Source organism: Streptomyces dysideae (assembly GCF_001514305.1).
Classification (GTDB): Bacteria; Actinomycetota; Actinomycetes; order Streptomycetales; family Streptomycetaceae; genus Streptomyces; species Streptomyces dysideae.
In genome coordinates, this window is record NZ_KQ949083.1 from 89257 (window position 1) to 144952 (window position 55696).

The 55696-nt window shown below is 71.3% G+C and carries 55 protein-coding genes (1 of these 55 cut by a window edge); 33 read left to right on the forward strand and 22 right to left on the reverse strand.

The window, feature by feature from the left end:
- Window positions 1-451: 451 nt before the first annotated feature.
- Window positions 452-1678 carry a PucR family transcriptional regulator gene (locus tag AQJ91_RS16715; RefSeq protein WP_067021791.1) on the reverse strand — a complete coding sequence of 409 codons (1227 nt, stop codon included), beginning with the start codon at window positions 1676-1678 and terminating at the stop codon, window positions 452-454.
- A gap of 180 nt (window positions 1679-1858) precedes the next feature.
- On the opposite strand from AQJ91_RS16715, the gene AQJ91_RS16720 reads away from it, so the two are divergent.
- The 5 genes from AQJ91_RS16720 to AQJ91_RS16740 are packed head-to-tail and all read left to right on the forward strand — an operon-like array spanning window position 1859 to window position 6666.
- Window positions 1859-2665 (forward strand): ABC transporter ATP-binding protein, encoded by an 807-nt coding sequence (locus AQJ91_RS16720; RefSeq protein WP_067021793.1) that lies wholly within the window; start codon window positions 1859-1861, stop codon window positions 2663-2665.
- 6 nt (window positions 2666-2671) lie between these two features.
- Entirely contained in the window at window positions 2672-3436 is a 765-nt protein-coding gene (locus AQJ91_RS16725; protein ID WP_067021795.1) for an ABC transporter ATP-binding protein, read from the forward strand.
- Window positions 3433-4323: a branched-chain amino acid ABC transporter permease gene (locus AQJ91_RS16730; protein WP_067021797.1), complete on the forward strand. Its 891-nt coding sequence runs from the start codon at window positions 3433-3435 to the stop codon at window positions 4321-4323. Before AQJ91_RS16725 ends, AQJ91_RS16730 begins: the two co-directional genes overlap by 4 nt.
- Complete coding sequence (locus AQJ91_RS16735; protein WP_067021799.1) at window positions 4316-5398, forward strand: branched-chain amino acid ABC transporter permease; 1083 nt, start codon at window positions 4316-4318, stop codon at window positions 5396-5398. Before AQJ91_RS16730 ends, AQJ91_RS16735 begins: the two co-directional genes overlap by 8 nt.
- Entirely contained in the window at window positions 5395-6666 is a 1272-nt protein-coding gene (locus AQJ91_RS16740; RefSeq protein ID WP_067021801.1) for an ABC transporter substrate-binding protein, read from the forward strand. Before AQJ91_RS16735 ends, AQJ91_RS16740 begins: the two co-directional genes overlap by 4 nt.
- Before the next feature lie 57 nt (window positions 6667-6723).
- Here the strand turns inward: AQJ91_RS16740 and AQJ91_RS16745 are convergent, their stop codons facing one another.
- From AQJ91_RS16745 to AQJ91_RS16795, 10 genes are all read right to left on the reverse strand, one after another.
- Window positions 6724-6954, reverse strand: coding sequence for a hypothetical protein (locus AQJ91_RS16745; protein ID WP_067021803.1), 231 nt, complete (start codon window positions 6952-6954; stop codon window positions 6724-6726).
- Window positions 6955-7253: 299 nt separating this feature from the next.
- The gene (pssA, locus tag AQJ91_RS16750; RefSeq protein ID WP_067021805.1) at window positions 7254-8072 is read right to left on the reverse strand and encodes a CDP-diacylglycerol--serine O-phosphatidyltransferase; all 819 of its coding nucleotides are present in this window, start codon (window positions 8070-8072) and stop codon (window positions 7254-7256) included.
- Between the two features lie 22 nt (window positions 8073-8094).
- The gene (locus tag AQJ91_RS16755) at window positions 8095-8751 is read right to left on the reverse strand and encodes a phosphatidylserine decarboxylase (protein WP_067021808.1); all 657 of its coding nucleotides are present in this window, start codon (window positions 8749-8751) and stop codon (window positions 8095-8097) included.
- Window positions 8752-8921: 170 nt separating this feature from the next.
- Window positions 8922-10136 (reverse strand): acyl-CoA dehydrogenase family protein, encoded by a 1215-nt coding sequence (locus tag AQJ91_RS16760; protein WP_067021810.1) that lies wholly within the window; start codon window positions 10134-10136, stop codon window positions 8922-8924.
- A 2-nt stretch (window positions 10137-10138) separates the two neighbouring features.
- Window positions 10139-10651, reverse strand: a complete 513-nt coding sequence (locus AQJ91_RS16765; RefSeq protein ID WP_067021812.1) for a MaoC family dehydratase — start codon at window positions 10649-10651, stop codon at window positions 10139-10141.
- 4 nt (window positions 10652-10655) lie between these two features.
- Window positions 10656-11615, reverse strand: a complete 960-nt coding sequence (locus tag AQJ91_RS16770) for an HpcH/HpaI aldolase/citrate lyase family protein (protein WP_067021814.1) — start codon at window positions 11613-11615, stop codon at window positions 10656-10658.
- A complete protein-coding gene (locus AQJ91_RS58240; protein WP_234382431.1) occupies window positions 11612-13828 on the reverse strand; it encodes a protein meaA in 2217 nt (738 codons plus the stop codon). Before AQJ91_RS58240 ends, AQJ91_RS16770 begins: the two co-directional genes overlap by 4 nt.
- 9 nt (window positions 13829-13837) lie before the next feature.
- Window positions 13838-15175 (reverse strand): crotonyl-CoA carboxylase/reductase, encoded by a 1338-nt coding sequence (ccrA, locus tag AQJ91_RS16785; protein ID WP_199847951.1) that lies wholly within the window; start codon window positions 15173-15175, stop codon window positions 13838-13840.
- Between the two features lie 519 nt (window positions 15176-15694).
- On the reverse strand, window positions 15695-16507 hold the full coding sequence (locus tag AQJ91_RS16790) for a TetR family transcriptional regulator (protein WP_067022118.1): 813 nt from the start codon (window positions 16505-16507) through the stop codon (window positions 15695-15697).
- A 136-nt stretch (window positions 16508-16643) separates the two neighbouring features.
- Complete coding sequence (locus AQJ91_RS16795) at window positions 16644-18449, reverse strand: 3-hydroxyacyl-CoA dehydrogenase family protein (protein ID WP_067021818.1); 1806 nt, start codon at window positions 18447-18449, stop codon at window positions 16644-16646.
- A 396-nt stretch (window positions 18450-18845) separates the two neighbouring features.
- On the opposite strand from AQJ91_RS16795, the gene AQJ91_RS16800 reads away from it, so the two are divergent.
- Window positions 18846-19421 carry an adenylosuccinate lyase gene (locus AQJ91_RS16800; protein WP_067021820.1) on the forward strand — a complete coding sequence of 192 codons (576 nt, stop codon included), beginning with the start codon at window positions 18846-18848 and terminating at the stop codon, window positions 19419-19421.
- Window positions 19422-19425: 4 nt separating this feature from the next.
- Here AQJ91_RS16800 and AQJ91_RS16805 read toward each other — a convergent pair whose 3' ends face one another.
- The 3 genes from AQJ91_RS16805 to AQJ91_RS16815 form a co-directional block, all read right to left on the reverse strand.
- Window positions 19426-19956, reverse strand: coding sequence for a GNAT family N-acetyltransferase (locus AQJ91_RS16805; protein WP_067021822.1), 531 nt, complete (start codon window positions 19954-19956; stop codon window positions 19426-19428).
- 118 nt (window positions 19957-20074) lie between these two features.
- A complete protein-coding gene (locus tag AQJ91_RS16810) occupies window positions 20075-21652 on the reverse strand; it encodes an alpha/beta hydrolase (protein ID WP_067021824.1) in 1578 nt (525 codons plus the stop codon).
- A 135-nt stretch (window positions 21653-21787) separates the two neighbouring features.
- Window positions 21788-22825 carry an Rv2578c family radical SAM protein gene (locus AQJ91_RS16815; RefSeq protein WP_067021826.1) on the reverse strand — a complete coding sequence of 346 codons (1038 nt, stop codon included), beginning with the start codon at window positions 22823-22825 and terminating at the stop codon, window positions 21788-21790.
- 135 nt (window positions 22826-22960) lie between these two features.
- Here AQJ91_RS16815 and AQJ91_RS16820 point away from each other — a divergent pair, with 135 nt between their 5' ends.
- The 5 genes from AQJ91_RS16820 (at window position 22961) to AQJ91_RS16840 (ending at window position 30569) form a co-directional block, all read left to right on the forward strand.
- Window positions 22961-23404: an SRPBCC family protein gene (locus AQJ91_RS16820; protein WP_067021829.1), complete on the forward strand. Its 444-nt coding sequence runs from the start codon at window positions 22961-22963 to the stop codon at window positions 23402-23404.
- Between the two features lie 163 nt (window positions 23405-23567).
- On the forward strand, window positions 23568-26009 hold the full coding sequence (locus tag AQJ91_RS16825) for an MFS transporter (protein ID WP_067021831.1): 2442 nt from the start codon (window positions 23568-23570) through the stop codon (window positions 26007-26009).
- Window positions 26010-26153: 144 nt separating this feature from the next.
- Complete coding sequence (locus AQJ91_RS16830; protein WP_067021833.1) at window positions 26154-28634, forward strand: ATP-binding SpoIIE family protein phosphatase; 2481 nt, start codon at window positions 26154-26156, stop codon at window positions 28632-28634.
- A 156-nt stretch (window positions 28635-28790) separates the two neighbouring features.
- Complete coding sequence (locus AQJ91_RS16835) at window positions 28791-29516, forward strand: class I SAM-dependent methyltransferase (RefSeq protein ID WP_067021835.1); 726 nt, start codon at window positions 28791-28793, stop codon at window positions 29514-29516.
- Between the two features lie 111 nt (window positions 29517-29627).
- Window positions 29628-30569, forward strand: a complete 942-nt coding sequence (locus AQJ91_RS16840; protein WP_067021837.1) for an SMP-30/gluconolactonase/LRE family protein — start codon at window positions 29628-29630, stop codon at window positions 30567-30569.
- On the opposite strand, the gene AQJ91_RS16845 is transcribed toward AQJ91_RS16840, so the two are convergent.
- Both AQJ91_RS16845 and AQJ91_RS16850 read right to left on the reverse strand, forming a co-directional pair.
- Window positions 30514-31269 (reverse strand): hypothetical protein, encoded by a 756-nt coding sequence (locus AQJ91_RS16845; RefSeq protein WP_067021839.1) that lies wholly within the window; start codon window positions 31267-31269, stop codon window positions 30514-30516. The two genes, AQJ91_RS16840 and AQJ91_RS16845, sit on opposite strands and share 56 nt — an antisense overlap.
- Complete coding sequence (locus AQJ91_RS16850) at window positions 31262-32407, reverse strand: acyltransferase family protein (protein ID WP_067021841.1); 1146 nt, start codon at window positions 32405-32407, stop codon at window positions 31262-31264. The genes AQJ91_RS16845 and AQJ91_RS16850 overlap by 8 nt, the downstream gene beginning before the upstream one ends.
- A gap of 431 nt (window positions 32408-32838) precedes the next feature.
- Between AQJ91_RS16850 and AQJ91_RS16855 the strand changes: the two genes are divergently transcribed.
- From AQJ91_RS16855 to AQJ91_RS16885, 7 genes are all read left to right on the forward strand, one after another.
- Window positions 32839-33027, forward strand: a complete 189-nt coding sequence (locus AQJ91_RS16855; RefSeq protein WP_067021843.1) for a hypothetical protein — start codon at window positions 32839-32841, stop codon at window positions 33025-33027.
- Window positions 33028-33130: 103 nt separating this feature from the next.
- Window positions 33131-33964 carry a M55 family metallopeptidase gene (locus AQJ91_RS16860; protein WP_067021845.1) on the forward strand — a complete coding sequence of 278 codons (834 nt, stop codon included), beginning with the start codon at window positions 33131-33133 and terminating at the stop codon, window positions 33962-33964.
- The gene (locus AQJ91_RS16865) at window positions 33957-35261 is read left to right on the forward strand and encodes a M20/M25/M40 family metallo-hydrolase (protein WP_067021847.1); all 1305 of its coding nucleotides are present in this window, start codon (window positions 33957-33959) and stop codon (window positions 35259-35261) included. Before AQJ91_RS16860 ends, AQJ91_RS16865 begins: the two co-directional genes overlap by 8 nt.
- A 17-nt stretch (window positions 35262-35278) precedes the next feature.
- Entirely contained in the window at window positions 35279-37267 is a 1989-nt protein-coding gene (locus AQJ91_RS16870) for a S9 family peptidase (RefSeq protein WP_079085028.1), read from the forward strand.
- A 14-nt stretch (window positions 37268-37281) separates the two neighbouring features.
- The gene (locus AQJ91_RS16875; protein WP_107122467.1) at window positions 37282-38205 is read left to right on the forward strand and encodes a S66 peptidase family protein; all 924 of its coding nucleotides are present in this window, start codon (window positions 37282-37284) and stop codon (window positions 38203-38205) included.
- Window positions 38206-38396: 191 nt separating this feature from the next.
- A complete protein-coding gene (locus AQJ91_RS16880) occupies window positions 38397-38654 on the forward strand; it encodes a LapA family protein (protein ID WP_067021851.1) in 258 nt (85 codons plus the stop codon).
- 157 nt (window positions 38655-38811) lie between these two features.
- Complete coding sequence (locus tag AQJ91_RS16885; protein WP_067021853.1) at window positions 38812-39369, forward strand: GNAT family N-acetyltransferase; 558 nt, start codon at window positions 38812-38814, stop codon at window positions 39367-39369.
- Here the strand turns inward: AQJ91_RS16885 and AQJ91_RS16890 are convergent.
- Window positions 39358-39714 (reverse strand): VOC family protein, encoded by a 357-nt coding sequence (locus AQJ91_RS16890; protein WP_067021854.1) that lies wholly within the window; start codon window positions 39712-39714, stop codon window positions 39358-39360. The two genes, AQJ91_RS16885 and AQJ91_RS16890, sit on opposite strands and share 12 nt — an antisense overlap.
- 115 nt (window positions 39715-39829) lie before the next feature.
- Between AQJ91_RS16890 and AQJ91_RS16895 the strand changes: the two genes are divergently transcribed.
- The 13 genes from AQJ91_RS16895 to AQJ91_RS16955 all read left to right on the forward strand — a co-directional run bounded on the left by AQJ91_RS16895 (window position 39830) and on the right by AQJ91_RS16955 (window position 49595).
- Complete coding sequence (locus AQJ91_RS16895; RefSeq protein ID WP_067021856.1) at window positions 39830-40354, forward strand: phage holin family protein; 525 nt, start codon at window positions 39830-39832, stop codon at window positions 40352-40354.
- A 30-nt stretch (window positions 40355-40384) separates the two neighbouring features.
- Window positions 40385-41374, forward strand: coding sequence for an SDR family oxidoreductase (locus tag AQJ91_RS16900; RefSeq protein WP_199847952.1), 990 nt, complete (start codon window positions 40385-40387; stop codon window positions 41372-41374).
- Between the two features lie 219 nt (window positions 41375-41593).
- Window positions 41594-43192: an NAD(P)/FAD-dependent oxidoreductase gene (locus tag AQJ91_RS16905; protein ID WP_079085010.1), complete on the forward strand. Its 1599-nt coding sequence runs from the start codon at window positions 41594-41596 to the stop codon at window positions 43190-43192.
- On the forward strand, window positions 43189-45045 hold the full coding sequence (locus tag AQJ91_RS16910) for a transketolase (RefSeq protein WP_067021862.1): 1857 nt from the start codon (window positions 43189-43191) through the stop codon (window positions 45043-45045). The genes AQJ91_RS16905 and AQJ91_RS16910 overlap by 4 nt, the downstream gene beginning before the upstream one ends.
- Window positions 45042-45977: a non-homologous end-joining DNA ligase gene (ligD, locus tag AQJ91_RS16915; RefSeq protein WP_067021863.1), complete on the forward strand. Its 936-nt coding sequence runs from the start codon at window positions 45042-45044 to the stop codon at window positions 45975-45977. Before AQJ91_RS16910 ends, ligD begins: the two co-directional genes overlap by 4 nt.
- Before the next feature lie 52 nt (window positions 45978-46029).
- On the forward strand, window positions 46030-46365 hold the full coding sequence (locus AQJ91_RS16920; protein WP_079085011.1) for a gas vesicle protein GvpO: 336 nt from the start codon (window positions 46030-46032) through the stop codon (window positions 46363-46365).
- A gap of 43 nt (window positions 46366-46408) precedes the next feature.
- Window positions 46409-46834 carry a gas vesicle structural protein GvpA gene (locus AQJ91_RS16925; protein ID WP_067021865.1) on the forward strand — a complete coding sequence of 142 codons (426 nt, stop codon included), beginning with the start codon at window positions 46409-46411 and terminating at the stop codon, window positions 46832-46834.
- Window positions 46831-47628: a GvpL/GvpF family gas vesicle protein gene (locus AQJ91_RS16930; RefSeq protein WP_067021866.1), complete on the forward strand. Its 798-nt coding sequence runs from the start codon at window positions 46831-46833 to the stop codon at window positions 47626-47628. The genes AQJ91_RS16925 and AQJ91_RS16930 overlap by 4 nt, the downstream gene beginning before the upstream one ends.
- 16 nt (window positions 47629-47644) lie before the next feature.
- Window positions 47645-47908, forward strand: coding sequence for a gas vesicle protein GvpG (locus tag AQJ91_RS16935; protein WP_067021867.1), 264 nt, complete (start codon window positions 47645-47647; stop codon window positions 47906-47908).
- A gap of 85 nt (window positions 47909-47993) precedes the next feature.
- Window positions 47994-48320: a gas vesicle protein gene (locus AQJ91_RS16940; protein ID WP_067021868.1), complete on the forward strand. Its 327-nt coding sequence runs from the start codon at window positions 47994-47996 to the stop codon at window positions 48318-48320.
- The gene (locus AQJ91_RS16945; protein WP_067021869.1) at window positions 48317-49129 is read left to right on the forward strand and encodes a GvpL/GvpF family gas vesicle protein; all 813 of its coding nucleotides are present in this window, start codon (window positions 48317-48319) and stop codon (window positions 49127-49129) included. Before AQJ91_RS16940 ends, AQJ91_RS16945 begins: the two co-directional genes overlap by 4 nt.
- Window positions 49126-49314, forward strand: coding sequence for a gas vesicle protein (locus tag AQJ91_RS16950; RefSeq protein ID WP_067021871.1), 189 nt, complete (start codon window positions 49126-49128; stop codon window positions 49312-49314). The genes AQJ91_RS16945 and AQJ91_RS16950 overlap by 4 nt, the downstream gene beginning before the upstream one ends.
- Window positions 49311-49595: a gas vesicle protein K gene (locus AQJ91_RS16955; RefSeq protein ID WP_067021873.1), complete on the forward strand. Its 285-nt coding sequence runs from the start codon at window positions 49311-49313 to the stop codon at window positions 49593-49595. Before AQJ91_RS16950 ends, AQJ91_RS16955 begins: the two co-directional genes overlap by 4 nt.
- Window positions 49596-49619: 24 nt before the next feature.
- On the opposite strand, the gene AQJ91_RS16960 is transcribed toward AQJ91_RS16955, so the two are convergent.
- The 3 genes from AQJ91_RS16960 to AQJ91_RS16970 form a co-directional block, all read right to left on the reverse strand.
- Window positions 49620-49790, reverse strand: coding sequence for a hydrophobic protein (locus AQJ91_RS16960; protein ID WP_067021876.1), 171 nt, complete (start codon window positions 49788-49790; stop codon window positions 49620-49622).
- A 42-nt stretch (window positions 49791-49832) separates the two neighbouring features.
- Window positions 49833-50654 carry a class I SAM-dependent methyltransferase gene (locus AQJ91_RS16965; protein ID WP_067021878.1) on the reverse strand — a complete coding sequence of 274 codons (822 nt, stop codon included), beginning with the start codon at window positions 50652-50654 and terminating at the stop codon, window positions 49833-49835.
- Between the two features lie 125 nt (window positions 50655-50779).
- Window positions 50780-52273: a bifunctional phosphatase PAP2/diacylglycerol kinase family protein gene (locus AQJ91_RS16970; protein WP_067021880.1), complete on the reverse strand. Its 1494-nt coding sequence runs from the start codon at window positions 52271-52273 to the stop codon at window positions 50780-50782.
- A gap of 115 nt (window positions 52274-52388) precedes the next feature.
- Here AQJ91_RS16970 and AQJ91_RS16975 point away from each other — a divergent pair, with 115 nt between their 5' ends.
- Window positions 52389-54008: an ABC-F family ATP-binding cassette domain-containing protein gene (locus AQJ91_RS16975; protein ID WP_067021882.1), complete on the forward strand. Its 1620-nt coding sequence runs from the start codon at window positions 52389-52391 to the stop codon at window positions 54006-54008.
- A 93-nt stretch (window positions 54009-54101) separates the two neighbouring features.
- Here AQJ91_RS16975 and AQJ91_RS16980 read toward each other — a convergent pair whose 3' ends face one another.
- Window positions 54102-55208 carry a baeRF2 domain-containing protein gene (locus AQJ91_RS16980; RefSeq protein ID WP_067021884.1) on the reverse strand — a complete coding sequence of 369 codons (1107 nt, stop codon included), beginning with the start codon at window positions 55206-55208 and terminating at the stop codon, window positions 54102-54104.
- Window positions 55209-55266: 58 nt separating this feature from the next.
- Here AQJ91_RS16980 and AQJ91_RS16985 point away from each other — a divergent pair, with 58 nt between their 5' ends.
- Window positions 55267-55530: a DUF6158 family protein gene (locus AQJ91_RS16985; RefSeq protein ID WP_067021887.1), complete on the forward strand. Its 264-nt coding sequence runs from the start codon at window positions 55267-55269 to the stop codon at window positions 55528-55530.
- Between the two features lie 12 nt (window positions 55531-55542).
- Here AQJ91_RS16985 and AQJ91_RS16990 read toward each other — a convergent pair whose 3' ends face one another.
- On the reverse strand, window positions 55543-55696 hold the 3' end of the coding sequence (locus AQJ91_RS16990; protein ID WP_067021889.1) for a type 1 glutamine amidotransferase domain-containing protein. Its footprint extends 401 nt past the window's final position; the window shows 154 of its 555 coding nt (coding positions 402-555); its start codon lies off the right edge, out of view — the gene reads right to left on this strand; it ends in the stop codon at window positions 55543-55545.

Below are 55696 nucleotides of genomic sequence, written 5' to 3' on the forward strand. Positions count from 1 at the left end.
CGTCCCGGGCGCGCCATGGACTGGGGCGACAGACGACCGGGCCGGGGCGGCCGGTCCGTACGTGTCCCTCCGCGCTTCGGCCTGGCGGCCCCATCCCGGCCGTGCTCCATCGCGGGCGGCCCCATCAACGCCTGCGCCGGCCCTGATGGGCTATCACCGCCGGGTCCCGGCCCTGTCGCGCCCGCGTGCCCGCCCCCACGTGGCCAGTTCCCTCCGCGCTCCATACCGCAGCCCCATCACCGCGCTCCGGCCCTGGCGGCTCTGTCACCTGCGGGTCTTGGCCCGAGCGGCCGTCTCACCTCGGGGTTTTGGCCGGCGCGGTCATCTCCCCTCGGGGTTTTGGCCCGCGCGGCCGCCTCGCATCGAGGTCCCGGCCCGCGAGGCCGCCTCGTCTGGCGGTCCCGGCCCGAGCGGCCCTCTCACTGTCACGCTCCGACTCCCGCGGGCCCTGTCACCTCCGCCCCCCGGCCCGCGCAGCCCCGTCACCCCCATGCCCCGACAACCGGTACGCGTCCAGCGCCAGCGTCATCTCGATCAGGTCCCGGGGGCGGGCCAGGGAGCGGGACGTCAGCTGTTCCAGTCGGCGTAGGCGGTTGAAGACCGTGTTGCGGTGGCAGTACAGGCGTCCGGCGGCCCGGCCGGCCGAGCCCTCGCAGGTCAGCCAGACGTCCAGGGTCTCCAGCAGCACCGCCCGATCGGCGGGCTCGAGCTCCAGCAGTGTGCCGAACACGTCCGACACCAGCCGGTCGGCGAGTTCCGGCTGGCTCACCACGAGCGCGGTCGGCATCCGCTGGTCCAGCCGTACGACCGCGGTCGCGTCCGGCGGGCAGGTGCGCAGCGCCAGTTCGGCGAGCCGTCGGGCCCGCCCCAGCTCGGCGAGCCCGGGCACGACCGGACTGATGCCGCCCGGGCCCGAGCACCGCCCGTCGAGTGCCTTCGCGACCCCGTCCAGGCCTTGCCCCGGCGTGAGCGCCACGACCCCGACCTCGCAGTCGGCCCGCATCCGCCAGATGAACCGGAACCCGGCCCCCTGCAATGGCCGCCCGAAGCCGTCCCGCCGCTCGGCCCGCAGCACCACCACCGCGTACGACCCGTGCTCCGGCAGATCCAGCCCCGCCGCTGCCCGCGCCGCGAGGCCCGGCGTCGCCTGCCCTTCCAGCAGCGCGTCCAGCAACGCCTGCAGCTGCTCGTCCGTACGCCGCCGCAGCTCCGCCTCCGTCGCCCGGTACGCCTCCGACGCCGCCTCCGCCTGCGCGTCCACCGCCGACCACACCATGGTCGTCGACCGCATCAGCGCCGCGAGCCGCTCCGGCTCCCGCCCGGCCGCCCCCTCCACGAGCGCGTCCCACACCAGGTAGCCGGCGTTCCGGTAGGCGTGCACCAGCAGGTCCAGCGGCAGCCCCTGCTGGGCCCGGCGCCGACCCGCGTCCTCGGCGTACTCCAGGTCGCGGCGCGGCGAGGCCCGGGGCGCGGAGATCGTCTCGATGCCGATCCGCATGGCCTCCTCGGCCTCCCGCCACTGCTGGTCGTACGGGAGCACCTGTTCGTAGACGGGGGAGTGGTCGGTGAGCTGCCGCAGGTGCTCGTCGACGAGCTCGGGCAGCCGTTCCAGCAGAGCCGTGCAGGACTCCGCGAGCAGCTTCCAGTCATGACCGGTTCGCGGTCTGCGCCCACCCATGGCCGGAGGATGTCACTCGGACACCGCCACGGACAGGCCCCTGACACGCAGTGTTGTGCGCGCGCACAACGTGCGGCCCGGCCCGCTGGTCACCCGCAGCGTTTCGGCCGCGGGCCGTGGACGGACGCCCCCGCCGGTGCTGGGGTGAGCGCCACACCGAATCAGGACAGGGGGAACTCCATGGGCGGATCCGGACTGGTCGTCCGCGACCTGTCGGTCGGATACGGACCCGTGCGCGCACTGCGCCGGGTGTCACTGGAGGTGCCCGAGGGAGCCGTGGTGACGGTGCTCGGCAGCAACGGCGCGGGCAAGTCGACCCTGCTGCGGGCGGTCAGCCGGACGCTGTCCTTCCACGGCGGCGCGGTCACCGAGGGCACGGTGAGCCTGGGCGGCCGTCGGCTCGACGGGCTCGGCCCGGACCGGGTGGTCGCCGCAGGGGTGTCCCAAGTCCCGGAGGGACGGCGGGTGTTCGCGCGGATGACGGTCGCCGACAACCTGCGCGCGGGTGCGCTGCGGGCCGACGGCGGCCGGGCGGGCCGCGCCGCCGCCCTCCACCGCGTCCACGAGCTGTTCCCCGTACTCGCCGAACGCGCCCAGCAGCGCGCCGGCCTCCTCTCCGGCGGCGAACAGCAGATGCTCGCCGTCGCCCGCGCGTTGATGGCCGCCCCGAAGGTACTGCTCCTCGACGAACCGTCCCTCGGCCTCGCCCCGCTCATGGCCGAGCGGATCGCCGACACCGTACGGGAGATCAACACCCAGGGCACCTCGGTCCTCCTCGTCGAACAGAACGCCGCACTGGCCCTGCGGCTCGCCACGCGCGCGTACGTCCTCGAAGTCGGCGAGGTGACCTTGTCCGGCCCGGCCGCCGAACTGGCCGCCTCCGACGAGGTCCGCCGCCGCTACCTGGGCGTCGTCGACGAGGACGCCGCCGCAGACGCCGAACAGGCGGGCGGCGTACGGCGGACCCTGACCCGCTGGAAGGGGTGAGCCGCGATGGACACCCTCGCCGTACGGAACCTGACCGTCCGATTCGCCGGCCTCACCGCCCTCGACGACGTCAGCTTCACCGTCCGCCCCGGCACCGTGCACGCCCTCATCGGCCCCAACGGCGCCGGTAAGTCCACCTGCTTCAACGTGCTGTCCGGCGTCTACCGGGCCACCGCGGGCAGCGTCCGCTTCGGCGACCACGAGCTGACCGGCATGCCTCCGCACCGCATCGCCGGCCTCGGTGTCGCCCGTATCTTCCAGAACCTCGCGCTGCCGCCCCGCGCCACGGTCGAGGACAGCCTGCTGCTGGGCCGGCACCGGCTGACCCGCACCGGCTTCCTGGCCGCCGGACTCAGACTGCCCTCGGCGGCCCACGAGGAGCGGCTGCACCGCGAACGCGTCCGGGAGATCGCCGAGTTCGTCGGCATCGCGGACTGCCTGGGCCGCCCGGCGGGCTCCCTCCCGTACGGGCAGCAGAAGCTCGCCGAACTCGCCCGCGCGCTGTGCATGGAGCCGCGTCTGCTGCTCCTCGACGAGCCGGTCGCGGGCATGACCGGCGACGAACGGCGCCGTACCGCCGCCGTGATCGCGGGCGTCCGGGACGGCCTCGGTATCTCGATCGTGCTGGTGGAACACGACATGGGGGTGGTGATGCGGCTCGCGGACGCGGTGACCGTACTCGACTTCGGGCGCCGGATCGCCGACGGCGCCCCCGCCGACGTGCAGAACGATCCGGCCGTCGTACAGGCCTACCTGGGAGCCGGATCATGAGCACCTTCGCCGAAATCCTGCTGAACGGCGTCTCGCTGGGCTCCGTCTACGCGCTCATCGCCCTCGGCTTCGTGGTCATCTTCCGGGCCACCGAGGTCGTCAACTTCGCCCACGCCTCCCTGCTCCTCGCCGGCGGCTATGTCACCGCGACGCTCCACGACGACCTCGGCTTCTGGCCCGCGCTGCTCGTCGGGATCGCGGGCGCGGCAGTCGTCGGCGCCGCGGTCGAGTTCCTCGTCATGCGGCGGTACCGGGGCGCCGACCACAGCGTCCTCGCCATCGTCACCATCGGCGTCGACATCCTGCTCACCACCGAACTGACCCGCCGTATCGGCACGGACGTCCTCGCGCTCGGCGACCCGTGGGGCGACGCGGTGCTGGCGCTGGGCCCGATCTCCCTCGCGCACACGAGGATCGCCGCGTTCGTCGCGGCGGCGCTGCTCATCACCACCTTCCTGCTGGCCTTCCGGTACACGTCGTGGGGCGTGGCGATGCGTGCGGCGGCGGAGAGCGCGGAGACCGCGGCACTGATGGGCGTACGGCTCGGGCGGGTGTCGCTGGGAGCGTGGGCCGTGGCGGGCGGGCTCGCGGCCGTCGCCGCCCTGTTCCTCACCGTCTTCCCGACCCCGGGCCTGGAGAGGGCCACCTCGCTGGCCGCGCTCAAGGCGTTCCCGGCCGCCATCCTCGGTGGCCTCGACTCCACGACGGGCGCACTGGTGGGCGGCCTGCTGGTCGGCGTCACGGAGTCACTCGCCACCGGCTACCAGAGCGATCTCACGTTCCTGGGACGGGGTCTCGGTGACCTGGCGCCGTACCTCGTCATGGTCGCGATCCTGCTCATCCGGCCCGCCGGGCTGTTCGGCACGAAGGAGCTGGCCCGTGTCTGAGGTCCTCGTGAAGCCGTTGCGGCTCGTTCGGACACGTACCTACGTCTGGTCCGCCGCAGCCGTCCTCCTCCTCGCCCTCCCCTTCTACCTGGACCGCTTCTGGCTCCAGGCCGGCCTGTTCGCGATGGCCGCCGCGATCGGCGCCATCGGCATCAACCTGCTGACGGGAGCGACCGGCCAACTCTCCATGGGGCACGCCTTCTTCCTGGCCGTCGGCGCCTACGGCTACTGCGTGTTCGCCGGGGACGGCGGCGACGGTCTGACCGGACTCGGCCTGCCGACCTGGCTCGCGGCGGTGCTCGCCGTGCTGGTCGCGGGCGGTGCGGGCGGGCTGTTCAGCCCCATCGCGGGCCGGCTCAGCGGCGCCTACCTGGGCATCGCCACACTCGCCCTCGTCTTCATCGGCCAGCACGTGATGTTCAACGCGCACGATCTGACCGGTGGCGCCAACGGCCGCGACGTACCGCCCCTGAACCTGTTCGGGCTCACCTTCGACGACCGTGAACTCCTCGTCGCCGCCGTGCCGTTCGGGTCGGCCGAGAAGCTCTGGTACGCGGGCTTGGTCCTGCTCCTGGCCGGCGGTCTGTTCGCCCGTGGAGTGCTGCGCGGCCGCCCGGGCCGGGCCATGAACGCGATCCGCGACCACCGCATCGCCGCCGGCGTGATCGGCGTACCCGTCGCCCGCTACCGGGCCGCCGTCTTCGTGCTGTCGTCGATGTACGCGGGCCTCGCGGGCGTACTCCTCGCCCTGGTCTTCCAGCGGACCGTGCCCGACTACTTCGGCATCACGCTGTCCCTCGAATACCTCGCCATGATCGTCATCGGCGGGCTCGGCTCGGTCTCCGGCGCGGTGGTCGGGGCCGTGTTCGTCTCCCTGCTGCCGCAGCTGCTGACCCGCTACAGCGATGCGCTGCCCCTGGTCTCCGCCCCCGGGACGGGCGGGATCGCACCGGGCGAGGCATCCCGGTACCTCTACGGCGCCGCCGTCGTGCTGGTGGTGCTGTTCCTGCCCGGCGGCCTGGTCAGGGTGGCCGCCCGGCGTCGCGTCACAACCCATCCAGGGGAGGAACGATGAACACGACGTATGCGGCCAGGGCCGCCGCCGGTGCCCTCGCGGCACTGCTCGTGCTGGCCGGATGCAGCTCCAAGGCCAAGGACGCCGACAACGGAGACGGTGACAAGGCGACCGCGGGCGGGGTGAAGACCGGCGACGGCATCTCCGGCAAGACGATCAAACTCGGCGCGCTCACCGACATGACCGGCGTTTACGCCACGCTCGGCAAGAGCGTCACCCAGGCCCAGCAGCTGTACGTGAAGCAGTTGAACGGCGCCGGCGGGGTGTGCGGCTACAAGGTCGAGCTGTCCGTCCGCGACCACGGCTACGACCCGCAGAAGGCCGTCTCCGGATACACCGAACTGGAGCCGGAGGTGCTGGGCTTCGCGCAGTTCATCGGCTCGCCGTTCGTCGCCGCCGTCAAGCAGCGCATCGACGGCCAGGACAAGGGCCTGGTGCTGCCGCAGGCATGGTCGGCCGCGCTGCTCGGCAGCCCGTACATCCGGGTCATCGGCTCCACCTACGACATCGAGACGATCAACGCCGTCGACTTCCTGATGAAGGAGAAGGGCATCAAGAAGGGCGACAAGATCGGCCACGTCTACTTCGAGGGCGACTACGGCGAGAGCGCCCTCGTCGGCGCCAAGCACATCGCGCAGGAGTCCGGGCTGACCGTCGTCGAGCAGAAGATCAAGCCGACCGACAACGACATGACCGCCCAGGTCGCCGCCCTGAAGCAGGCCGGCGTCAGGGCGATCGTCATCAGCGCGGGCCCGCGCCAGGCGGCCTCGCTGGTCGGCGTCGCGGCGGCCGGCGGCTTCGACGTGCCCATCATCGGCAACAACTCGGCCTTCGCGCCCCAGCTCCTGGCCACCCAGGCGGGCCCGGCCCTGATGAAGAACTACTACGTGGCCTCGCCCTCGCTCCCGATCGGCGCGGACACCCCGGAGGCCGAGAAACTCGTCGCCGACTACAAGGCCGCCTACCCGAAGGACTCCCTCGACAACGGCGTAGTCGCCGGCTGGACCGCCGCGTCGGCCTTCGGCGAGGCCCTGAAGAAGGCCTGCGAGAACAAGGACCTCACCCGGGAGGGCGTCGACAAGGCGCTGCTGTCGATCGACTCCTTCGACGTCGGCTTCGGCATCGCCCAGGACTTCACCGATCCCAAGTCCGCATCGTCGAAGCAGAGCGTGATCCTGCAGCCGGACAAGTCCGTGACGGGCGGCATGAAGGTCGTACGGGAGGCGGAGGCGTCGGAGGTGGCGGAGACGTACACGCCGGGGGCCTGAGACACCGGAAAGCGGGTGGACCGGGGGCTCTCCCCGTCCACCCGCCTGGCTGACGTGTCACTTCACCGCCGCCGACACCAGATTGAACCCGGTGTCGGCGACCAGCGCGGCATCCCGGAAGCCCGCCTCCGCGAGCAGCCGCACCCGCCTGGCCGGCCCGCCCTGCGTGCCGAGGCCGTACGCGTCCGGCTGGGCCGGCGAGCCCGGCGTGCACAGCGCGGTCGAGGCCGTGAAGCCGATCCGTACCGTCGGATTGCCGATGGGTCCCCCAGCCGGTCCGTCGACCACGGCTCCACTTCGACCACGACCCCGCCGTCGGCGAGCACCTCGCGGGCCCGCCGCAGGGCCCCGGAACGAGATGTTGCCGGGGCTGCCCGCCTCGACGGCCTCCGCACGGGCCTGCGCGATCGACCGCTCGTGCGCGTCGAACCCCCGACGCACAGCTGGACCGGAGCCAGCAGTCCGACCTCGACCCCACCCGAAGCCCCCACGCCCGCCATTGTGGCCGAAGCGGCGCAACAGAGAGAGGGCCCGGACCGACATCGCGACATCGGTCCGGGCCCTCTCCGGGGCGGTACGGCGGAGCCCTACGGCAGCTGCGCCGCGCGCGCCTCACGCCGGTTGCCGCGGAAGTTGTTCACCCGGCGTGCCGTGGCGAACAGCGGGATCACCGCACCCATGACCAGCTGCAGCGCACAGCCGGTCTGCAGGAGCAGCTGCCCGCTCGGGGCGTCGAACGCCCAGGCGGCCAGAAGGCCCATCGACAGCACGATCCAGGTGAGCATCGCCACCGCGAGGCGGCCCCGCGGCTTCGGGTACTCCACGCGGCTCACCATCAGCCAGGCCGTCCCCAGGATCGCCATCAGCGTCGCCACGAAGGGCAGCTCCAGCAGCACGATCGAGACCACCGTCAGCGCACCGAACGGCGACGGCATGCCCTGGAAGGTCCCGTCCTTCACGGTGACGCACGAGAACCTCGCGAGTCTCAGCACCACCGCCAGCAGCACCACGATCGCCCCGACCGCCGCCACCCGCTGGTGCGCGTCGTCCGCGACCATGCCGTAGACGAGGACGAAGTACGCCGGCGCCAGGCCGAAGCTGATCAGGTCCGAGAGGTTGTCCAGCTCCGCGCCCATCGGCGACGAGCGCAGCTTCCTCGCCACCAGGCCGTCGAAGAGGTCGAAGACCGCCGCGCAGAGCATCAGGATGACCGCCGTGGCCGCACTGTGGCGGGCCATGCCCGACTCCTGGCTGCCCGTGAGGTGCGGGATCAGGATGCCGGTGGTGGTGAAGTACACCGCCATGAAGCCACAGGTGGCGTTGCCGAGGGTGAGGGTGTCCGCTATCGAGAGGCGGAGAGAGAGGGGCATCTCCTCCTCTTCGTCCACCTCGTCGGCCTCGGGCACCCAGCCCGCCTGGGTCTCCGGATCAATCACGGTCAATGCGAGTCACCCCAGCCACGGTCTTCTGACCGACCTCGACCGCGACCTCCACGCCCTCGGGCAGGTAGATGTCGACGCGCGAGCCGAAGCGGATCAGGCCGATACGGTCGCCCTGCTCGACCTTCGTGCCCTGCGGGATGTAGGGCACGATGCGGCGAGCGACCGCGCCGGCAATCTGGATCATCTCGATGTCACCGAGTTCGGTGTCGAAATGCCAGACTACGCGCTCGTTGTTCTCGCTCTCCTTATTGAACGCCGGAACGAACCCACCGGGGATGTGCTCGACCGACGTCACCGTGCCGGAGAGCGGCGCGCGGTTGACGTGGACGTTGAGCGGGCTCATGAAGATCGCGACGCGGGTCCGGCCGTCCTTCCACGGCATGATGCTCTGCACCACACCGTCGGCGGGGGAGATGACCCGGCCCGTGGCGATCTCGCGCTCGGGGTCGCGGAAGAACCACAGCATGCCCGCGGCGAGCGCGGTGGCGGGCACGGCGACGGCCTTGGCGGCGCCGGACTTACGCGCGCGTACCAGGCTGAGGGCTGCGGTGGCGACGGTCGGGAGAAGCCACGGCGATGCTCCGCGCGCAAGGCGTACGCCGACCAGGCTGTCGCGAGGTGCAGAGGTTTGGCTGTGGGGCATGGATGACCTTCGTAGCGGATGATGCCGCACTGCAACGGGGGACGGCGGCTTTCCCGGGATCGTACCGGTCGCGGGCCACAACTGGGCAAGCCAGGAAGCCGAGTCGGCGGCTGAAGAGTTTTCACGGGGTGTGATCTTCTTCTCGAAGAAAACACCCCGAACGCGGACATCTATCCCTGGAACCGATACTCTTCGAGCAGCCTGCGACCGATGATCATTTTCTGGATCTCGGCGGTACCTTCACCGATAAGCAGCATCGGAGCCTCTCGGTAGAGGCGCTCGATCTCGTACTCCTTGGAGAAGCCGTAGCCGCCGTGGATCCGGAAGGAGTCCTCCACGACCTCCTTGCAGTACTCGGAGGCGAGGTACTTCGCCATCCCAGCCTCAAGGTCGTTTCGTTCCCCGGAGTCCTTTTTGCGTGCCGCGTTCACCATCATCGCATGCGCGGCCTCGACCTTGGTAGCCATCTCGGCCAGCTTGAACTGGATCGCCTGGTGCTGGGCGATCGGCTTGCCGAAAGTGTGCCGCTGCTGGGCGTATGCGACGCCGAGTTCGAAGGCACGCTGCGCGACGCCACAGCCACGCGCCGCCACGTTGACGCGGCCGACCTCGACCCCGTCCATCATTTGGTAAAAACCTCGGCCGGTGGCCCCGCCGAGCACCCGATCGGCCGGAATCCGCAGGCCGTCCATGATGAGTTCGGTCGTGTCGACGCCCTTGTAGCCCATCTTGTCGATCTTGCCCGGAATGGTCAGGCCCGGACGGACCTCACCGAAGCCCGGCTCCTTCTCCACGAGGAAGGTCGTCATCGACTTGTGCGGCGCGGTGGCTGTTTCTTGACTGGAGTGTCCTTCGTCACTTCGGACGAGAACGGCGACCAGATTTGAGGTGCCGCCGTTCGTCAGCCACATCTTCTGGCCGTTCAGGACGTACTCGTCGCCGTCCTTCACCGCCTTGGAGGTGATGGCCGACACATCCGAGCCGAGGCCCGGCTCGGACATCGAGAAGGCGCCCCGGATGTCGCCGGCCGCCATCCTCGGCAGGAAGTGGTCCTTCTGCTCCTGCGTACCGTGCTGCTTGAGCATGTACGCCACGATGAAGTGCGTGTTGATGATCCCGGAGACCGACATCCAGCCGCGGGCGATCTCCTCCACGCACAGCGCGTACGTCAGGAGCGACTCGCCCAGACCCCCGTACTCCTCGGGGATCATCAGACCGAACAGGCCCAGCTCCTTGAGCCCGTCGACGATCTGCTGCGGATACTCGTCGCGGTGCTCCAGCTCGGTCGCGACCGGGATGATCTCCTTGTCCACGAAGTCGCGGACGGTGGACAGGATCTCCTGCTGGATGTCGGTCAGACCGGCGGTCTGGGCGAGTCGCGCCATGGCTACTTCTCCTGCTCCTTGAGCTCGGGGCGGCCGGGCTGCTCGCCGCCGCGCTCCTTGATGTACGTCTCGGTGGGAACCATCACCTTGCGGCGGAACACGCACACCAGCGTGCCGTCCTGCTTGTAGCCCTTGGTCTCGACGTGGACGATGCCGCGGTCGTTCTTCGACTTCGACGGCCACTTGTCGAGCACGGTCGTCTCGCCGTAGATGGTGTCGCCGTGAAAGGTCGGCGCCACGTGCCTCAGCGACTCGATCTCCAGGTTGGCGATCGCCTTGCCGGAGACGTCCGGCACGGACATGCCCAGCAGCAGCGAGTAGATGTAGTTCCCCACGACGACGTTCTTGCCGAAGTCCGTCGTCCTCTCCGCATAGTTGGTGTCCATGTGGAGCGGGTGGTGGTTCATGGTGAGGAGACAGAAGAGGTGGTCGTCGTACTCCGTGACCGTCTTCCCGGGCCAGTGCTTGTAGACCGCCCCGACCTCGAACTCCTCGTAGGTGCGCCCGAACTGCATGGCCTTACGCCTCCGGAATCTCGAACTTGCTCGTGCGCTGCATACCGGCGGCGCGTCCCTTGCCGGAGATGACCAGGGCCATCTTGCGGCTGGCCTCGTCGATCATCTCGTCGCCGAGCATCGCGGAGCCCTTCTTGCCGCCCGCCTCGGACGTGTAGTAGTCGTACGCGTCCAGGATCAGCTCGGCGTGGTCGTAGTCCTCCTGCGAGGGCGAGAAGATCTCGTTGGACGCCTCGACCTGGCCCGGGTGCAGCACCCACTTGCCGTCGAAGCCGAGGGCGGCGGCCCGCTGGGCGACCTCGCGGTAGCCGTCGATGTTGCGGATCTGCAGGTAGGGGCCGTCGATCGCCTGGAGGTTGTTGGCGCGGGCGGCCATCAGGATCTTCATCAGGATGTAGTGGTAGGCGTCCGCCGGGTAGCCGGGCGGCTGCTCACCCACGACCAGCGACTTCATGTTGATCGACGCCATGAAGTCGGCCGGGCCGAAGATGATCGTCTCGACGCGCGGGGAGGCCTGCGCGATCTCGTTGACGTGGTTGAGGCCCTGCGCGTTCTCGATCTGCGCCTCGATGCCGATCCGCCCGACCTCGAAGCCCATCGTCTTCTCGATCTGAGTGAGGAGCAGGTCCAGCGCGACGACCTGCTGGGCGTCCTGCACCTTCGGCAGCATGATGCAGTCGAGGTTCTGGCCCGCGCCCTCGACGACGGTCACGACATCGCGGTACGTCCACTCGGTCGTCCAGTCGTTGACGCGCACGACCCTCGTCTTGCCCGTCCAGTCGCCCTCGTTGAGGAACTTGACGATCGTGTGCCTCGCCTCGGGCTTGGCGAGCGGCGCGCACGCGTCCTCCAGGTCGAGGAAGACCTGGTCCGCCGGGAGGCCCTGCGCCTTCTCCAGGAAGCGCGGGTTCGAGCCCGGCACTGCCAGGCAGGAGCGCCGCGGACGAAGACGGTTGACGGTCATGCGGGGACCTCCAGGGGGTCGAGCTTGTTCGCTGTGCGGATCTCGTCGACGATACGGCCGATGATCCCGGTGATGTCGAAGTCCTTCGGGGTGAAGACGGCGGCCACTCCGGCGGCCCTGAGCTGCTCGGCGTCACCGTTCGGGATGATCCCGCCGGCGATCACCGGGATGTCGGCCGCACCGGCCTCCCGCAAGCGCTCCAGCACGTCCGGCACCAGCTGCGCGTGCGAACCGGACAGGATGGACAGGCCGACCGCGTGCACGTCCTCCGCGAGGGCCGCGTCCACGATCTGTTCGGGCGTCAGCCGGATGCCCTGGTAGACCACCTCGAAGCCGGCGTCACGCGCGCGTACGGCGATCTGCTCGGCACCGTTGGAGTGCCCGTCCAGGCCCGGCTTGCCGACCAGGAAGCGCAGCTTGCCGACACCCAGGTCCTGGGCCGTACGGTCGACCTTGCGGCGGACCTCGCTCAGGGCCGAGCCCTCCTCGGCGGGGATCGCCACCGGCGCCGACGAGACACCGGTCGGGGCGCGGAACTCGCCGAACACCTCGCGCAGCGCCCCGGCCCACTCGCCGGTCGTGACCCCGGCGCGGGCGCACTCCAGGGTGGCCTCCATGAGGTTGGCGTCGGTGGCGGCTGCTTCTCGCAGCCGCCCCAACGCCCTGCATCGCCGCGAGTGGCTGAAGGGCGGCTGTTGGCGTCCTCGCTCGCCCGAAGGCGGGCGATTCTGGTCCGTACCTCGGCTGGGTACCACCTCGGGTTCCTGCTTCACGGGCCTCTGCCGATCCCCGAAGGGCGCGGTCTTACACAAGCCTCCACAGGCGTCACTTTCCGCCTGCCCGGCGGTAGGTCCTTCAACTCCGTTGTCGGACAAGGCGACTTTATCCGCATTGCGGCGCCATTCGTGCAGGGCCTGGACTACCCGCGCTTCCACCGCTGGGTCCACTGTCTGGATCGCGGTGTCCAGGTCGGCGGTCAGCGGGTTCGGCTCGGTCGTCTCGAAGATGTTGACGCCGACGATCTTCTCCTGCCCGGACTCGATGCGGGCCCGGCGCTCGGCGTGCGAGGCGACGAGCTGCGACTTGAGGTAGCCGGACTCGACAGCCGCCATCGCGCCGCCCATCTCCTGGATCCGCTCGATCTCGGCGAGGGACTCCTCGACCAGCGCCTCGACCTTCGCCTCGACCACCTTCGAGCCCTCGAAGATGTCCTCGTACTCCAGCAGGTCGCTCTCGTAGGCCAGGACCTGCTGCATCCGCAGCGACCACTGCTGGTCCCAGGGCCGGGGAAGACCCAGCGCCTCGTTCCAGGCGGGGAGCTGCACGGCACGCGCGCGTGCGTCCTTCGAGAGGGTCACGGCCAGCATCTCCAGCACGATCCGCTGGACGTTGTTCTCCGGCTGCGCCTCGGTCAGACCGAGGGAGTTGACCTGGACGCCGTAGCGGAAGCGGCGCTGCTTGGGGTTCTCGATGCCGTACCGCTCGCGTGTGACCTTGTCCCAGATGCGGCCGAAGGCGCGCATCTTGCACATCTCCTCGACGAACCGGACGCCCGCGTTCACGAAGAAGGAGATACGCGCGACGACATCGCCCATGCGCTCCTGAGGCACCTGCCCGCTGTCCCGCACGGCGTCCAGCACGGCGATCGCCGTCGACATCGCGTACGCGATCTCCTGGACCGGCGTGGCGCCCGCCTCCTGCAGGTGGTAGCTGCAGATGTTGATCGGGTTCCACTTCGGGATGTGGGAGACCGTGTACGCGATCATGTCCGTCGTCAGCCGGAGCGAGGGAACCGGCGGGAACACGTGCGTGCCCCGCGACAGGTACTCCTTGACGATGTCGTTCTGGGTCGTCCCCTGGAGCTGGGTGATGTCCGCACCCTGCTCCTCCGCGACGACCTGGTAGAGCGCCAGCAGCCACATGGCGGTGGCGTTGATGGTCATCGAGGTGTTCATCTGCTCCAGGGGGATGTCCTGGAACAGCCTGCGCATGTCACCGAGATGGGCCACCGGCACCCCGACCCGGCCGACCTCGCCGCGGGCGAGGACGTGGTCGGAGTCGTAGCCGGTCTGCGTCGGCAGGTCGAACGCCACCGACAGACCTGTCTGACCCTTGGCGAGGTTGCGCCGGTACAGCTCGTTGGACGCCTCGGCCGTGGAGTGACCGGCGTAGGTCCGCATGAGCCACGGCCGGTCCTTCTGACGCTCACTCATCTATGGCCCTCAGATGTTCCGGAAGCGGTTGATGGCGTCGACGTGCTTCGCGCGCAGCTCCTCGTCGCGCACGCCCAGGCCCTCCTCGGGCGCCAGGCACAGCACACCGACCTTGCCCTGGTGGAGGTTGCGGTGCACGTCGTACGCGGCCTGCCCGGTCTCCTCCAGCGAGTACACCTTGGACAGCGTCGGGTGGATCTTGCCCTTCGCGACCAGCCGGTTGGCCTCCCAGGCCTCGCGGTAGTTGGCGAAGTGCGAGCCGATGATCCGCTTCAGGGACATCCACAGGTAGCGGTTGTCGTACTCGTGGTTGTAGCCGGACGTCGAGGCGCAGGTGACGATGGTGCCGCCCTTGCGGGTGACGTACACGGAGGCGCCGAAGGTCTCGCGGCCCGGGTGTTCGAAGACGATGTCGACGTCCTCGCCGCCCGTGAGCTCACGGATCCGCTTCCCGAAGCGCTTCCACTCCTTCGGGTCCTGGGTGTGCTCGTCCTTCCAGAACTTGTAGTCCTCGGCGGTGCGGTCGATGATCGCCTCGGCGCCCATCGCCCGGCAGATCTCCGCCTTCTGGGGCGAGGACACGACACAGATGGGGTTGGCGCCGCCGGCCAGCGCGAACTGCGTGGCGTACGAGCCGAGCCCGCCGCTCGCGCCCCAGATCAGGACGTTGTCGCCCTGCTTCATGCCGGCGCCGTTGCGGGAGACCAGCTGCCGGTAGGCGGTGGAGTTCACGAGCCCGGGGGCCGCGGCCTCCTCCCAGCTCAGATGCTGTGGCTTCGGCATCAGCTGGTTGGACTTGACCAGCGCGATCTCCGCCAGCCCGCCGAAGTTGGTCTCGAAGCCCCAGATGCGCTGCTCGGGGTCGAGCATGGTGTCGTTGTGGCCGTCGCTCGACTCCAGCTCGACCGACAGGCAGTGGGCGACGACCTCGTCACCAGGCCTCCAGGCGTTGACGCCCGGGCCGGTGCGCAGGACGACGCCCGCGAGGTCGGAGCCGATGATGTGGTATGGCAGATCGTGGCGCTTCGTCAGCTCGCTGAGCTTGCCGTAGCGCTCCAGGAAACCGAAGGTCGGCAGCGGCTCGAAGATCGAGGTCCACACGGAGTTGTAGTTGACCGAGGAGGCCATCACGGCCACCAGGGCCTCGCCCGGGCCGAGCTCCGGCACCGGGACGTCGTCCAGGTGGGTCGCCTTGCGGGGGTCCTTGTCGCGGGTGGTGAGGCCCGCGAACATGTCCGTCTCGTCCTTGTGCACGGTGATCGCGCGGTACGACTCGGGGAGCGGCAGAGCGGCGAAGTCGTCCGGTGTCGTATCCGGCGACTGGATCGCGTCCAGGATGTCCTTCACGGTCACGGTATTGCCTCCGGCGGTGCGCGTCCTGAGGGAGGGACGCTGAGGGTTACGTCGGTGCTGCTGGGTTGCCGTCGGTTCGGCGGTGGTGCTGTTCGGCAGCGCTTTGTGGCGCGGGAGGTTGCCTGTGACGCAGGCGTCCGGGCGCGCAAACCGTGGGTTTGCGGGGACAGCCGACGTACGAAAGGTCTCTGCACGCCGGCCGCCCGGACACCTTCAACGTATGGCACCGCGTGTCACCTCGCAAGGCACCGAGTGCCAGAACTTGGCCCTCAGATGAAATCTTTACGTAACAAATGAGCGATGATCGATCAAAGCTACCGGTGAGTAGATCGTCAATCGGGTGCTGTCGGGTGTTATCGGGCGCGCGGTCAACCACGGCGGTCCGGGAGTGCGCGGGGCAAGTCGACGGCCACAACAGGCCGGCCCGGCGACCGGACGGCTGGTCGCCGGGCTGCTGGCGGGGGGCGGGTCCGGTGGCGCGGTTCGCGTCCGGGCGGTAGGGGCTAGGCCGGGCTAGGCCCGTTCCTTGAGGGCCTGCTCGATCGTGCGCATGACCTCGTCCAGGGGTGCGTCCGTCCTGGCCACCGTCACCAGGACCTCGCCCTGCGAGGCGACCGAGGCCGGGGGAGTGCGGGGTGCTGTGTCCCGGCCGGCGCCGATGCCCGTGCCGAACGTCTTCCGTACGATTCCGAAGGCGTGGTCGAGCTGTGCCTCGACGTCGCCCTGGCCGCCCGCCCGCAGCCAGCGCCGCAGGACGTGGTTGTGGGCGGTGACCACGGCGGACGCGGCGACCTCCGCGAGCAACGGGTCGTCGTTGGCGTCGTCGTCGTGGGCGTGCTCGTCGAAGTGGCCGAGGAGGTAGCGGGTGAAGAGGCGCTCGTAGCGGGCCACCGACGCGATCTCCGCCTCGCGCAGGGTGGGCACCTCGCGCGTCAGCTTGTAGCGGGCGACCGAGATCTCCGGCCGGGCCGCGTACATCCGCATGACTTCCTTGATGCCGCGGCACACCGTGTCGAGCGGATGCTCGTGCGCCGGTGCGGCGTTGAGGACCGCCTCGGCCCGGACCAGGGTGTCGTCGTGGTCCGGGAAGATCGCCTCTTCCTTGGAACGGAAGTGACGGAAGAACGTGCGGCGGGCGACCCCCGCCGCGGCCGCGATCTCGTCGACGGTGGTCGCCTCGTACCCCTTGGCCGCGAACAGCTCCATCGCCGCGGCCGCCAGTTCACGGCGCATCTTGAGCCGCTGGGCCGCCGCGCGACTGCCTGCGGCACTTTCCGGTGCGTCGGGCGTGGCTGGTGTACGTGAGGACTTGGCGGGCTGGGACATGACCCGAACGTACTGCATGTGCGCAGCGTGGTGCGCATGTCCCGGGCTTCCCCCGCCCTCGACGGGCGGGGGAGGTCCGGTCGGGTCGAGCAGCCCGCCCCAGTCCTCACCGGTTCTGAACCAGTCGCCGGGCTCCCTAGCGGCGGGCATATTCGCGGAAGCCGCGGCCCGTCTTGCGGCCGAGGCAGCCCGCGGCCACCAGGTGCTCCAGGAGCGGTGCCGGCGCGAGGCCCGGGTCGCGGAACTCGCGGTGCAGGACCTTCTCGATGGCGAGGGAGACGTCCAGGCCGACGACGTCCAGGAGTTCGAACGGGCCCATGGGGTAGCCGCCGCCCAGCTTCATCGCCGCGTCGATGTCGTCGAGCGACGCGTAGTGCTCCTGCACCATCTTGATCGCGTTGTTCAGGTACGGGAACAGCAGGGCGTTGACGATGAAACCGGCCCGGTCACCGCAGTCGACGGCGTGCTTCCTTATCCTGGCGCAGACCTCGCGGACCGTGGCGTGGACGTCGTCGGCGGTCAGCACCGTACGGACGACCTCGACCAGCTTCATCGCCGGCGCCGGGTTGAAGAAGTGCATGCCGATCACGTCCTGCGGCCGCGAGGTGGCGCGGGCACAGGCGACGACGGGCAGCGACGAGGTGGTCGTGGCGAGCACCGCGCCCGGCTTGCAGACCTTGTCCAGCGCCGCGAACAGCTGCTGCTTGATCTCCAGGTCCTCGGCGACGGCCTCGACGGCCAGGTCGACGTCGGCGAACGCGTCGTACGAGCCCGCCGGCGTGATCAGGTCCAGGGTGCGCGCGGCGGCCTCGGCCGTCATCCGCCCCTTGTCGACGGAACGGGCCAGCGACTTGCCGATGCGGGCCTTCGCGGCCTGCGCCTTCTCCTCACTGCGGGCGGCGAGCACGACCTCGTACCCGGCCTTGGCGAACACCTCGGCGATCCCGGACGCCATCGTGCCGGAGCCCGCGACACCGACGGAGCGGACGGGGCGGCCGGGGGCCTCGGGGCCACCGGACAGGGGCGTCAGCGCGTCCGGCACCACCGTCGCGCTGCCCGGCGCCTCGTACGAGTAGAAGCCGCGGCCCGACTTACGTCCCGTCAGGCCGGCCTCGCTGAGCTGCTTGAGGATCGGGGCGGGGGCGTGCAGCCGGTCGCGGGACTCGACGTACATGGCCTCCAGGACCGTGCGCGCGGTGTCGACGCCGATCAGGTCGAGCAGGGCCAGCGGCCCCATCGGCAGCCCGCAGCCGAGCCGCATCGCGGCGTCGATGTCCTCGCGGGAGGCGTACTTCGCCTCGTACATCGCGGCCGCCTGGTTGAGGTAGCCGAACAGCAGCCCGTCGGCGACGAACCCGGGCCGGTCGCCGACCGCGACGGGCTCCTTGCCGAGGTCGAGGGCGAGGTTGGTGACCGCGGTGACGGCCGTGGGGGCGGTCAGCACACAGGAGACCACCTCGACCAGCCGCATCGCCGGCGCCGGGTTGAAGAAGTGCAGGCCGAGCACGCGCTCGGGGCGGGCCGAGTCGGCGGCGAGGCGGGTGACGGAGAGGGCGTTGGTGCCGGTCGCCAGGATCGTGTCCGGGCGCACGATGCCGTCCAGCTCGCGGAGGATCTGGTGCTTGATCTCGTACGACTCCGGAGCCACCTCGATGACCAGGTCCGCGTCGGCCGCGGCCCGCAGGTCGGTGGAGGTGCGGACGCGGGCGAGGGCGTCCGCGCGCTCCTGCCCGGTGAGCCGGCCGCGCTCCACGGCACGGGCGGTCGAGGCCTCCAGGGCGGCGACGGCCCTGGCGGTCGCGGCCTCGCTGATGTCGATGCCGACGACCTCGCGGCCGGCCCTGGCGAGCACTTCGGCGATACCGGTGCCCATGGTGCCGAGGCCGACGACGGCGACGGTCTGGAGCGGGGACAGAGGGGTGTCGGACTGGGGAGCGGCCATCGCGGGACTCCTGGAATGAGGGTGACGACTGGAAACGCGCCCGGGTGCGCCGAGAGGGCCGGGAAACCGGACCAATGGGCGCACCGGGTGCGGGATGAGGAGTGCGGGTGTTGCCGGGCTGCGAGCGCACACGCCCGGTGCCGTCGCCGAGGGCGTGCACACGCCCGGGGGAACGGCGGATCCGACCGGCCCTGTCCCGGGGCCGTGCCGTACTGATGAGGTACGCGATGTACCGAACCGACCAGCACTCGCGGCGGCTGCGTCACCAGGCCGCTGCAAGCAAGTGCGAGTGGGTAACTCGCTCGTATGAGCTTAACCGCCGGGTAACGAGCGCGCCAGTCCCCGTGTTTGTGATGTACGTCCCGGGATGCCTGCGTCGCCTCTAATCTCGGTGTCATGGACGAAGAGTTGCGATCACTCACGGAACGCTTACGGCGGGAGTCGGCCGGGACGGCGGCGTACGAGCGGCTGGCGGCGACCGGTGACCTCGACGAACTGGCCGGGGTGCTCACCGCGCCGGGCCAGTCGCTGTGGGCCAGGGAGCTGGCCGCGTTCCGACTGGGCCTCGCGGGCGACCGGCGGGCCTTCGAGGCCCTCGTCCTGTTTCTCAACCACCGCGAACCGGAGCGCTGCGCCTCCGCCGCCCACGCCCTGGCCCGACTCGGCGACCCGCGCACGGCCCGCGCGGCCGCCGCCCTCGCCACCAACGAACTCCGCGTCGCCTACGCCCTGCACCCGGTCCGGCTCCTCGTCGAACTGCGCGCCCCCGAGGCCGTACCGGCGCTCATCACCACCCTGGAGCGACGGCTGCGCCCGCACGATCCGTACCGGCGCGTCGCGCTCGCCTGCGTGGAGGGCCTCGGCGCGCTCGGTGACGCCCGGGCGCGACGCGTACTGAACGAGGCGCTCGCCCACCCGGCACTCGCCGAGGCGGCGGTGCACGCACTGGCGCGGATCCCGGCGCAACGGTGAACGGTCAGGCCGGGAGCCGCTGCACGTACCGCACTTCGGGCACGGCGACGCCGTCCACCTCGAAGGGCTCCTCGGCGCCGTCGGGACGGAGGCCGGCCCGCTCGTAGAACCGCCGGGCACGGGCGTTGTGCTTGAGGACCCAGAGGAGCATGCGCGGGTGCCGGGCGGCCGTGCAGCCGCGTACGGACTCCTGGAGCAGGGCGTGACCGATGCCGCGGCCGTACCGCGCGGGGTCGACGTAGAGGGCGTACAACTCGGCGTCCTCGGTGCGGACTTCGCCGTCGCGGTACGGCCCGTGACAGATCCAGCCGACGACCTCACCGTCCTGCTCGGCAACGAGGTTCACCACGCTGTCGTCGGCCTGCGTGAGAAGCCAACGGTGGCGCTCGGCGTCGGCCGTCACGTCGAGGGCATCGAGATAGGGCTGCGGAATGATGCCCAGGTAGGCGGTCCGCCAGCCGCCGACGCGGATCTCGGCGACACGGTCGCAGTCGGCCGGGGTCATCACGCGGATCCGGACGCGGTCGTCATCCATGGCGGCACCCTGGGCGTGGGACGAGCCGGGAGGCCTCCGATTATTCGGACCATGGGTCTGACGATGTCCCCGACGGGCCGTCAGGCCGCCCTCGTGAGAGGGCGGCCCGAGGTGGTGCTCAGCCGCGGACGCCGAGTAGCCCGTGCAGTGTCGAGCCCTTCGACGACGTCGACGCCGACTTCGAGCTCAGTGGCTTCGGGTCGGGCTGGGCCTCGCACACCGCGTCGGCCTCGCCGTAGCCGCGCGGGACCGAGCCATCGGTCAGGTACGCCGCCAGGTAGTCGTCCAGGCAGGTGTTCCCACTCAGCGTGATGCCGTGGTTCCCGCCGCCCTGCTCGACCACCAGGCTGGAACCGCGCAGCAGCTGATGGACCGTGACGCCGCCGTGGTACGGGGTGGCCGCGTCGTCCGTCGCCTGGAACAGCAGGACCGGCGCCACCTTGCGGTTGGCGACGTTCACCGGCTCCAGGGTGTCCGTCGGCCAGAACGCGCACGGCGCGTTGTACCAGGCGTTGTTCCAGGTCATGAACGGCGCCTTCTCGTGCACCGCCCAGTTGTCCTCGCGCCACTCCTGCCAGTCGGCCGGCCAGTCGGCGTCACGGCACTGCACCGAGGTGTAGACGCTGTAGCCGTTGTCCCCGGCCGCGTCCACGGCGGCGAAGTTCTCGTACGCCTCGACCAGCGGGTCGACGTTCCTGTCGTTCACGTATGCCGAGAACGCCTCGGCGAGGTACGGCCAGTAGCCGTTGTAATAGCCGCCGGGGAGGAAAGTGTCCTCCAGTTCGGAGGCGCCCACCTTGCCGCCGACCGGTGTCCTGGCCAGTTCCGCCCGCATCGCGTACCACTGGGCCTCGATCTTCTCCGGATCGGTGCCGAGCTTGTACGTGGCGTCGTACTTGGCGACCCACGCCATGAAGGCCCGGTGCCGGTCGTTGAAGGCGTAGTCCTGCGCGAGGTTGTCGTCGTACCAGACGCCCGTGGGGTCGACGATCGAGTCCAGGACCGCGCGCCGCACCCGCTCCGGGTAGAGCTTGGCGTAGACCGCGCCGAGATAGGTGCCGTACGAGTAACCGAAGTAATTGATCCGCGGGGCGCCGAGCGCGTTGCGGATCCAGTCCATGTCCTGCACGGCGCTGATCGTGTTGATGTGCGGCAGCAGGTCCGCGTACTTCTCGCCGCAGGCCTTGGCGAAGGACTTGGCGCGCAGGAGGTTGGCCTCCTCGATCGCCGGGGTGCTCGGCACGGAGTCCGGGCGCACCGGGTTGAATTGGCCCGGCCTGCAGTCGAGGGCCGGCTTGCTCTTGCCCACCCCGCGCGGGTCGAAGCCGATGACGTCGTACTGCGCAGCGACCGCCTTGGGCAGCGCGGACGCGACGAACCCGGCGAGCGTCAGACCGCTGCCGCCGGGGCCGCCGGGGTTGACCAGCAGCGGGCCCTGGTACTTCTTCGCGGTGTGCTTGATCCGGGACAGCGCGAGCGTGATCTTCTGCCCGTGCGGGTTGGTGTGGTCCAGTGGCACCTTGAGGGACGCGCATTGGAGCGTCGGATAGTTGGTGGTGCCGCAGTTCTTCCAGGTGAGTTTCGCGGCGTGAGCGGTTCCCGCGCTGCTCGGGGTGCTCGCGCCGGCGGGGACGGCCGTGATGGATCCGGCCACGACGACGGCGGCACCGCACAGCACGGCTGCGCGTTTTCTCATGGAGTCCTTCCAGGACGGAGGGTTTCGGACCGCGAGGGTCACGGTCCCCGCCGCATCGTCCCGGAAAGCACCCCCGGAAGAACTCGTTCTGGCAATACTTGACCCGATTGGGTCGCGGGATGCGCTCTAATGCTCTCAGATAAGCGAGAGTTGGACCGATTCGGACATTGACGGATCAGCCGGCTCCGGTTCCGGGAGCCGCCGGGGCATTCCAGCGCGCGTGGGGCCGATGCCGCACTCCTCGGCCAACTCGTGGACCTGCCGGGTGATCCGGCGCTGGTACCACTTCGGGGCGTAGGCGCCGTCGGCGTACAGCCGCTCGTAACGGCGCACCAGGTGCGGATGGCGGCGGACCAGCCAGGCCATGAACCACTCCCGGGCCCCGGGCCGCAGATGCAGCACCAGCGGGGTGACGGAGGTGGCCCCGGCGGCCGCGATCGACCGTACGGTGTCCCGGAGTTGTGCCGGGTGGTCGCTGAGGAACGGGATCACCGGAGCCATCAGCACCCCGCACCCGATCCCGTGCTCGGTCAGCGTCCGTACGACGTCCAGGCGCCGCTCCGGAGCGGGCGTGCCCGGCTCCACCGTGCGCCACAGCTCGGTGTCCGTGAAGCCGACCGAGACCGAGATGCCGACGTCCGTCACCTGCGAGGCCTGCGTCAGCAGGTCCAGGTCGCGCAGGATCAGCGTGCCCTTCGTCAGGATCGAGAAGGGATTGGCGTGGTCACGCAGGGCGCCGAGAATGCCCGGCATCAGACGGTAGCGGCCCTCGGCGCGCTGATAGCAGTCGACGTTCGTGCCCATCGCGATGTGTTCGCCCAGCCAGCGGCGCGAGCCCAGCTGGCGGCGCAGCAGCTCCGGCGCGTTCACCTTCACCACGATCTGGGAGTCGAAGCCGAGGCCCGTGTCGAGGTCCAGATAGCTGTGCGTCTTACGCGCGAAGCAGTACACGCACGCGTGCGTGCAGCCCCGATACGGGTTGACCGTCCATTCGAACGGCATGCGCGAGGCGCCCGGCACCCGGTTCAGGATGGAGCGGGCCCTGATCTCGTGGAAGGTGATGCCGGCGAACTCAGGTGTGTCGAAGGTGCGGATGTTAACCGCGTCCGCGCCGAACAGCGCGGCGTCGGCCCGGCTGTGGTCGGACTCCAGGGTGAGGTTCTCCCAGCGCATGAGGCCTCCTCGGTAGCACTGGCCCCAACAATAGAACAAATGTTCCCATGATCGTGCGACCTCGATTTGGGCGGGCGGGCGGCGGGGTGGTTGGCTTGCTCCAACCCCCGAGAAATCAGGTCCTGGAGGAAGTCAATGGCGCAGGTCGAGGCCACTACGGAGCGGGTCGTCGCGGCGGACGCGGAGAAGGTGTTCGACGCCCTCGCCGACTACAGCGGCACGCGTGCGAAGCTGCTGCCCGAGCACTTCAGCGAGTACGAGGTACGCGAGGGCGGCGACGGCGAGGGCACCCTCGTCCACTGGAAGCTCCAGGCCACCAGCAAGCGCGTCCGCGACTGCCTCCTGGAGGTCAGCGAGCCCACCGACGGCGAGCTCGTCGAGAAGGACCGCAACTCCTCCATGGTCACCACCTGGCGGGTCACCCCGGCCGGCGAGGGCAGGTCCCGCGTCGTCGTCAGTACCGTCTGGAACGGCGCCGGCGGCATCGGCGGCTTCTTCGAGAAGACCTTCGCGCCCAAGGGTCTCGGCCGGATCTACGACGCGGTGCTCGCCAAGCTCGCCACCGAGGTCGAGAAGTAGGCCCAACGGACCGACTCCCGGCGGCCGTTGGCCCCCTCACCGGTTCGAGTGGATCTCCGGGGTCGCCCGGCGGTTCGCCGTAACTCGTCGCGCTTGCTCGTAGTTGTCGATTTACGCAGGTTTTCTGTGGAATCGTGCGGCAGTGCGACGAGGGGAGCGGTACGTGGGCGGGAGCACTCTGGTACAGGAGGGACCGGCCGCGGCACCCCCGGACGCCCCCGCTCCCGCACCGGACCACACCGCCCGACTCAGCCCGCGCCGGGTGCGGTTGGTCTTCTTCGGGCTGATGCTCGCGCTGCTGCTGGCCGCGCTGGAGCAGATGATCGTCGCCACCGCGCTCCCGAAGATCGTCGGCGAGCTGCACGGCCTGGACAAGATGTCCTGGGCGATCACCGCCTACCTGCTCACCTCCACGATCGGACTGCCGATCTACGGCAAGCTCGGCGACCTCCTCGGCCGCAAGGGCGTCTTCCAGTTCGCGATCGTCGTCTTCGTCGTGGGCTCCGCGCTCGCCGGCCGTGCCGAGACCATGGACCAGCTGATCGCCTACCGCGCAGTGCAGGGCGTCGGCGCCGGCGGCCTCATGATCGGCGTGCAGGCGATCATCGCGGACATCGTGCCGCCCCGGGACCGCGGCCGCTTCATGGGCCTGATCGGCGCCGCGTTCGGGCTCGCCTCGGTCGCCGGGCCGCTGCTCGGCGGCTACTTCACCGACCACCTCTCCTGGCGCTGGTGCTTCTACATCAACGTCCCCTTCGGACTGCTCACCCTCGCCGTCGTCGCCGTCGTACTGAAGCTCCCGAAGCCGCAGGCCAAGCCCCGCCTCGACATCCTCGGCTCGCTGCTGCTCGCCGCCGCCTCCACCTGTCTGGTGCTGCTGACCAGTTGGGGCGGCACCGAGCACGCCTGGGACTCGCGCGTCATCCTCGGCCTCGGCGCCGGAGCGGCCGTCGCCACCGTCCTCTTCCTGGTCGCCGAGCACTTCGCCACCGAACCCCTCATCCCGCTGCGGCTGTTCAGGGAACCGGTCTTCAACATCACCGCCCTGGTGGGCCTGGTGATCGGCGTCGCCCTCTTCGGCGCCGCCGGCTATCTGCCGACCTACCTGCAGATGGTCGACGGGGCCTCCGCCACCGAATCGGGGCTGCTGATGCTCCCGATGATGGCCGGCATCGTCGGCGCCTCCGTCATCGCCGGGCAGCTCATCAGCCACACCGGCCGCTACAAGGCCTACCCGGTCCTCGGCGGCGTGCTCTCCGTCGTCGGCATGTGGCTGCTGTCCCGCCTCGACGTCGACACGCCCCGGCTGCACTACAGCATCTGGATGGCCGTCCTCGGCGCCGGCATCGGCATGGTGATGCCCGTCCTGATCCTCGCCGTGCAGAACTCCGTGGGCCCGGCCGACCTGGGGACGGCCACCAGCGCCAACAACTACTTCCGGCAGATCGGCGGCAGCGTCGGCGCCGCCGTCTTCGGCACGTTGTTCGCCGGGCGGCTCGCCGACTCCCTCTCCGAACGCCTCCCCACGCGCGCGGGCGCACAGCTGCCCGACCCGGAGTCGATCACCCCGCAGCTCGTCCACGCCCTGCCCCCGGCCCTGCGGGACGAATACATCCGGGCGTACGCCGACGCGATGCCGCGGATCTTCCTCTACCTCGTGCCGGTGCTCGTCCTCGGCCTGCTCATCGCCTTCTTCCTCAAGGAGACCCCCCTGGTGAACACCGCAGCGTCACACCACGCCCCCGTCACCGCCCCGGAGACCGCGCAGGTGAACGCCCCGATCCCGCAGGCCCGTTCGTCGTACGTCGCCGGCGTCCCGGTCTGCGGCACGGTGCAGCACGCCGACGGCACGGTCGTCCCGCGCGCGGCGCTCACGCTCATCGACGTCGTCGGACAGCAGGTCGGGCGGGGCGCGAGCGGTGAGGACGGCCGGTACGCGCTGTCGACGCCGGGCTCGGGGGCGTACATCCTGATCGCCGCGGCGGGCGGGCACCAGCCGCAGGCCGTCTCCGTGACCGTCGGCGAGCGGCCCGTCGAACTGGACGTCGTCCTCGGCGGCGCCGGACGCCTCGCCGGGAACGTGCTCACCGCCGACGGCACCCCGGTCCGGGACGCCGCCGTCACCCTCACCAACGTCCACGGCGAGGTCGTCGCCACCACCCGCAGCGGACGCGAGGGCGGCTACGTCATCACCGAGCTGGTGGCCGGGGAGTACACCCTCGCCGCCGGTGCGCCCGCCTTCCGCCCGGCCGCGCTGCCCGTCACCGTCCAGGCCGCCCGGGAGACCCGTCAGAACGTCGAACTCGCCGGCGGCGCCGTCCTGCGCGGCACCGTACGGGCCGGCGGCGAGCGAAGCGAGATGGGGCCTCCCCCGCCCGGAGGGTGGGGGAGGCCCGTCGAGGACGCGCGCGTGACCCTCCTCGACGCCGCCGGCAACGTGGTGGACACGCGGACCACCGGCCCGGACGGCACCTTCCGGTTCATCGACCTGGCCTCCGGCGAGTACACCGTCATCGCCGCCGGTTACCCACCGGTCGCCACCGTGCTCCAGGTGGCCGGGGGCGACCGTACCGAACGCGACCTCCAACTCGGGCACGAGGACTGAGGTGTTCCACCGGCGCACGGTCACGCGCCGGTGCGATCTCGTCACACCGATTCGCGCATTGCCGCACATCATCAGCGGCTCTCGCCGTACGGTAGTGACGGCGGCACAGATCTTGCGGAGCCGTGGGGAGAGAGGGCCTGGGCCATGGAAAATGGCACCGACCGGGGCACCGAGAGGGACATGCCTCCCAGCCGCGGAGCTGGGAACGGCGCGGCGACGGAGTTCGCCGTGGCCGGCCGTGTCCCGCTGGCCGTGGTAGTGGTCGACCGTGACGGCCTCGTCTCCCACTGGAGCACCGGCGCACGACGCCTGTTCGGCGCCCCCAAGGAAGAGGCCATCGGCCGGGCCGCGGTCGACCTGCTGCCCGTCTCCGGAGCGCTCCCCGAGGAGGACGACGTCACCCCGTACGGGGCCTACACCGCCTACGACGGACTCGGACCCGACCTCGAATCGTCCCTCGACGGACGGCTGTCCTACCCGGCCGCGGGCCGTGCCCGCCTCACCGTGCCCGACCGCGACCGCGACCGCGTCGACGTACTGTGGTGGGCGTACCCGCTGGTGGGCCCCGGGCGCGAACGGCTGCTGGTGCTGGGCGCCGACGCGGGCGGGCTGCACCCGGACGAGCCGGACGACGACAGCGCCTTCGAGCGCATCGCACCCGGCTTCGCCCTGCACACCGACTTCCCCGGCGCCGAGGAACTCGCCCGCCGGCTTCCCGAGATCCTGCCCAGCATGAGCGTCGAGGAGAGCGCCCGCATCGTCGCGCAGATCCTCGAACTGGGCTATCCCGTCCTGGAGTTCAGCCAGAACGACCGGGTGCCCGTCACTCCCGACTGGGGCGTCCCCCGGCGCGCCGAGCGCAAGGCCCGCCGCGAGCGCGCCGCCCGCGCCGTGGCCGCCGGTGAGCAACCGCCCCACGACCTCCAGGACGAGGCCGAGGACCTCGAATACGCCGCCGTACGCGAACGCCTGGAGTTCCTCAACGAGGTCAGCGGCCGCATCGGCACCTCCCTCGACCTGGCCAAGACCATCATCGAGGTCAGCAAGGCCGTCGTACCCCGCTTCACCGACGTCGCCGGCACCTATCTGCGCGAACAGGTCGTCGCCGGCGAGGGATTCCCCGAGGGCGTGCCCGACACCACCACCATGTGGCACCGCGTCGCCCTCGAGCACACCGACGAACCCGGCCGCTGGGACGACGTCGTGCCGGTCGGCGAGGCCATGCCGTTCCCGGCGCACACCCCGTTCTTCCAGTGCATGACCTCCGGCGAGCCCGTCCTCGTGCCGCGCATCAGCGAGGAGATGGGCCACGCCATCGCCTCCCAGTTCGAGAAGCGCGACATCCGGCCCCTGATCACCGGCCGCTCCATGCTGGTCGTGCCGCTCAAGGCGCGCAATGTGGTGCTCGGCTTCATGATCCTGCTGCGCCACCCCGAGCGGACCGTCTTCAACGACATGGACCGCGTCACCGGCGCCGAACTCGCCGCCCGCGCGGGCCTCGTGCTCGACAACGCGCGCATGTACACCTTCCAGGAGAGCGTCGCCGAGACCCTCCAGGACAGCATGCTGCCGCACATCCCGCCGCGCATGGCGGGCTGCGACATCGCCACCCGCTATCTGCCCGGCACCCTGCTCGGCCGCGTCGGCGGCGACTGGTTCGACTCCGTGAAACTCCCCGGCGCCCGCACCGCCCTCGTCGTCGGCGACGTCATGGGCCACGGCCTCAACTCCGCCGCGATGATGGGCCAGTTACGGACCGCCGTACAGACCATGGCCGCCCTCGACCTGCCGCCCGCCCAGCTGCTGCGCAACCTCGACGACCTCGCCCAGCGCCTCGGCGACACCTACCTCGCGACCTGCCTGTACGCGGTCTACGACCCGATCGCCGGCGAACTGCACATCGCCAACGCGGGCCATATTCCACCCGTGCTGGTCCGTTCCGAGGACGGCCGCAGCGAACTGCTCGACCTGCCCACCGGCGCGCCCATAGGAGTCGGCGGGGTCCCCTTCGAGGCTTTACGCGTACGCGTGGCGCCCGGCGACCGCATCGTCATGTGCACCGACGGTCTGGTCGAGGTGCGCGGCGAGGACATCGGCGTAGGACTCGCGACCCTCTGTGAGTCCGCCGCCCACCCGGCCGCCTCCATGGACGACGCCTGCGACACCATCATCCGCGCCCTCAACACGCGCGGCGGCCGCAAGGACGACGTCGCCCTCCTGATGGGCCGCCTCAACGGCATCGAACCCGACGACGTCGCCGAATGGCGGCTCACCCCCGACCCGGTCGAGGTCGGCCGGGCCCGCGCGGTGGTCCGGGAACAGCTCCACGACTGGGGCCTGGCCAAGCTCGCGTACACCGCCGAACTGCTGGTCAGCGAGCTGGTCACCAATGCCGTACGGCACTCCCACAGCCGCCCGCTCGACCTGCGCCTGGTCCGCGGCGACACCCTGCTGTGCGAGGTGGATGACGACGACCACGACCTGCCGACCCTGCGCAGCGCCGGTCCCACCGACGAGTTCGGGCGCGGACTGCGGGTCGTGAGCACGCTCGCCCGCGAATGGGGCACCAGCCGAACGAGCGCCGGAAAGACCGTCTGGTTCGAACTGACGCTTCCGCGACGCTGATCCACCCCCGCGGCACGAGGGGCGTACGACGGCGTACGCCCTTCGAATGCGGCGTGAAGGAACGCGCCACGCGCTTGTGGCCGTGACCTGGGCACGATAGACCGTACTCGCCCGTCACTTTGCGACGGTTCGGCAGCGCACCCTGGGGAGTTGGCGATGAGCGTGACGAGTCGGTACCGAGAGGCATGGGAGGGCTTCTGGAAGGAAGCCCCCGACGAACAGGGGGCGGTGTTCTGGGACGCCGAACCGGCCCTGACCGCCGGTCTCCACCTCGCCCTCTTCGAGCAGTACCTGGTGAACCCCAACCTGCCCATGGTGGACCTCGGTTGCGGCAACGGCACCCAGACCCGGTTCCTCGCCGACCGGTTCCCGCACGTCGTCGGCGCCGACCTGTCCGCGGCGGCCCTCGACCACGCCCGGCACGCCGACCCCGCCGGACAGGCCACCTACCGGATGCTGGACGCCGTCGAGAAGACCGAGGCGGAGACGCTGCACGCCGAACTCGGCGACACCAACGTCTACATGCGCGGCGTACTCCACCAGGCTGAGTCCGACGACCGGCAGCAGATGGTGGACGGCATAGCCACCCTCGTCGGAGCGCACGGGCGGGTCTTCCTCGTCGAACTCGCCGAGGCCGCCAAGCCCGTCCTGATGGGTCTGGCCCAGAGTCCCGCCGGACCACCGCCCAAGCTGGCGCCGATCTTCCGGCACGGCATCGCACCCGGGGAGGCGGCCGACGACGCGGTCCCCGAGTATCTGCGCGCGGCCGGGCTCACCGTCCTCGCGAGCGGCGAACAGCCCCTCATCACCACGGAGTACGGGCCCGACGGCACCCGGATCGAACTGCCGTCGAAGTGGCTGGTGGCGGGCCGCACCGTGTGACGGAGGCCGTCGGCCGGGGCCACGGGGAACCCCCATGTCTGCTGAGTCGTTTCCAACTTGCGTAATTGTCAACCGAGTTGCCGACGAATCCCTGTCATGGAGGTCCCTACCATGAACCACTCCCGCCCGACCCGGCGTGCGGTGCTCGGTGGCGCCGCCGCGCTGGCCGCCGTCGCGGTGACCGCCGGTGCCGGCACGGCGAGCGCCGCGCCGGCGACCTGGCCGACGGAGTGCGCGCTGCCCAACGGCTGGCTCCCCGAGGGCATCGCCATCGACCGCAAGCCGTACGCATACCTGGGCTCCCGCGCCAACGGCGCCGTCCACCGCACCGACCTGCGCACCGGCGAGGGCAAGGTCCTTTTCGCGGGCGGCACCGGCCTGATATCCGTCGGCCTGAAGGTGGACGACCACGAGGGCCTGCTCTACGTCGCCGGGAACACGGGCGTCGCGCGGGTGCACGACGCACGCACCGGCGAACTCCTCGTCACTCACCAACTCAGCGAGGCCACCGGCCACTTCATCAATGACGTCACGCTGCTCGGCGGCAGAGCGTGGTTCACCGACTCGCGCGCCGCGGCCCTCTACGCCGTCCCGCGCGGCGGCGAGAGCGGCGCGGTCCTGACCCTGCCGCTGACCGGCGACTGGGTCCAGCTCCCCGACGTGAACAACGCGAACGGCGTCGTCGGCACGCCCGACGGCCGGGGGCTGATCGTCGTCAAGAGCACGCCGGGCGAGCTGTACAACGTGAACCCCAAGACCGGCCACGCCACGAAGATCACGCTGGTTGGCCAGGCCGACGTGGTGAACGGCGACGGGCTGTGGCGCATCGGCCGCACGCTGTACGTCGTCCAGAACCGCCTGAACACGGTCAGCGTCTGGGACCTGGACGCCAAGGCGGCGACGGCCACCCTGCGCAAGACGATCACCGACCCGCGCTTCGACGTCCCCACCACCGCCGCTCGCTACGGCGACCGGCTCTATCTGGTCAACGCCCGCTTTACGACCACACCGACGCCCGAGACGCCGTACAACGCGGTCGCGGTCTCCCTCTGACCCACCGGCGGTGAAACGCGTCGCCCTCCGGTGCGCTCGTCGCGCGCCGGAGAGCGAACTCTGCGGTGAATGGCCTCAGTTGACCGAGCGGCCGCGGCGGTACGCCACCCAGCCCGCGCCCAGCAGGGCGGCCGCGAGCGCGGCGACGGAGAGCACGGTCACGCCGGTGGAGGCGAGGCTGCCGCTGCCGGTGGCGGTCGTGCCCGAGGTGCCGGAGCCGCCGGTGGTGGAGGCGGTACCCGTGCCGCCGGTGCTGCCACCGCCCGTGGTCGTTGCGGGTGGCCAGCACACACGTGGCCTTGAAGCAGTCGGTGTACTCGTCCTTGGCGTCGACGGTCAGCTCCACCTCGAAGGTGCCGCCCGCGTCGTACGGGACCGCCAGGTCCTCGCCGTAGTCCGGCGGGTTGGAGGAGATCCACGCCGAGGAGTGCGAGCCGCCGCTCATGCCGACGCCGCCGACGCACGGGGTGGGCAGTTCGCCGTCGCCGTTGTCGACGCGCAGGGCGACGTAGATGCCCTTCTTCGCGTCGTAGCCGGAGCCGGTGACCTTCAGGGTCTGGTCCTCGGTGGCGAGGTTGTTGACCGGGGTGACGGTGAGCTTCTGGCCGTTCGGGCCGGTGACGGTCTTGCTGCCGGACGGCGCGCCGTCCTCGCCGTCCGCGCCGACGCCGTTGTTGCCGCCGCCCTGAAGGTCACCCACACCGCATTGCGGTTCCCGGCGCCTCCCGGCCGGCGCTCACCTCCCCCGGTGCGCGGCCCACGGCGCGGGCCGACTCCGTGGTGTCCCTCCGGAACGCCCAGTCCATCCTCGGCTCCACCACACACCGGAACACCCGCCGGACGGGCGACGTGCACAGCGCGGTCACGGCTGCCGCGGCGATGACCGAGACGGTGATCTTGCCGAGTGGTGTGTGTGTCCAGGCGAGGTGGGACCAGTGCCAGTGGTTGGCGGCCTGGATGACGAAGCCGTGCAGCAGAAAGCCGTAGAGGGTGCCCGCGCCCAGGGTGGTGAACCATGTCCGGCGTCCGGGCACCCAGGCGAGGAAGCAGGCGGCCAGGGTCAGTGAGCAGCCGAAGAGAACCAACGTCATGACGGGGCCGTACCAGGCGGGCACCCCGAACTCCCCGGCGGCGGAGTGGTGGAAGAACCAGGCGTAGTCCATCCGCGGGACCGCCCAGTACGCCACGGCGAGCGCGCCCGCGCCGACCGGCACCGCCAGCAGGCGTGCCCTGCGACGGCGGAGCAGCCGGAAGTGGTCCGGTCTCAGGCACAGGCCGAGCACGAAGTAGGGCAGGAACTGCAGGGCGCGCTGCAGGTCGAGGTCGTAGCCGACGGACGGTGACAGGGTCGCCAGCATCGCGACGGCGAGGGCGGTCGGCAGCGGCCACCGCACGCTCTGCCAGATCGGGGTCGTCAGACGCCAGATGAACAGCGCCGCCAGGAACCACGTCAGATACAACGGGTCCAGCAGGCTGACCGGCCGCTCCGGTACACCGTCGGACCACCGGGTGAAGAGGGTGTACGCCGTCTCGAAGACGACGTAGGGGACGACGACACCGGTGACCAGGCGCCCGATCCTCCGCGGGCTCGCGTCGAACCCTCGGGAGAAGTATCCGGACATGACGATGAACGCCGGCATGTGGAAGGCGTACACGAACATGTAGAGCGCGGTCACGGTACGGCTGCCGGAGCGCAACGGTTCCCAGGCGTGGCCCGTCGCGACCAGCACGATCGCCAGGTACTTGGCGTTGTCGAAGAAGGCGTCGCGTTGCTTCGCCCGCTCACAGAGGGGCACGCGACTTACTAACGGTACGTCTGTGGCGGGAGAGGACGGCATTCCAGGCCGCTCACCACTTTCGGGCGGTCTAAACACCCCGGGAATCGCCGGTGGACGAAGATCCGGTAAACCTGCACACCGTTCACCAGCAGGTCGTCCGGAACTGAACAGTAGTCACGACTGGGTCGGATCGCGGCGGTCTCGGTGCGTGGGTGTCCCTTCTGGGGAGCCGTGGTGACCGGCATAGGTGCAGTACGGCGGCAGGCCGCGTGAAGGTGTCGGTGTGTTCCGTCACCGCGCGGTCACACCGGTGAAGCCCGCTTCCGCGGTGCGTCCCGTTTGCCCCTCGGGCGGCTGGCCGCCCCATTCCCGGCGTGCTTTGATCCTGCGCATCGTGCAAGTCGCCGGGAAGGGTTCCCAGTTTCGGGAATCGGGCGAACTCTGCCATTCGGAAATACCTAGAAGTACCTATGTGAAGGGAACCGCGCGTTATGAACCTTGCCGAGATCTCGGACGCCGACCTGGACAACATCTCCGGCGGCCTCGCGGCCGGCGTCTCCGGCGGTCTCTACCTTCAGACGCCGCTCGCGGAGGTCTGCGCCGACCTCCTGGCCGTCGCCACGGACGACGGCGTCGCGGTGGGCACCAGCATGCACGCCGCCACCACCACCGCTCTCTGACGTAGCCGCGTTGCTCACCATGGGCCCCGGATCAGCCGATCCGGGGCCCATGGCGTGTCCCACTCGTGGCCGGTTGCCCCTTCGGCGCGTAACGTGACGGAGCATGAAGATCCTCATCAGCGCCGACATGGAGGGCGCCACCGGCGTGACCTGGCCGGCCGACGTGCTGCCGGGGACACCGCAGTGGGAGCGCTGCCGGTCGATGTTCACCTCCGATGTGAACGCCGCCGTGCTGGGCTTCCTCGACGGGGGTGCCGACGAGGTCCTCATCAACGAAGCGCACTGGACCATGCGCAACCTGCTGCTGGAGCGTCTCGACGAGCGGGCGGAGATGCTCACCGGGCGGCACAAGTCCCTGTCCATGGTGGAGGGCGTGCAGCACGGCGACGTGGACGGCATCGCCTTCGTCGGCTATCACGCGGGCGCCGGCATGGAGGGCGTCCTCGCGCACACCTACCTCGCCAACTCCATCACCGGCGTCTGGCTGAACGACGTACGGGCCAGCGAGGGGCTGCTCAACGCCCATGTCGTCGCCGAGTACGGCGTGCCCGTCGTCCTTGTCACCGGCGACGACGTGGCCTGCGAGGACGCCCTCGGCTACGCGCCCGGGGCGCTGAAGGTCGCCGTCAAGGACCATGTGTCGCGATACGCCGCGGTGTGCCGTACGCCGACCCGCACGTTCGGCGACATCCGGGCCGCGGCCAAGGAGGCCGCCGCGCTGGCGGTCCGTCAGGAACCGGTCGGTGGCGGCCCGTTCACCATTGCCCTGGAGTTCGACGCCGAGCATCTCGCCCTCGCCGCCACCGTCGTCCCCGGCGTCGACCGCGTCGGGGAGCGGAAAGTGGCGTACACCCACGACACCATGTACGAGGGGATCCGCACCTTCAAGGCGGTCACCACCATCGTCTCGGCCGCAGTGGAGGAGCAGTATGGCTGACGAGCGGGCGTCGGCCGAGGTCGTCACGTTCACGTCCGACCTCATCCGCATCGACACCACGAACCGGGGCGGCGGCGACTGCCAGGAGCGGCCCGCCGCCGAGTATGTCGCCGAACAACTGGCCGGGGCCGGTCTTGAGCCCACAATGCTGGAGCGCACCAAGGGGCGGACCAACATCGTCGCCCGTGTCGAGGGCACCGACCCGTCGGCGGACGCCCTGCTCGTCCACGGTCATCTGGACGTGGTGCCCGCCGAGGCCGCCGACTGGAGCGTGCCCCCCTTCTCCGGGGAGATCCGCGACGGGGTCGTGTGGGGGCGGGGCGCGGTCGACATGAAGAACATGGACGCGATGATCCTCGCCGTCGTCCGGGCCTGGGCGCGGGAGGGCGTACGGCCCCGGCGGGACGTCGTGATCGCCTTCACCGCCGACGAGGAGGCCGGCGCCGAGGACGGGTCCGGGTTTCTCGCCGACAAGCATGCCGGGCTGTTCGAGGGGTGCACCGAAGGCGTCAGCGAGTCGGGGGCGTTCACCTTCCACGACGGCAGCGGACGACAGCTCTATCCCATCGCGGCCGGGGAACGCGGCACGGGCTGGCTGAAGCTCACCGCGCGGGGGAGGGCCGGGCACGGGTCCAAGGTCAACCGGGAGAACGCCGTCACCCGCCTCGCCGACGCGATCAGCCGGATCGGCGCCTACGAGTGGCCGCTGCGACTCACCCCGACCGTCAGCGGAGCCCTCACCGAACTCGCCGCGCTCTACGGCGTCGAACCCGACCTGGACGACGTGGACGGGCTGCTGGAGAAGCTCGGCCCGGCGGCCACACTGGTCGAGGCGACCGTCCGCAACAGCGCCAACCCGACCATGCTGGACGCCGGTTACAAGGTCAACGTGATCCCGGGAGAGGCCGTCGCGTTTGTCGACGGGCGCTATCTCGCGGGCCACGAGAAGGAGTTCCGCGCCACCCTCGACCAACTCACCGGCCCCGACGTCGCGTGGGAGTTCCACCACCAAGAGGTCGCGCTCCAGGCGCCCCTGGACTCCCCGACGTACGCCCGCATGCGCGCCGCCGTCGAGGAGTTCGCGCCCGAGGGACACGTCGTGCCGTACTGCATGTCCGGCGGCACCGACGCCAAGCAGTTCGCGCGCCTCGGCATCACCGGCTACGGGTTCGCGCCGCTGAAGCTGCCCGAGGGCTTCGACTACCAGGCCCTGTTCCACGGCGTCGACGAACGCGTCCCCGTCGAGGCGCTCCATTTCGGCGTCCGTGTCCTTGACCGCTTCCTGCGGACGGCCTAGGCGAGTTGGGGGAGAACGTGCAGACCCTGCCGTACGGTTCCTGGCCCTCACCCATCGACGCGGCCCTCGCCGCCGCGCACGACGGGCACCCCGAGTACGTGGGTTTCGTCGGCGCCGAGGCGTGGTGGACCGAGCCGCGCCCCACCGAGGGCGGGCGGCGCACGCTCGTACGGCGGCGCGCGGACGGCGTCGAGGAGTCGGTGCTGCCCGCGCCGTGGAACGTCCGCAGCCGCGTCATCGAGTACGGCGGACAGCCCTGGGCCGGAGCCGACGCCGACGGCCGGGCGCTCGTCGTGTTCGTCGACTTCGCCGACCAGCGGCTGTACCGGTACGAGGAGGGCGGCGACCCGCGTCCGCTCACTCCCGTGTCCCCGGTGGGCGGCGGACTGCGCTGGGCCGACCCGCAGTTGCGCCTCGAACACGGTGAAGTCTGGTGCGTGCTCGAGGAGTTCACCGGCGACGGTCCCAGCGACGTGCGGCGCGTCCTGGCGGCCGTACCGCTGGACGGATCGGCGGCCCAGGACCGGGACGCGGTACGCGAACTCACCGACGGCCGACACCGGTTCGTCACCGGAGCCCGGATCTCGCCCGACGGGCGGCGCGCGGCCTGGCTCGCCTGGGACCATCCGCGGATGCCGTGGGACGGGACGGAGCTGGTGCTGGCCGACGTGGACGGCGGCACCCTGCGCGAGCCCCGGACCGTCGCAGGCGGCCCCGACGAGTCGATCGCGCAGGTCGACTGGTCGACGGACGGCTGTCTGCTGTATGCGAGCGACCGTACGGGCTGGTGGAACCTGTACCGCGACCACCGGCCCGTCTGCCCGCGCGAGGAGGAGTTCGGCGGGCCGCTGTGGAAGCTCGGGCACCGTTGGTTCGCGCCGCTGGACGGCGGGCTGATCGCCGTCGTGCACGGCCGGGGCGCCACCGCCCTCGGGATCCTGGATCCCGAGACCGGCGAGGTCGTCGACGCGGCGGGTCCCTGGACCGAGTTCGAGCCCACCCTCGCGGTGCTCGGCGAGCGAAGCGAGATGGGGGTCCCCCCGCCCGAAGGGTGGGGGAGGGTCGTCGCCGTCGGGGCCAGCCCGCGCAGCGCGCACGAGGTGGTCGAGCTGGACGCCCGCACCGGCCGGGCCCGGGTCATCGGCGCCCGGCACGACGACGCGGTCGACCCCTCCTACTACCCCGAGCCGCAGATCCGCACCTTCACCGGACCGGCCGGACGCGAGATCCACACGCACGTCTACCCGCCCCACAACCCCCGCTGTGTCGCCCCCGGCGACACCCCGCCGCCGTACGTCGTCTGGGCGCACGGCGGCCCGACCGGCCGGGCGCCGCTCGTGCTCGACCTGGCCATCGCCTACTTCACCTCGCGCGGCATCGGGGTAGCCGAGGTCAACTACGGCGGCTCCACCGGATACGGCCGGGCCTACCGCAACCGGCTGCGCGAGCAGTGGGGCGTCGTCGACGTCGAGGACTGCGCCGCGGTCGCGCTGGCCCTCGCCGACGAGGGCACCGCCGACCGCGACCGGCTCGCCGTCCGGGGCGGCAGTGCGGGCGGCTGGACCGCGGCCGCCTCCCTCGCCGCGACCGACGTCTACGCCTGCGGCACGATTCTCTACCCCATCCTCGACCTGACCGGCTGGGGCCCGGGAGAGACCCACGACTTCGAGTCCCGGTACCTGGAGACCCTGGTCGGGCCGCTCGCCGAGGTCCCCGGACGGTACGCGGAACGGTCGCCCGCCCAGCACGCCGACCGCGTCACCGCGCCCTTCCTGCTGCTCCAGGGCCTGGACGACGTGATCTGCCCGCCCGCACAGTGCGAGCGCTTCCTCGCCAGGATGGAGGGCCGGCGGGTGCCGCACGCGTACATCGCCTTCGAGGGGGAGGGGCACGGATTCCGGCGGGCGGAGACCATGATCCGGGTCCTGGAGTCCGAACTCTCCCTGTACGCCCAGGTGTTCGGGCTCAATCCGCGCGGCATCCCGGCCCTGGAGCTCGCCCAGTGAAGCCGCTGGAGACGCTGATGCCGCTCGTACGCCCGACGCGCCTCGCCCCCGGCGCCCGCGTGGCCGTCGTCGCGCCGAGCGGGCCCGTACCCGAGGAGCGGCTGCAGGCCGGGCTCGACGTGCTGCGGGGCTGGGATCTGGAACCCGTCGTCGCGGCCCATGTGCTGGACCGGCACGCCGAGTTCGACTACCTCGCGGGCGGCGACCCGGACCGGGCCGCCGATCTGCAGCGCGCCTGGTGCGATCCGTCCGTCGACGCGGTGCTGTGCGCCCGCGGCGGCTACGGCGCCCAGCGCATCGTCGACCTCCTCGACTGGGACGCGATGCGCGCCGCCGGACCGAAGGTGTTCGTCGGGTTCAGCGACATCACCGCCCTGCACGAGGCGTTCGCCGTCCGGCTCGGCCTCGCCACCCTGCACGGGCCGATGGCAGCCGGCGTCGACTTCGTCAAGAACGCCCGGGCGCAGGAGCATCTGCGGGCCACGCTCCTCGCCCCGGAGACCGTCCGCGTCATCGCGTCCGGTGGCACCGCCCTGGTCCCCGGCCGGGCGCGGGGCGTCACCCTCGGCGGCTGTCTGTCGCTGCTCGCCGCCGAACTGGGCACCCCGCACGCCCGGCCCTCCGCGCGCGGCGGGCTGCTGTGCCTGGAGGACGTGGGCGAGGAGACGTACCGCCTCGACCGCTACCTCACCCAACTCCTGCGCGGCGGCCGGCTCGACGGGGTGCACGGGGTGCTGCTCGGGTCGTGGGAGAAGTGCGAGGACCCCGGCCGACTGCGGGCGCTGCTCGCCGACCGGCTCGGCGGGCTCGGGGTGCCGGTCGTCGAGGAGTTCGGGTTCGGGCACTGCGAAGGGGCGCTGACGATCCCCTTCGGGGTCTCCGCCGAACTCGACGCGGACACGGGCACCTTGACGCTCGACGAGCCGGCCCTGAGCTGAACCGTCCTCATCGGCGACGGCCGGCCCCCGACCGAGCCCAACCTCGACCCGTCCCGCATCAGACGACACCGGCGTACTGGAGCTGCCGGTACTGGACCGCTGACCAGGCGCGTCACCCGTACGGCCGTCTTCGCGCCCCGGGCGGCGCCGCTCGCCGTGCGCAGCGGTCGCGGGCGGTCCATGCTGGAGGTATGAGCCCGAAGACCTCCCAGAGCGGTGGCCGTCCGGCCGGCGGGAAGCGGGGCGGCCTCGGCGGGATGCTGACGCCCGCCAGGGTCACCGTGCTGCTGCTCGCGATCCTCGCCCTGATCTTCATCTTCGAGAACACCCGCACCACCGAGATCCGGCTGCTGATCCCCGAGGTGACGATGCCGCTGTGGGTGGCGCTGCTCGGCACGGGTGTCATCGGTGCGCTGTGCGGGGCGTTCTTCATGAAAGGGCGCGGCTAGGGCTGTGCCGGACGTGGCGCCCGCCGGGTGACGCCTGGCACGCTCCCCCACTGCCTCAAGGGCGTGGGAGGTGCCCCCACTCGCCGCCGCCCGGCCCGCCCTCCGGGCCGACGACGCCACTTCCGACACAGGCGCCGGCGCGTCGTAGGCTGACCGGATGCCGCACCCAGCGTCCCGCTTTCTCGCCGAAGGCCCCCACGTGGGGATACGTCACTTCAGGTACGAGGACGGTGCCGAGTTCACCCGGCGGGCCCGGGAGAGCAAGGGCCTCCACCAGCCGTGGCTCTTCCCACCGGACAGCGCCTCGGCGTACGCCGCCTACGCGGGGCGGCTGATCGAGGATCCGGCCAAGGCGGGGTTCCTGGTCTGCGAGCTGGACGGCGGGGCCATCGCCGGGTTCGTCAACATCAACAACATCGTCGAGGGCGGCTTCCAGTGCGGCGCCCTCGGCTACGGCGCCTTCGCGCACGCGGCCGGGCGCGGGCTGATGCGCGAGGGGCTCGACCTGGTCGTGGGGCACGCCTTCGGGCCGATGCGGCTGCACCGGCTGGAGATCAACGTGCAGCCCGGCAACGCCGCGTCGATCGCGCTGGCCCGCGCCTGCGGATTCCGGCTGGAGGGCTTCTCGCCGGACATGCTCTATGTCGACGGGGCCTGGCGCGATCACGAACGCTGGGCGATCACCACCGAGATGCGGTCACCGTCAGCCCGGTGAGGCCTGCCGGTCCGCGTACTCGTACACCGAGCCGTCCGGATGCATCGCGAGCAGATTGCGGCCCACCGGCGTCGGCACCGGGCCCGCGATGACGCGGGCGCCGAGCTCGGTGAGCACCTGGTGGGCTTCGTCGACGTCCTTCACGGCGATCGTCGCGGCGACCTTGCGCAGCACCTCCAGCTCGGTCGCGGGCCCGCTCATCAGCAGGAAGCAGCCGATGGCGGCGACCTGGACGCCGCCGCGCTCGAAGCGGAGGGCGGTGCCGCCCGCGAGCCGTTCGTAGAAGGGGACCGCGGTCTCCAGGTCGTCGACGCAGACGCGCAGCGTGGCTCCCAGAATGTCCATGCGGACGAGCCTAGTTGGGGCGGGCCGGGTACGGAGATCGTTTCACGCGATCCCCCCACCCGGCCGTGGCGAGACGGGAGCGTTACGCGCGCGGGGCCGGGGGTACCCGGCGGGTATGGAGCGCTTGGATCATCTTGAGCACCTGGACAAGGAACTGGTGGACGAGCTGGCGCAGGTGGCGCGGGAGACCGTGCGTGACGAACTGCGCGAGCAGACCCGCAGGCAGCGCCGCCGCGCCATGCTCTACGGCGCGTCCGGTGCCGTCGCCCTCTATGCGGGCGCGGCCCTCGCGCTCGCCCTGGGGCTGGCCCTGGCCACCGGACTGCCGGACTGGGCCGCCGCGCTGATCACCGCGGCGATCCTCGGCCTGGTGGCGTACGCCCTGCGCGGCGCCGCCCGGCCGTCCGCGTCCCGGCCGACACCGGAACGCGAGGCCGAACTCGCCGAGGCAGCCGCCCACGGACCCGGCGGAGACGCGCCGCCGGTCACCCCGGGCGGCGGTCTCGGCATGCCGTACCCGCCGGCGCCGCCCGTCCCGCCGGCCGCGGGCGTTCCCGGGGTGCCGGCGTCCGGCCTGCCCGGGAACCCGCCGCCGCACCCGGACGACATCGACCCCGAGCAGCCGCACCACCGGGCGTGACCGGCCGTGGGCAGGCACGGCAGGGCCGTCGTGGTGACCGGGGCCAGCGGCGGCGTGGGCCGGGCCACGGCCCTGGCGTTCGCCGCCCGGGGCGACCGGGTCGCCCTGCTGGCCCGGGGACGCGAGGGACTCGCCGCCGCGGCGGACGAGGTGCAGCGCGCCGGTGGTGAGGCGCTGGTCGTCACCGTCGACATGGCCGACGCCAAGGCCGTCGACGACGCGGCGCAGAAGGTCGCCGACGCGTTCGGGCACATCGACGTCTGGGTCAACAACGCCTTCGCCGGGGTCTTCGCGCCGTTCACCGACATCACCCCGGACGAGTTCCGGCGGGTGACCGAAGTGACGTACCTGGGCTGTGTGTTCGGCACCCGGGCCGCGCTGCACCACATGCTGCCGCAGGACCGGGGCACGATCGTGCAGGTCGGCTCGGCGCTGGCCTACCGGGGGATTCCGCTGCAGTCGGCGTACTGCGGGGCGAAGCACGCGATCCAGGGGTTCAACGAGTCGCTGCGGTGCGAACTGCTCCGCGAGGGCAGCGGCGTGCGGACGACGATGGTGCAGCTGCCCGCCGTCAACACCCCGCAGTTCGACTGGGTGCTGAACCGGATGCCGGGACGGGCCCGGCCGGTGCCGCCGGTGTACCAGCCGGAGGTCGCGGCGCGGGCGATCGTGCACGCGGCCCGGCACGGCCGGCGGCGGGAGTACTGGGTGGGCGGCTCCACGGCGGCGACACTGATCGCCAACGCGGTCGTCCCCGGGCTGCTGGACCGGTATCTGGCGCGGACCTCGGCGGACGCCCAGCAGGACGAGGGGGAGCACGGCGGGCCGGGGAACCTGTGGACACCGGCCGACGGTCCGCACGGGCGCGACTTCGGGGCGCATGGACGGTTCGACGACGAGGCGGTGACGGAGAGCCGGCAGGACTGGATCTCCCGGCATCGCGGCCAGGTGGGCGGGGCCCTCACCGTCGGGGCCGGTGTGCTGGCCTCCCGCAGGCTGATGCGCGCCGTGCGTCACTAGGGCCTGGCCGGCGGATCAGGTCGCAGGGAATCGGCGGTGACTCATGAACGCCCGTGAGCGGGGTCTGGTGCGTGCAGCTGCAAGGCGGAGGAGGGTGGGATCGCCGTCCGGGTACCCGGCGACCAGGCCGGAAACCGGGCCGCCCGGGCCGACGTTTGGCGGTCCTGGCCAGGGGGACGCGGAAGGCTCCCGAGGTACGCGACAGCCCCGGAGGCGAACGTGAGTCGACCCCGCATCGTGATCGTCGGTGCCGGATTCGCCGGATACCGCACGGCCCGCACCCTGTCCCGGCTGAGCCGCGGCAAGGCCGACATCACCCTGCTGAACCCGACCGACTACTTCCTGTATCTGCCCCTGCTTCCCCAGGTCGCCGCCGGCATCCTGGAACCACGCAGGGTGACCGTCTCGCTCTCCGGTACCCTGCCCGACGTCCGGCTGGTGCTGGGCGAGGCCCACGGCGTCGACCTCGACGGGCACTCCGTGCACTACACCGACCCCGAGGGCGATCCCGGCACACTCGGTTTCGACCGGCTGGTGCTCGCCGCCGGCAGCGTCAACAAGCTGCTCCCCATTCCAGGCGTCGCCGAGCACGCCCACGGCTTCCGCGGGCTGCCGGAAGCGCTGTATCTGCGCGATCACGTGACCCGGCAGGTGGAGCTGGCGGCCGCCGCCGCCGACGACGCCGAGGGCTGCGCCGCCCGCTGCACCTTCGTGGTGGTCGGCGCCGGATACACCGGCACCGAGGTCGCCGCGCACGGGCAGCTGTTCACCGACGCACAGGTACGCAAGCACCCGCTGCGGGCCGGGATGCGGCCGCGCTGGCTGCTGCTCGACATCGCCGACCGCGTCCTGCCCGAACTGGACGAGCGGCTCTCCCGCACGGCCGACAAGGTGCTCCGCAAGCGGGGCGTCGACGTGCGGATGGGCACCTCCGTGAAGGAGGCCACGCACAGCGGAGTCCTGCTCACCGACGGCGAGTTCATCGACACCCGCACCCTGGTGTGGTGCGTGGGCGTACGGCCCGATCCGCTCGTCGAGTCCCTCGGGCTGCCCATGGAACGCGGCCGGCTGCTCGTCGACCCGCACCTCCAGGTGCCGGGCCGGCCCGAGCTGTTCGCGTGCGGGGACGCGGCCGCCGTGCCCGACCTGGACAAGCCCGGTCGCGGGGGGTCTGGGGGGTCTCCCCCAGAGAGGCACAGCACTCCGATGACCGCCCAACACGCCTGGCGGCAGGGCAAGGCCGCCGCGCACAACGTGGCCGCGTCGCTCGGCGCCGGCGAACGGCGCGCCTACCGCCACCGCGACAAGGGCTTCGCCGTCGACCTCGGCGGCGTACAGGCCGCCGCCAACCCCCTCGGCGTCCCGTTGTCCGGCCCGGCCGCCGGCGCGGTCACCCGCGGCTACCACCTCGCCGCGATGCCCGGCAACCGCGTCCGGGTCGCCGCCGACTGGCTGCTGGACGCCGTACTGCCGCGCCAGGCCGTCCAGTTGGGCCTCGTGCGGTCCTGGTCGGTGCCGCTGGACACGGAGTCGCCCGAGCTGGCCCGGGTGCCGGGCCGGCCGGAGCCCAGGGGGGACGGAACGAAGACCCCGGAGGACGTCATGAAGGAACAGGATGCCAGGCAGGACACGGATGCCACGCAGGACACGGACGTGGTGCGGGACACCGGATCGCCGACCATCGTGGCCGGGCCCGAGGCCAGGAAGCGGGTCCAGGAGGACGACGCCGAGAAGTCCGGCGCCGCCCAGCACGACGAACCTCCCGGCCCGGTCAAGGAAGAGGACATTCCCGAAGACCCCGCAGAAGGAGACTCATGAACGCCGCTGAACTCGTCGAACTGGGCCAGCAGTTGCGCGTGGACAGCGTACGGGCCTCCGCCGCCGCGGGGTCCGGGCATCCGACGTCCTCGATGTCCGCCGCCGACCTGATGGCCGTACTCCTCGCCAACCACCTCCGCTACGACTTCGAGCGCCCCGCCCACCCCGGCAACGACCGTTTCGTCCTCTCCAAGGGACACGCCTCGCCCCTGCTGTACTCCGCGTACAAGGCGGCCGGCGCCGTCGAGGACGCCGAACTGCTCACCTTCCGCAAGCTGGGCAGCGCCCTCGAAGGACACCCCACGCCCCGCCGGCTGCCCTGGCTGGAGACGGCCACCGGCTCGCTCGGGCAGGGACTGCCGGTCGGCGTCGGCATCGCGCTCGCCGGAAAGCGGCTGGACCGCACCGGTTACCGCGTATGGGTGCTGTGCGGGGACAGCGAACTGGCCGAGGGATCCATCTGGGAGGCCGCCGAACACGCCTCCTACGAGAACCTCGACAACCTCACCGCGATCATCGACGTCAACCGGCTCGGCCAGCGCGGCCCGACCCGGCACGGCCACGACCTCGACGCCTACGCCCGCCGCTTCCAGGCCTTCGGCTGGCACACCGTGGAGATCGACGGCCACGACGTCGACGCCATCGACCGTGCCTACGGCGAGGCCAGGTCCACCACCGGTCAGCCGACCGCGATCCTCGCCCGCACCCTCAAGGGCAAGGGCGTCGAGGCCGTCCAGGACCGCGAGGGCCTGCACGGCAAGCCCCTGCCGGACGCCGACGAGGCCATCGCCGAACTCGGCGGCCGCCGCGACCTGCGCGTCCACGTCCACGAACCGCCCGCCGCCCGCATGCTGCACGCCGTACGCGCCGGACACCTCGAGCTGCCCCGCTGGGACAAGGGGGACTCCGAAAAAGGGGTGGCCACCCGCAACGCCTACGGCCAGGCGCTCGCCGCCCTCGGCACCGGACGAGGCGACATCGTCGCCCTGGACGGCGAGGTCAGCGACTCCACCCGGGCCGAGTTCTTCGCCAAGGAACACCCCGACCGGTTCTTCGAGTGCTACATCGCCGAACAGCAGATGGTCGCCGCCGCGGTGGGCCTCGCGACGCGCGGCTGGGTGCCGTACGCCTCCACCTTCGCCGCCTTCCTCACGCGCGCGTACGACTTCGTCCGCATGGCGTCCGTCAGTGGCGCCGGCATCAACCTGGTCGGCTCGCACGCGGGCGTCGCGATCGGGCCGGACGGGCCCAGCCAGATGGGCCTGGAGGACCTGGCGATGATGCGGGCCGTGCACGGCTCGACCGTGCTCTACCCGTGCGACGCCAACCAGACCGCGCGTCTCGTCGCCGCCATGGCCGGCCTGGACGGCATCCGCTATCTGCGCACCTCGCGCGGCGAGAGCCCCGTCATCTACGGGCCCGACGAGGACTTCCCGGTCGGCGGCAGCAAGGTGCTGCGCGCCTCCGAACGCGACCGTATGACCCTCGTCGCCGCCGGCGTCACCGTGCACGAGGCGCTCGCCGCCGCCGACGCCCTCGACCGGGAGGGCATCCAGGTCCGCGTCATCGACCTCTACTCGGTCAAACCCGTCGACCGGCCCACCCTGCGCCGGGCCGCCGAGGACACCGGCTGTCTCGTCACCGTCGAGGACCACCACGAGGAGGGCGGCCTCGGCGACGCCGTCCTGGACGCCTTCCTCGACGGCCGCCCGGTGCCGCGCCTGGTGCGCCTCGCCGTCCGCGGCATGCCGGGCTCGGCCGCTCCCGACCAGCAGCTGCACGCGGCGGGCATCGACGCCGAGTCCATCGCGGCGGCCGGCCGGCTCCTGGTGGAGGAGGCGGTCGTGCGATGACCGGCGACGACGTGCGGACCGTACGGGCCGGGCGCCGCACCGTGGAAGTCCACCGCTGGGACAAGGTGCTCTTCCCCGGCCGCGGGGACAGCAAGGAGTACACCAAGGGCGATCTCGTCGACTACTACCGGGCCGTCGCCCCGTTCATGCTGCCGCACCTGCGCGGTCGCCCCCTGATGCTGGAACGGCACCCGGACGGCCTCGACGGCGAGCGGTTCATGCAGAAGAACACCCCGGACCACTATCCGGACTGGATCACCCGCGTCGAGGTCCCCAAGGAGGGCGGCACCGTCCTCCACACCGTCTGCGACGACACCGCCACCCTGGTCCACCTCGCCGACCAGGCCTGCCTCACCCTGCACCGCTGGCTCTCCCGCGCCGACAGCACCGACCACCCCGACCGGATGGTCTTCGACCTCGACCCGGCCGAGAACGACTTCGGGCAAGTACGGGAGGCGGCAGGTCTGTTGGGCGAGCTCCTCGACGAACTGGAGCTGCCCTCCGTCCTGATGACCACCGGCTCACGCGGCCTGCACGTCGTCGTCCACCTGAATGGCCGTCATGACGTCGACGAAGTACGGGAGTTCGCCCGCGACGTCGCCGACGCCCTCGCCGAGGCCCACCCCGACCGGCTCACCACCGCCGCCCGCAAGAAGGACCGCGGCGACCGCCTCTACCTCGACGTGCAGCGCAACGCCTACGCCCAGACCGCCGTCGCCCCCTACGCCGTCCGGGCCAGGCCCGGCGCCCCCGTGGCCACCCCGCTCACCTGGGCCGAGCTGGCCGCCCCGGACCTCGACGCCCGCCGCTGGTCCATCGCCGACGCCGTCTACCAGGCCCGCACCGACCCCTGGTCCGACGTACCGGCCCGGGGCCACGCCCTGGGACCCGCGCGACGCCGTCTCGACGCACTGCGTGGGCACAGCACGTAAACCCGTGGGTTTGCCCAACTCGCCCTGGGCCACTCGACGTTCGAGGGGGCCCATGACCAATTCACACAACCATCCCAAGTCATCCGAACAGAACTCAGGCGGGGCGGACGGCAGGCCCGGCCCCATGGAAGTGCTGCACCAGGCACGCGCCCAGCTCGCCGAACTCACCGGCATGACCACCGAAACCGTGTCGTCCTTCGAACAGACCGAGGACGGCGGCTGGGCGCTGGAGATCGAGGTCCTGGAACTGGCCCGTGTCCCCGACACGATGAGTCTGCTGGCCGGCTACCAGGTCGACCTCGACCCCGAGGGACGGCTCACCGGCTACCGGCGGCTGCGCCGCTACGAACGCGGACGCTCCGACGCACACCGGCCCGGCGGCCGTTAGACCGCCCGCCCACCTGACACCCACAGAAGGAGGAACGGTCGGCATGACCGTCGTCCCGGCACAGCAGACCGGCGGCGGAGGCGGCACCAGCGGCCTCTACGACGTTCTGGAACTCGTCCTCGACCGGGGACTCGTCATCGACGCGTTCGTACGTGTCTCCCTGGTCGGCATCGAAATACTCAAGATCGACGTCCGTGTCGTCGTGGCCAGCGTCGACACCTACCTCCGCTTCGCCGAGGCATGCAACCGGCTCGACCTGGAGGCCGGACCCCGCAAGAGCCCGGGCCTGCCCGACGTGGTCGGACAGATCACCGAGTCCGGCGCCCGCGGCAAGTCCAAGGGGGCGCTGTCCGGCGCCGCCGAGACCATCTCCGACGCCTTCAAGCAGGCGCGCGGGGAGGGCGAGTCCGAATCCCGGCCGCGCGCCCGCAAGTCCACCGCCGCGCGCAGGAAGGAGGAACAGGAGTGAGTACGTACGTGTACGGCATCACAGCGAGCTCGCATCCGAAACCTCCCAAGGACATGACCGGCGTCGGCGACCCGCCCCGCCCCCTACGCATCCTCGAAGAGGGCGAGCTGGCCGCCCTGGTCAGCGACGCGCCCGAGGGACTGCGCCCCAAGCGCAGGGACCTGCTCGCCCACCAGAACGTGCTCGCCGAGACCGGCGCCGCCGGCTGCGTGCTGCCCATGCGGTTCGGCAGCGTCGCCCCCGACGACACCACCGTCACCGGCGTCCTCGCCGAACATGCCGACCACTACAAGGAGCGGCTGCTGGCCCTTGACGGCAAGACCGAGTACAACGTCAAGGCCATCCACCAGGAAGAGGCCGTCCTGCACCGCGTGATGTCCGAGAACCCGGAGATCCGCGCCCTCACCGAGGCCAACCGGGCGGCCGACGGCGGCAGTCACGAGCAGCGGCTGCGGCTCGGCGAGATGGTGGTCGCCGCGGTCAAGGCCCGCGAGGCCGAGGACGCCGTCGAGGTACGGCGCGCACTGGAGCCGAACGCCGCCGCGGTCAGCGTCGGCCCCGACTCCACCGGCTGGCTCGCCAATGTGTCGTTCCTGGTGGACCGCGACACCGCCGACGTGTTCCTGGCCGCCGCCGAGGAGGTCCGCAAGGGCCATCCCCACCTCGAACTGCGCCTCCATGGACCCCTGCCGCCGTACAGCTTCGTCGAACCCGGCGCCGCGGAACCCGCGGGCACGACGGGCGCCTTCGGCACGGTCGTGGAGATGGGGGCACCCCCATCCGAACGGAGCTGAGGAAGGGGGAGAAGCGGTGGGACTGGTCTCGGAGGTGTTGCTGCTGCCGTTCGCCCCGGTGCGCGGCAGCGCATGGGTGATCGGACAGGTACTGGACGAGGCGGAGCGGATCTACTACGACCCGGCCACCGTCAGGTCCGAACTCGCCCGATTGGAGGAGCTGTTGGAGACGGGCGAGATCGACGAGGAGGAGTTCGGCCGCCGGGAGGACGAACTCCTCGACCGGCTGGAGACCGGTCTGCACGGTGGAGTGGGCACAGGCGACGGGACGGCGCGATGAACCGAGTGGGACCGGGCCTCGCGAAAGGGGCCGGAAGGGAAGATGCCGAGCACGAGGCCGAGTACGCCAGAAGCGGGAGCCGCGTATGACGACCCCCGGCCGGCTTCCCGAGTCCTACGGCGCGAACGGCGGCGCCAATCTCGCCGACATCCTGGAGCGTGTGCTCGACAAGGGCGTCGTCATCGCGGGCGACATCCGGATCAACCTGCTCGACATCGAGCTGCTCACCGTGAAACTGAGGCTCATCGTCGCCTCGGTCGACAAGGCGAGGGAGATGGGCATCGACTGGTGGGAGGACGACCCGGCGCTCTCGACGCGCGCCCGGCGCGACGAGCTGGCCCGCGAGAACGCCGAGCTGCGCGAGCGGCTGGCCGCTCTCGAGCCCGGCCGCGGAAGGGAGGAGGCCCGATGACCGGTCTGCGCTACGTCTACGCGATCTGCCGCCCGTTCCGGTCCGCCCTGCAGGCCCAGCTGACCGGGGTCGCGGGCGAGCCGCCGAAGCAGCTGACGCACCACGGCCTGGTCGCCGTCGTCAGCACCGTGCCGGAGGGGATCTTCGCCGAGGAGCCGCTCCGCGCCCATCTGGAGGACCTGGACTGGCTGACCGAGACGGCCAGGGCCCACCAGGGCGTCATCGACGCGCTCACCGCGGTCACCACTCCGCTGCCGTTGCGGCTCGCCACCGTCTTCCGGGACGACAGCGGCGTACGCACGATGATCGAGGCGCGCGAGGCACATTTCCGGGCAGCCCTCGACCGGCTGGAGGGCCGGGTGGAGTGGGGCGTCAAGGTCTACGTCGAGACGGGCTCCCCGGATACGGACGCGGAGGTCGGCATCGAGCCCGCGCCGGCGCGGCAGCCCGTGTCCGGGCGGGACTATCTGCGGCAGCGGCGTTCGCGCGTACGGGCCCACGAGGATCTCTGGCAGCGGGTCGAGAGGTTCGCGAGCCGGCTGCACGGAACGCTGTCGAGTTACGCCGAGGATTCCCGGCTGCACGCCCCACAGAACTCCGCGCTTTCCGGCGCGGCCGGCCGGAACGTGCTGAATGCCGCCTATCTCGTCCCGCGTGCGGATTCCGAGGAATTCGTCGAACTCGTGGACCGGGAGAAGGACGACGCCCCGGGAATGCGCGTCGAACTCACCGGCCCCTGGGCCACCTATTCCTTCACAGGAGACTTCACAGCGGACTTCACCGGAGACTTCACGGGAGAGAAACCTTGACCGTCATCGAACGCCGCGAGATCGCCCTCGTCGACCTCCTCGACCGGCTGCTGGCCGGCGGGGTCGTCATCACGGGGGACATCACCCTGCGCGTCGCCGACGTCGACCTCGTCCGCGTCGACCTGAACGCGCTGATCAGCTCGGTGAACGAGCGGGTTCCCGCGCCGTGGGGTGAGCTGACGTGACGGCACGCCGCAACCGGCTGGACCTCGACCCGGACACCGTGGAGCGGGACCTGGTCAAACTCGTCCTGACCGTCGTGGAGCTGCTGCGCCAGCTGATGGAACGCCAAGCGCTGCGCCGCTTCGACGAGGGCGGGCTGACCGAGGAACAGGAGGAACGCATCGGGCTCACGCTGATGCTGCTCGACGACCGCATGACCGAGCTGCAGGAGCGCTACGGCCTGCGGCCCGAGGACCTGAACCTGGACCTCGGGCCGCTCGGACCACTGCTTCCGCGGGACTGAGATCAGTTCACCACTGAAATCAGTTCACCACCGGTACCAGCGACCCCTGCCACCGGCCGCCGTCGTGCCACGCACGAAGAACCCCAGCAGCCACAGCACAAGAACCGCCAGAGCGATGTACCAGAGCAGGTCCACCGCGAATCCGGCGCCGAAGAGAATCAGCGCCAAAACCAACACGAGCAGGATGGGAACCATAGTGAGAACCTCCTGCTCACCGGGTTTCCAGGAATGCGCGGATCAGACGTGCTTACGGCACAGAATCTCTCCGTGCAGCACGCTGAACCAGCCGTCCTCCCGCTTTCCCCACTTCCGCCACGCCTCCGACACGGCCCGCAGCTGTTCCGTGGTCGCGTGCCCGCCCTCCGTGGCCCGCTCGGCGTAGGCGGAGGCCAGCGTGCGGTCCGCCCACAGGCCGCTCCACCAGGCCCGCTCGTCCGCCGTCGAGAAGGTCCAACTGGTGGAGGTGGCCGTGATGTCCGTGAGGCCCGCCCGCAGCGCCCAGGACTTCAGACGGCGCCCGGCGTCCGGCTCGCCGCCGTTGGCACGGGCCACCCGGCGGTAGAGGCCCAGCCACTCGTCCAGTCCCCGGGACGCCGGGTACCAGGTCATGGCCGCGTAGTCCGCGTCACGGACCGCGACGAACCCGCCCGGTCTGGTGACCCGCCTCATCTCGCGCAGCGCCTGCACCGGATCGCCGACGTGCTGCAGCACCTGGTGGGCGTGGACGACGCAGAACGTGTCGTCCGGGTAGTCCAGGGCGTGCACGTCGGCGACCGCGAAGTCGATGTTCGTCAGCCCGCGGGCGGTCGCCGTCGCCCCGGCCTGTGCCAGGATCTCCGGCGCCCGGTCCACGCCGGTGACGTGCCCGTCGGGCACCAGCGCCGCCAGGTCGGCGGTGATGGTGCCCGGACCGCAGCCGATGTCCAGGATTTTCATGTGCGGCCTGAGTGAACCGAGCAGATAGGCCGCGGAGTTGGCTGCGGTGCGCCAGGTGTGAGAACGCAGCACGGACTCGTGGTGCCCGTGCGTGTACACGGCGGTTTCCTCGGCCATCGGCATGGCGGTTCCCCTCGTCTCGGCGTACCGGCTCACGGGGCGCACGGCCCCGCCGGGCGATACCCGACACCGTACGCCCGCATGTCGAATAGTGAGACCGGCGTTTTACTATATGGACAACGGTGCCGTCAGTCGCCGGGCAGCGCCCGGTAGACCGTCAGCGCCTCCGGGAGCTTCTCCAGCGTCACCTCGCCGCTCACCTCGGTGACTTCGCCGTCGTAGGCGAGCAGGGCGCCCGGCGTGACGCCGGACAACTGCAGCCGGGTCACCTGCACCGCCGCGTGGACGGGGGAGCGGGTCAGCGGGCCGGCCAGGGCGGCCGCGAGCAGGCGTGCCGCGGGGCGGCGGCCGCCGTGCACCACCCGCACGTCGAGCCGGCCGTCCGCCAGGTCCACCCGCCGGCCCGGCGCGAGGCCCATCCGGTGATAGGTGCCGTTCCCGGCGAACAGCAGCCACAACGGGCGGGCCCGGCCGCCCAGTTCGGCCTCCAGCGGATGGCGGTCGGTGCGCAGCACGCGCAGCACCGCGAGCACCCCGGCCGGCCAGCCGCCGATCCGGTGCGCCCAGCGGTCCCGCTCCCGCACCAGCTCCGGATACACGCCCAGGCTGCACGTGTTGAGGAACAGCCCCTGCTGCCCGTCGCTGCTGAACCGGCCCACGTCCACCCGCACGGCCTCGCCCCGCCGCACGGCCCGGCTCAGATCGCGTACGTCCTCCACGCCCAGGTCGTAGGCGAAGTGGTTCATCGTGCCGCCGGGCAGCACGGCCAGGGGCAGACCGTGGCGCAGGGCGATCCCGGCGGCCGCGTTCACCGTGCCGTCGCCGCCGCACACCCCGAGCACCCGGGCCCTTGCCGCCGCCTTCTCCAGCTCGGCCGGGACCTCCGCCGGTTCACAGACGACGACCTCGGCCCGCGGCAGCGTGTCGAGCAGGACGTGCACCCGGTCCGCGGTGCCCGAGGCCGCGTTGGCCACGACGACCAGACCGTCACCGTCCGGCAGTGCCGGGACGTCGGCGCGCGGCCGGGCCGGCGGAATCAGCTGCGCGCGGGTCGGCACCATGCCCCGTACGGCGAACGCGGCGCCCGCGCCCAGCGCCGCGCCCGCCAGCACGTCGCTGGGGAAGTGGACGCCGGTGTAGACGCGCGACATGGCCACCGAGAAGGCGATCGGCGCGATCGCCGCGCCCCAGGCCGGCGACTCCAGGGCGACACCGGTCGCGAACGCGGCCGCCGACGCGGAGTGACCCGACGGGAACGACGTGGTGATCGGCTGCCGCTTCAGCTGCCGGACCAGCGGCACCGGATCCAGGACCGGGCGGGTACGGCGTACCGAGCGCTTGCCGAGCGTGTTGATGGTCAGGGAGGCCAGCGCCAGCGAGGCGACACCGCGCGCGGCGGCCCGCCGGGCCCGGGGTGTACGGCTCGCCGCCATGACGGCCGCGGCCGCGAACCACAGCTTGCCGTGGTTCGCGCTCCGGCTCAGCCGCGGCAGCACCGGTCCGCCGCCGGGCCAGTGCCGCTCGGCCGCGAACTCGAACAGCCGGGAGTCGAGGGCCAGCAGCCGGTCGCGCAGGACGTGGTGTCCGGGCTTCGGGACGGTGAGATCTACGTCGGGGCTCATGCGCGACGAGTACCCCATGAAGGCCGGAGTTGCCTAATGCCGCACGCCACCCGGGCGGGTCGGCGCCGGATATGCGTTTGCCCGGCATGGCGGCGGGACCGCACAATGCGGCCTCATGGGACATCTGGAAGCCGCACACCTCGAGTACCACCTCCCCGACGGGAGGGCGCTGCTCGGCGACGTGTCCTTCCGGGTGGGCGAGGGCGCCGTCGTCGCCCTGGTCGGGCCCAACGGCGCCGGGAAGACGACCCTGCTGCGGCTGATCTCCGGCGAGCTGAAGCCGCACGGCGGGACCGTCACCGTCAGCGGCGGCCTGGGCGTGATGCGCCAGTTCGTGGGATCCGTACGGGACGAGACGACCGTACGGGACCTGCTCGTGTCGGTCGCACCGCCCCGTATCCGCGAGGCCGCGCGGGCCGTCGACGAGGCCGAGCACGCCATCATGACCGTCGACGACGAGGCCGCCCAGCTGCGGTACGCGCAGGCGCTCGCCGACTGGGCCGAGGCGCGCGGGTACGAGTCCGAGACGCTGTGGGACATGTGCACCACGGCCGCGCTCGGCGTGCCGTACGAGAAGGCGCAGTGGCGCCAGGTGCGCACCCTGTCCGGCGGCGAGCAGAAACGCCTGGTCCTGGAGGCACTGCTGCGCGGTACCGACGAGGTCCTGCTGCTCGACGAGCCGGACAACTACCTCGACGTACCCGGCAAGCGGTGGCTGGAGGAGCGGCTGAAGGAGACCCGCAAGACGGTCCTCTTCGTCTCCCACGACCGCGAACTGCTCTCCCGGGCGGCTGAGAAGATCGTCTCGGTGGAACCTTCCCCCGCCGGCGCCGACGCCTGGGTGCACGGCGGAGGCTTCGCCACCTTCCACGAGGCCCGCCGCGAACGCTTCGCCCGTTTCGAGGAGTTGCGCCGACGCTGGGACGAGAAACACGCACAACTGAGGAAACTGGTGCTGACGCTGCGTCAGGCCGCCGAGAACAGCCCCGACATGGCCTCCCGCTACCGTGCCGCCCAGACCCGTTTGCGCAAGTTCGAGGAGGCCGGACCGCCCCCGGAGCCGCCACGCGAGCAGGACATCAAGATGCGCTTGAAGGGCGGCCGTACCGGCCTGAGGGCGGTCACCTGCAAGGGACTTGAGCTCACCGGCCTGATGAAACCCTTCGACCTGGAGGTCTTCTACGGCGAACGCGTCGCCGTCCTCGGCTCCAACGGCTCCGGCAAGTCGCACTTCCTGCGGCTGCTCGCCGGCGACACCGTGGCGCACACGGGGGACTGGAAGCTGGGCGCGCGCGTCGTGCCCGGACACTTCGCCCAGACCCACGCCCACCCCGAGCTCAAGGGCCGCACCCTCCTGGACATCCTGTGGACGGAGCACTCCCAGAACCAGGGCGCGGCGATGTCCCGGCTGCGCCGCTACGAGCTGACCGGCCAGGCCGAACAGGCCTTCGACCGCCTCTCCGGCGGCCAGCAGGCCCGCTTCCAGATCCTCCTGCTCGAACTGGAGGGCGCCACGGCCCTCCTCCTCGACGAGCCGACCGACAACCTCGACCTCGAGTCCGCCGAAGCCCTCCAGGAGGGCCTGGAAGCCTTCGACGGCACGGTCCTCGCGGTCACCCACGACCGCTGGTTCGCCCGCTCCTTCGACCGCTACCTGGTCTTCGGGAGCGACGGGCGGGTGCGGGAGACGCCGGAGGCGGTGTGGGATGAGCGGAGGGTGGAGCGGGCGAGGTAGGGGGTGGGGGGCGGAGAGGCGAGGCCAGCCCTTCTCCCGACAGTAAACGGGTGGTGAGTGGGCATAGGCCGGGGGCGAAGGGGCGGAGCCCCTTCACGCCCACCGCAGCAGGGCCCCCATGCCACCCGCCGGCACGGCATCCGCCCCCGCCGGCGCCACCGACAACGCCCCCGCCCCCGTAACCACCGCCGACCGGATCAACGCATCGTCGGCCCTCGCAGCCCAGGCATGCCGCTCGCCCAGGATCTTCAGGTCACCACGCCGCACAGCCACCTGGTCGGGATCCTCACCGATCCACACCTCACGGTGCGCGTCCGGCCCGTCCGGCCGGATCAGCAGCTCGGAGATACGGTGCTCCCGCGCCGCCTCGATCAGCGCCGGCACCCCCTCCACCGCCCCGGCCCGCCCCGCGTCGTCCGGTTCCCGCGCCGCCAGGAACCGCTCCAGCTCCCGCTCCGCCCGCTGCCGTACATGCTCCGCACGGGCCTGCTCCACGTCCTCCTCCAGCAGCCTGCTGCCGGTACCGTGCGGCGCTTCCACCACCCGATCGTGCAGCCGCCCCGGCAGCCGCTCGTGCACGGTCCGCCGCTGCTGGTCGTCGCCGACCAGGATCAGCAGATCGGCCTGGGTCTCCTCCTGGCAGACGGTGAGCGCGTCGGCGATCTCCGCCGCGTTGTGCTCCCAGGTGTTCTCGACCTTCAGCTGGAAGTGCCGCTCCGACCAGTCGACCGTGCTCGTACGGTGCACGGGATGCTGCCGGCCCTCGACCGACCCGGCGTCCTCCCGGCCCAGCGCGGTGCGCAGCTCGAACGCGGCACCCTTGCGGTCGACGTACGCCACCACGCAGACCGGGTCCTCCCCGGCCAGCTCCAGCAGCGGAGCGGTGTGCGGCAGCGGCCCCCAGTGCGCGGAGTCGACCTGCGGGGAGCGGGCCAGCGCCGGGTTCAGGACCACCTCACCGGCGCACGCGAACAGGGCCCGGCCGTGTGGCTCGGTGGAGTGCCGCAACTCGTCCAGCGCGTCCCGCACGGCCCGGCAGGTCGCATCGTCGGCACCCTGCCCGGCCAGGTCCCGGGAGAGCGCGAGAGCCGTCAGATGCCGCTCCTGCGGCGTGGCCTCCGTGTGCCGGGACGTACTGACGTAGACGGAGGCCCACGGCCCCGGATGCTCGTACAGTGAATGCAGAAACGCGAGATCCATGGCTCACTCCCGGAAGCCGTTCGGGTGCTGTTGCTCACCGTGCGGGTACCCGGACCCCATGAACGAACACGACGAGCGGGACATCACCATGACCGGAGTCGACCCGGACCGGCTGGACGAGCAGCAGCTCATGAAGGAGCTGGAGACCATCCACCGGACGCGCCACGACACGCTGCTGTACGGCTCGAACGACGCACTGCGGGCCCACAACGAACGGATGGCCCAGCTGGAGGGCGAGTACCTGCGCCGCAACCCGCGCCGCCCGGTCGCACCGGGCCGCACCCGCGAAGGGGCCCGGGAGCGGCGCCGCACGGGGGCGTGACGCCCCCGCGGGTCAGCCGGCCGCCCTGGCCTCGGCCTCGGCGAACACCTCGAGGAACGCCTCGTCGAACGCCTTCAGGTCGGCCGGCCGGCGACTGGTGACCAGCTTGCCCGGGCCGTGGTCGCAGATCCGCACCTGCTCGTCCACCCAGGTGCCGCCCGCGTTG

Excerpts from the sequence above, each read along its gene's own strand:
- AQJ91_RS16840 (WP_067021837.1), top strand. The coding sequence starts at position 29,628 with ATGAACCACTCCCGCCCGACCCGGCGTGCGGTGCTCGGTGGCGCCGCC.
- AQJ91_RS16865 (WP_067021847.1), top strand. The coding sequence starts at position 33,957 with ATGGCTGACGAGCGGGCGTCGGCCGAGGTCGTCACGTTCACGTCCGAC.
- AQJ91_RS16985 (WP_067021887.1), top strand. The coding sequence starts at position 55,267 with ATGAACGAACACGACGAGCGGGACATCACCATGACCGGAGTCGACCCG.
- ligD (WP_067021863.1), top strand. The coding sequence starts at position 45,042 with ATGACCGGCGACGACGTGCGGACCGTACGGGCCGGGCGCCGCACCGTG.
- AQJ91_RS16810 (WP_067021824.1), bottom strand. The coding sequence starts at position 21,652 with ATGAGAAAACGCGCAGCCGTGCTGTGCGGTGCCGCCGTCGTCGTGGCC.
- AQJ91_RS16850 (WP_067021841.1), bottom strand. The coding sequence starts at position 32,407 with ATGCCGTCCTCTCCCGCCACAGACGTACCGTTAGTAAGTCGCGTGCCC.
- AQJ91_RS16890 (WP_067021854.1), bottom strand. The coding sequence starts at position 39,714 with ATGGACATTCTGGGAGCCACGCTGCGCGTCTGCGTCGACGACCTGGAG.
- AQJ91_RS16720 (WP_067021793.1), top strand. The coding sequence starts at position 1,859 with ATGGGCGGATCCGGACTGGTCGTCCGCGACCTGTCGGTCGGATACGGA.
- AQJ91_RS16880 (WP_067021851.1), top strand. The coding sequence starts at position 38,397 with ATGAGCCCGAAGACCTCCCAGAGCGGTGGCCGTCCGGCCGGCGGGAAG.
- AQJ91_RS16960 (WP_067021876.1), bottom strand. The coding sequence starts at position 49,790 with ATGGTTCCCATCCTGCTCGTGTTGGTTTTGGCGCTGATTCTCTTCGGC.
- AQJ91_RS16800 (WP_067021820.1), top strand. The coding sequence starts at position 18,846 with ATGGACGAAGAGTTGCGATCACTCACGGAACGCTTACGGCGGGAGTCG.
- AQJ91_RS16885 (WP_067021853.1), top strand. The coding sequence starts at position 38,812 with ATGCCGCACCCAGCGTCCCGCTTTCTCGCCGAAGGCCCCCACGTGGGG.
- AQJ91_RS16820 (WP_067021829.1), top strand. The coding sequence starts at position 22,961 with ATGGCGCAGGTCGAGGCCACTACGGAGCGGGTCGTCGCGGCGGACGCG.
- AQJ91_RS16725 (WP_067021795.1), top strand. The coding sequence starts at position 2,672 with ATGGACACCCTCGCCGTACGGAACCTGACCGTCCGATTCGCCGGCCTC.
- AQJ91_RS16770 (WP_067021814.1), bottom strand. The coding sequence starts at position 11,615 with ATGACCGTCAACCGTCTTCGTCCGCGGCGCTCCTGCCTGGCAGTGCCG.
- AQJ91_RS16965 (WP_067021878.1), bottom strand. The coding sequence starts at position 50,654 with ATGCCGATGGCCGAGGAAACCGCCGTGTACACGCACGGGCACCACGAG.
- AQJ91_RS16895 (WP_067021856.1), top strand. The coding sequence starts at position 39,830 with ATGGAGCGCTTGGATCATCTTGAGCACCTGGACAAGGAACTGGTGGAC.
- AQJ91_RS16815 (WP_067021826.1), bottom strand. The coding sequence starts at position 22,825 with ATGCGCTGGGAGAACCTCACCCTGGAGTCCGACCACAGCCGGGCCGAC.
- AQJ91_RS16790 (WP_067022118.1), bottom strand. The coding sequence starts at position 16,507 with ATGTCCCAGCCCGCCAAGTCCTCACGTACACCAGCCACGCCCGACGCA.
- AQJ91_RS16860 (WP_067021845.1), top strand. The coding sequence starts at position 33,131 with ATGAAGATCCTCATCAGCGCCGACATGGAGGGCGCCACCGGCGTGACC.
- AQJ91_RS16945 (WP_067021869.1), top strand. The coding sequence starts at position 48,317 with ATGACCGGTCTGCGCTACGTCTACGCGATCTGCCGCCCGTTCCGGTCC.
- AQJ91_RS16925 (WP_067021865.1), top strand. The coding sequence starts at position 46,409 with ATGACCGTCGTCCCGGCACAGCAGACCGGCGGCGGAGGCGGCACCAGC.
- AQJ91_RS16975 (WP_067021882.1), top strand. The coding sequence starts at position 52,389 with ATGGGACATCTGGAAGCCGCACACCTCGAGTACCACCTCCCCGACGGG.
- AQJ91_RS16760 (WP_067021810.1), bottom strand. The coding sequence starts at position 10,136 with ATGGCGCGACTCGCCCAGACCGCCGGTCTGACCGACATCCAGCAGGAG.
- AQJ91_RS16715 (WP_067021791.1), bottom strand. The coding sequence starts at position 1,678 with ATGGGTGGGCGCAGACCGCGAACCGGTCATGACTGGAAGCTGCTCGCG.
- AQJ91_RS16855 (WP_067021843.1), top strand. The coding sequence starts at position 32,839 with ATGAACCTTGCCGAGATCTCGGACGCCGACCTGGACAACATCTCCGGC.
- AQJ91_RS16910 (WP_067021862.1), top strand. The coding sequence starts at position 43,189 with ATGAACGCCGCTGAACTCGTCGAACTGGGCCAGCAGTTGCGCGTGGAC.
- AQJ91_RS16795 (WP_067021818.1), bottom strand. The coding sequence starts at position 18,449 with ATGGCCGCTCCCCAGTCCGACACCCCTCTGTCCCCGCTCCAGACCGTC.
- AQJ91_RS16805 (WP_067021822.1), bottom strand. The coding sequence starts at position 19,956 with ATGGATGACGACCGCGTCCGGATCCGCGTGATGACCCCGGCCGACTGC.
- AQJ91_RS16835 (WP_067021835.1), top strand. The coding sequence starts at position 28,791 with ATGAGCGTGACGAGTCGGTACCGAGAGGCATGGGAGGGCTTCTGGAAG.
- AQJ91_RS16920 (WP_079085011.1), top strand. The coding sequence starts at position 46,030 with ATGACCAATTCACACAACCATCCCAAGTCATCCGAACAGAACTCAGGC.
- AQJ91_RS16940 (WP_067021868.1), top strand. The coding sequence starts at position 47,994 with ATGACGACCCCCGGCCGGCTTCCCGAGTCCTACGGCGCGAACGGCGGC.
- AQJ91_RS16970 (WP_067021880.1), bottom strand. The coding sequence starts at position 52,273 with ATGAGCCCCGACGTAGATCTCACCGTCCCGAAGCCCGGACACCACGTC.
- AQJ91_RS16740 (WP_067021801.1), top strand. The coding sequence starts at position 5,395 with ATGAACACGACGTATGCGGCCAGGGCCGCCGCCGGTGCCCTCGCGGCA.
- AQJ91_RS16755 (WP_067021808.1), bottom strand. The coding sequence starts at position 8,751 with ATGCCCCACAGCCAAACCTCTGCACCTCGCGACAGCCTGGTCGGCGTA.
- AQJ91_RS16830 (WP_067021833.1), top strand. The coding sequence starts at position 26,154 with ATGGAAAATGGCACCGACCGGGGCACCGAGAGGGACATGCCTCCCAGC.
- AQJ91_RS58240 (WP_234382431.1), bottom strand. The coding sequence starts at position 13,828 with ATGAGTGAGCGTCAGAAGGACCGGCCGTGGCTCATGCGGACCTACGCC.
- AQJ91_RS16730 (WP_067021797.1), top strand. The coding sequence starts at position 3,433 with ATGAGCACCTTCGCCGAAATCCTGCTGAACGGCGTCTCGCTGGGCTCC.
- AQJ91_RS16980 (WP_067021884.1), bottom strand. The coding sequence starts at position 55,208 with ATGGATCTCGCGTTTCTGCATTCACTGTACGAGCATCCGGGGCCGTGG.
- AQJ91_RS16765 (WP_067021812.1), bottom strand. The coding sequence starts at position 10,651 with ATGCAGTTCGGGCGCACCTACGAGGAGTTCGAGGTCGGGGCGGTCTAC.